Origin of the sequence: Paenarthrobacter sp. TYUT067 (assembly GCF_023656375.1) — a bacterium.
Taxonomy (GTDB): domain Bacteria; phylum Actinomycetota; class Actinomycetes; order Actinomycetales; family Micrococcaceae; genus Arthrobacter.
On the sequence record NZ_JAMOIT010000027.1, the window covers coordinates 1 to 52,653 of the forward strand.

Genomic DNA, 52,653 nt, shown 5'->3' on the forward strand with positions numbered 1-52,653 from the left:
ACGCTACCGCTGGGACGTTGTGGTGTCCTACCTGTTCGCCCCACAGATCCTCGCCGGTGCAGGGCTGACGCTTCTGCTGACCGTAGTTTCCATGTCCTTGGTTTCGCGGGTCAGCCACAGCGCAATGAAGGTGACCACCGCAGCGGCGGCCATGTAGGCGCCCACCAGCCAGGTGCTGCCGTTGGCTGCGGACCAGAGCGCAATAGCCACGAACGAAGCGGGTGCTGCGCCGATCATTGAGGACAGGTTGTACGCCACAGCCGAGCCGGTGTAGCGGACGTTGGCCGGGAACAGTTCCGGAAGGATCGCTGCCATGGGTCCGAAGGTGAGGCCCATGAGTGTGAAGCCCACGATAAGACCAACCATCGCCGCTGCCTGGCCGGGACCAAACATGGTGAACCAGAGCGCACCGAACACGAAGATGCCCGCAGTGACTCCCAACAGGAACTTGCGGCGGCCCCACTTCTCGGCGAGCGGTCCGGAGACCACGGTGAAGATGCCAAAGAAGACGACGCCGATGATCAGCATCCAGAGGAAGTCGGACCGGGTGATTCCCAGGCCGGGAACAAACGCCGCCACTTGCTCCGGCGTCATGGGCGTACCGGCCTTCTCGGCCGCCGCCTGGGCGCCGGCAAGGGTGGGCTTGGTGCCGTAGGACAGGGTGAACGTGGTCATGATGTAGAAGAGCACGTAGGTGGCAAACATGATGAAGGTACCGGCCACCACGGGGCGCCAGTGGCTCTTGAGTGTAGCCGCGAGGGGCAGCTTCTGGACCTTTTCCTGCTCGATCACCTTGGTGAAGGATGCGCTCTCCACCAGCTTCAAACGAACGTAAAGGCCCACGATCACCAGCACGGCGCTGAGGATGAACGGAACCCTCCAGCCCCAGGCCAGGAACTCTTCGGCGCTCAGGGAGACGTTCATCCAGATGAAGATGACGTTGGCGATGATGAAGCCGATGGGAGCACCCAGCTGCGGGAACGTTCCGTAGATGGCGCGCTTGCCTTCGGGCGCGTTCTCGGTGGCCAGCAACGCTGCGCCTGACCATTCTCCGCCCAAAGCGAGGCCTTGGAAGAAGCGGAGGATCACCAGCATGATCGGGGCCAGGATGGCCCACCCCGGCATGGAGGCCGTGGGCAGGAGACCGATAAGGAAGGTTGCAATACCCATGGTCAGCAACGAGGCCACCAGGGTGCCCTTGCGGCCGATCTTGTCACCAAAGTGGCCGAAGACCACGGCGCCGATGGGCCGTGCGAAGAAAGCGACACCGAAGATGGCGAACGCACTGAGCAGTGCATTGATGTCAGTGGCGTCGGGGAAGAAGAGCTTGGGGAAGACGAGTACTGACGCGGTGGCGTAGGCGTAGAAATCGTAGAACTCGATCGTCGTGCCGATCAGGCTCGCGAAGATCACCTTGCCCCGTGAGTTCACTGGCTTAGTGGACTCACCTTCCTTGGATGGTGCGGTGGAAGACATGTATTTGCAGCTTTCTTTTGCGCCGGCCGGTCCCCCAGGAGCCTGCTGGCGACGGATTATTCGAGAGTTCAATAATAGTTCCCGCTGTCCATTGACTGGACAACCAAGTCCAACATGCGGACAGACAAGAAAATCTCACCTTGTGGTCCGCGCCACACTACCTCACCATCGCCTCACGCGCCGGTGACCCCGCCGATAGGGAAATGTCACAGGGCGTTTACAAACGGCGACCGTCCACGAAATGCGCCAAACCTACCTTGGAAGAACAACGTCCCCACCAAGGAGGCACTTCCGTGACAGTTGACCGCACCGCAGATGCACTGGCTCCCGCCCAGTCCACTGCCACCGCCACTTCCGCCCTTGAACACCGTCCCGGCCGCTGGATCGCCAACTGGGATGCCGAAGACAAGGGCCAATGGGAGTCCGAAGGCCGGTCCATCGCCAAGCGCAATCTCAATTGGTCCATCTTCGCCGAATTCCTCGGTTTCGTCGTCTGGCAGTTGTGGTCCATTGTGGTGGTCCAGCTGCCCGCGGCCGGATTTCAGTTCGACACCAACCAGATCTTCTGGCTCATCTCCATTCCCAGCCTGGTAGGCGCCACGCTCCGGATTCCCTATACCTTCATGGTCCCCAAGTTCGGTGGCAGGAACTGGACCATCGTCTCGGCCCTGCTCCTGCTGATCCCCACAACAGGACTGGCCATCTGCGTCTCCAATCCGGAGACACCGTTCGGCATCATGCTCCTCATGGCTGCACTTGCCGGCTTCGGTGGCGGCAACTTCGCCAGCTCCATGGCCAACATCACCTTCTTCTACCCCGCCCGCGAAAAGGGCTGGGCGCTGGGCCTGAACGCAGCAGGCGGAAACCTCGGTGCCGCCGTCGCGCAGCTTGTTGTGCCCATCGCCATCACCCTTCTTGCTGCCGGAACCGTCAACTTGCCCATGGCTGGCATCATCTGGATCCCGCTGATCATCATCGCCGCCTTTGGCGCCTACAAGTACATGAACAACCTCACCAGCGCCAAGGGTGATCTGGCCGGTTCCCTGGCCGCCCTGAAGGAACCGCACCTGTGGATCATGGCCTTCCTCTACATTGGAACGTTCGGTTCGTTCATCGGCTTTGCCGGCGTCTTCCCCAAGCTGATCAAGGACTACTTCCCGGACTTCTCCTCCATTCATGTTGGCGCTGTGGCGCTCTCGCTGGCCTTCCTCGGCCCGCTGGTTGGTTCCCTGGCCCGCCCTTATGGCGGACGCATGGCCGACCGCATGGGTGGCGCGCGGATGACCATCGCCTCGTTCGCTTCCATGGCCGTCATCACGCTGACCATGATCTGGACGCTGCCCCTGAAGAACTTCTGGCTCTTCCTCACCTTGTTCCTGCTGCTCTTCCTGGCCAGCGGCTTCGGTAACGGCGCAACGTACCGCATGATCCCGGTCATCTTCGCAACGTCCAGCCGCGCAGCTCGAGCAGGAGCCCCGAGCGCCACCACGGCACGCCTGGCTTCTTCCTCGCTGGGCCTGATCTCCGCGATCGGCGCCTACGGTGGCTTCGTCATCCCGCAGGTACTCAACGCCTCCAACTCGGCCAGCGGCTCGTACACCCCGGCGTTTTATGGATTCGTTGGAGCCTACGTCCTGATGCTCACCGTCTGCTGGGTCTGCTACATCCGCCCCGCCCAGAAGCGCAACACGATCGGACACATCTAGATGCCCAACGGCGCCGATACCCACTGCCCCTACTGCGCGCTCCAGTGCGCCATGAGGCTGACCCCCGCCGCACCCGCGGCGGGGGCAGTCCCCGCGCCGGGCGCAGCACCCGCCGTGCCCCTGGAAGTTTCGGGACGCGACTTCCCCACCAACCGGGGCGGGCTGTGCCGCAAAGGCTGGACATCGGCGTCGTTGTTGAATCACAACGGGCGCGTCACGGAGCCGATGCTCAAGGGCTCGGACGGCGTACACCAGCCCATCTCCTGGGACCAGGCGCTCATGCTCATCACGGCCGCCGTCAAGGACACCCAGCAGCAGCACGGGAACGACGCCGTGGGAGTCTTCGGCGGCGGCGGCCTCACCAACGAGAAGGCGTACATGCTGGGCAAGTTCGCCCGGCTGGCCCTCCGCACCTCCCGCATCGATTACAACGGCCGGTTCTGCATGTCATCCGCAGCAGCTGCCGGAAACCGGGCCTTTGGCGTGGACCGAGGCCTCCCCTTCCCCGTCACGGACCTGGACACCGCGTCCGTGATCCTCATGCTCGGCTCCAACGTTGCCGAGACCATGCCTCCGTTCGTCCAGCACCTGCAAGGCGCACGGGATGCCGGCGGACTGGTTGTGGTGGACCCCCGACGCTCGGCTACTGCTGCGTTTACGTCCGACGGCGGCGGCCTCCACTTGCAGCCGACGCCCGGCACCGATTTGGCACTCCTTTTGGGCATCAGCCACGTGGTGGTGCACGAGGGACTCACCGACGCCTCGTACATCGAGAAGAACACCAGCGGTTACGCAGCCGTGGTGCGCAGCCTCAACGCTTTCTGGCCGGAGCGCGTCCAGTCCATCACCGGTGTACCGGCCACCCTCATCCGCGAAACCGCACGCCGGCTCGCCCAAGGCGCCCGTGCTGGCGGCAGCTACATCCTCAGCGGCCGTGGCGTGGAACAGCACGTTGACGGCACCGACACCGCCACCGCCGCCATCAACCTCAGCCTCCTGCTCGGACTGCCCGGCTCGGCCCGCAGCGGCTACGGCACCCTCACCGGCCAGGGCAACGGCCAGGGCGGCCGCGAACACGGCCAGAAGGCCGACCAGCTTCCCGGTTACCGCAAAATCACCGATCCTGCCGCCCGGGCCCACGTCGCTGGAGTGTGGGGCGTGGACGAGTCGCTGATCCCCGGACCAGGCCTGCCCGCCGTCGAACTTCTCAAGTCTCTGGGAAAGCCCGACGGCGTCCGTTGCCTTTTCGTCCACGGCGCCAATGTGGTGGTCTCGGCTCCTGATACCAACGCAGTGATCAAGGGATTGCGCAGCCTGGACTTCCTGGTGGTGTGCGACTTCTTCATGTCAGAGACCGCTGCCGAAGCTGACCTGGTCCTGCCGGTCACTCAGTGGGCCGAGGAAGAAGGAACGCTGACCAACTTGGAGGGCCGCGTGATCCGTCGCCGCCGCGCACTGACGCCTCCCCCGGGTGTTCGCAGCGAGTTGTGGCTCATGGCCAGGCTGGCTGAGCTCCTTGAAGCGCCCTCGACATTCAGCGACGACCCCCAGACCGTTTTCGAAGAGCTCCGCCTGGCATCTGCTGGAGGCCTGGCTGATTACTCGGGCATTGATTACGCCATGCTGGACCGCGGCGAGGCAGCCTACTGGCCGTATCCCGTGGGCAGCACCGGAACACCACGGCTCTTCTCTGAGGGCTTCGCCCACGCTGACCGCAGGGCCGTCATGGTCCCGGTGACCCCGTCCAAGCGGGCCGTCCGTTCCTTTGCCGACGAATCGCTGGCCTTGGCAACCGGCCGGCTGTTGGAGCACTACCAATCCGGCGCCCAGACGCGCCGGGTGAGCGAACTCCTGGCATCGCAGCCGCAAGCCCGGCTCCTTATTCACCCGGGAACGGCGGCTTCGCGCGGCATTGCCGACGGCGACTACGCCACCGTCACCAACGAGCGCGGCGAAGTGCTTTGCCGTGCCGAGCTCAGCAACTCGGTCCGCCCGGACACCGTCTTCCTGCCGTTCCACTTCCCCGGCCAGGAAAACGCCAACCGCCTCACGGAGGCGGCCACAGATCCCATCTCCGGCATGCCGGAGTTCAAGACCAGCCGGGTATGGGTCCGGCGCGCAGTTTCCACCCAGGACCCGCCCTCCTACACCGTCCCGGAGGACACGCGGCTGCCACTGCACGTCAAGGAGGCATCATGAGCGAGCGCATTGTTGTTGTTGGATTCGGGCCTGTCGCTGCCCGGCTCGTGGACGAACTGCTCCCCGCCGTCCGCACCGGGCTGGTGCAGTTGCTGGTAGTGGGCCAGGAAACCGAGGCCGCGTATAACCGCGTGATGATCGCCGAACTGGGAGTCGGCCGCACCAGCGCCCAGGCTTTGGCCATGGCTGATGCATCCGACTTGGAGTCCGACGGCGTGGAGGTGCGGTTGGGCGTCACAGTCAAAAGAATCGACCGTGCCCGCCAGCACGTAGCGCTGTCCGGTGGCAGCACTGAACACTACGACCGGCTGGTGTTCGCAACCGGATCCCGTCCCGTGATTCCCAACCTGACCGGCCTCAACCCGGATCCCTCCGGGCCTGTGCTCCCGGCGGGGGTGACTACCCTGCGTGATCTGCGCGATGCTGCCGTGCTTCGCGCTGCGGTTACCGGTGGAAAACGCGTGGTGGTCCTGGGTGGTGGCGTGCTCGGCTTGGAAACTGCCTTGGCCGCCTCGGAAGAAGGCGCCCGGACCACGGTGGTTCACAACGGTCCTTTCCCACTGGGCAGGAGCATCGATCGCGGCAGCGGATCAGTGCTTACCAACAGCTTGCGGACCAGTGGAGTCCGGATGGCAGGCAACGCACGGTCAACCGGCGTGGAGACAGCCGGCCCCGGAGGCAGCTTCTCCGCATTGCTCCTCGACGACGGCTCGGCGATCGACGGCGACCTACTGGTGTTGTCCTGTGGTGTGCGCCCCCGCATCGAGTTGGCGGAGGGCTGTGGCCTCCCTACCGGCGCCGGTATCCTTGTGGACCATCATCTCCGGACTTATCACGAGCCCCACATGTTCGCGATCGGCGACTGCGCCGAAGTTCGCTGCCCTGACGCCGCGTGCGTTGATTGCCGGACTGCTTCCGGCCCCTCGGGCCTCGTCGGTCCGGGCTGGCGGCAGGCCGAATGGTTGGCCGAGTACCTCGTGGTCCTGGCCCGTGATGGCCAGATTGCCGCAGATGCTTTGGAAGCACTACCGAAGGAGAAGCCCGGCGTCATTGTCCTCAAGGCCCGCGGCGTCAACCTGGCAGTGGCAGGAGACAACCAGGCCGATCCCTGGGACGAGGAGTTGCTGGAAGCCGGGGCCGCGTCCGGGCGCGCCCGCAGGCAGATTTCCCAATGGGCTGATCCGGAACACGGCCGCTACGTCAAGATGACCACACGCGGCGGAGTGCTTGAAGGCCTGGTTGCCGTGGGCATGCCCCGGACAGCCGCTGAGCTGGTGGTTCTGTTCGAGCGCTCCTCGGAGCTGCCCGCTGACCGGTCCTTGCTGCTCAGGCTCGACGGACCAGACCAGCTGGATTCCGGGGCCACCAGCAACGATCCCCAGCGGACCGTCTGCCGTTGTGCCGGAGTGAGCGCGGCCAGCATCGAGGACTCCGTGGTGGAGGGCTGCTCTTCCGTGGCCGAGGTATCGAAGGCAACCCGCGCAGGAACAGGCTGCGGAGGGTGCCACGAGGACATCAAGGGGATCATCGAAAAACACTTCCAAGCGGCTGCCGCATAACTCCTTATACGCCGAACAGCCGCCAGCACCCTGAAAAGCTGCGAAATCGCCGGTTCGGAACCGCGGTCTCGCAGCTTTCCGGCGCGCTCGCGTCCACCCGCACCTGGGCAGGCCAACGGGCGCCGGCGTTGGAGCTACATGTGCACGTGCAGGCGCCGGGCGGCCTCGGAAATGGAGCCGGTCAGCGACGGATAGACAGTGAATGCACTGGCCACATCGTCCACGTGGAGTTTCTGCGTCACGGCCACGGAGATCGGGAAGATGAGTTCGGATGCGTTCGGACCCACCACCACGCCACCGATCACGGTGCCGGACCCCTTGCGGGCAATGATCTTGACGAAGCCATCCTTGGTGTTGCGCATCTTGGCGCGGGCGTTGCTGAGCAGGGACAACATCACCACGTCGCCCTGGTACTTGCCGGATGCGAGGTCGGCTTCGGAGACGCCCACGGAGGCGATTTCGGGGGACGTGAAGATGTTGGAGGCCACCTGGTTGAGCTTCAGCGGCTTCACGCCATCACCCATGAAGTGTGCAATCGCGATGCGGCCCTGCATGGCTGCAACGGATGCCAGGGCGAAGACACCAGTGCAGTCGCCGGCAGCGTAAATGTTGGGGGCGGTGGTGCGGGAAACGCCGTCCACCTTGATGTGCCCGGACTCCGTGAGGGTCACGCCTGCTTCTTCAAGGCCGATGCCGGCAGTGTTGGGGATGGAACCAACACACACCAGGCAGTGCGTACCTGTCACGATCGATCCGTCACCCAGGGTGACCTTAACGCCGTCGTCCGTCCGCTCCACTGCGTTGGCGCGGGACTTGGACAGCACCCGCACGCCGCGACGCTCGAAGACGCCTTCCAGCAGCTTCGCGGCGTCCGTGTCCTCGCCGGGGAGAACCTGGTCACGGCTGGAAATCAGCGTCACCTTGGAGCCCAAACCGTTGTAGGCGGAGGCGAATTCGGCACCAGTGACGCCCGAACCCACAACAATCAATTCTTCGGGGAGCTCGTCCAGGTTGTAGATCTGGGCCCAGTTCAGGATGCGTTCGCCGTCGGGCTTTGCAGTGGGCAGTTCACGCGGGTGGGCGCCAACGGCCAGCAGGATAGCGTCGGCATCAATAGTGCGGGTGCCATCAATGGTGAGGACCTCGATGGTGTTGTTGTCCAGAAGTTTGCCCGAACCGATGACAATCTCCACGCCCAGGCGCTCGAGGCCGGCACGAATGTCCTCGGACTGCCCATGGGCAAGGTTCAGGACGCGATCGTTGATGTGCTTGAGGTCGGCGCGGGGCTTCGAAGCCGTGCCGTCGCCGTCGAACTTCACTCCCAGCTCATCCGCCTCACCGACGCGGGTCATGAGGTCGGCGGTGGCAATCAGGGTCTTGGAAGGCACGACGTCGGTCAGCACGGCCGAGCCGCCGAGGCCCGCCCGCTCTACGATAGTGACGTGGGCGCCGAGCGAGGCAGCCACCATGGCAGCTTCATATCCGCCGGGACCACCTCCCAGGATCGCGATACGGGGGGCACTGAAGTCAACTTGGGTGGTCACAATCCTCAATTCTCGCTCATCGCGACGTCGGCTGCCACTCAGCACACCCTCACCCGCTTTGGTATCCCTACCAAAGACCTGCGGCCACAGGGTAGCTTGTACCAGTGAGTAACACTGAGCTGATGAACACTGACCCCTTTGAGGCCGCGAAGGCTGCCGCGGACTTCATCGCCGCGGAGACCGGCGTCGAATCCCATGACGTAGCACTGGTGCTCGGATCCGGGTGGGCGGAAGCCGCCGATCTGATCGGCGAAACCACGGCCACCCTGAACGCATCCGAGGTTCCCGGTTTCCACAAGCCAGCAGTGGTGGGCCATGTTGGCACCATCCGCTCCGTCCTCACCAAGGAAGGCAAACGCGCCCTCGTTCTAGGGGCACGAACGCACTATTACGAAGGCCGCGGCGTACGATCCGTGGTGCACGGCGTTCGCACAGCCGCAGCTGCCGGCTGCAAAACTCTGGTGCTGACCAACGGTTGCGGCGGGCTCAATGAGGACTGGACCCCGGGTACGCCGGTACTGATCAGCGACCACATCAACCTCACCGCCACTTCCCCGCTTGAAGGCGCAACGTTCGTTGACCTCACGGACCTCTACTCCTCACGGATCCGTGACCTCGCCCGCGAGGTTGACCCCTCCCTCCAGGAAGGCGTGTACGCGCAGTTCACAGGCCCCCACTACGAGACGCCGGCGGAGGTCCAGTACGCCAAGCGGATCGGCGCAGACCTGGTGGGCATGTCCACCGCTTTGGAAGCCATTGCCGGCCGGCACGCGGGCATGGAAGTTTTCGGTATCTCCCTGGTCACCAACCTGGCAGCCGGCATCAGCCCGGTTCCTTTGAGCCACGCGGAAGTCCTGGAAGCCGGCCAAGCAGCGGGTAAGCGCATATCCAAACTGCTGGCGGAGATCATCGCCAAGCTCTAGCAGTCCAGCCGGATCGCGGGGCCGCCACTTCATGGCGGCCCCGCTTTTTTGTTTGCCATGGCAGGTCCCGGCCACCTCGGCGGGAAGGTAAACGCACAGTAAATTCACAGAATAAATCTGATGTGTGACGAAACATTTGATTCCCGCCCGGCTATTGTGACACGCGCGCATGTTGGCAATGTAAGCGCTTGCGCACATACCTGCCGGTAACTGAAAGGTCGGGCGAAACGCCCTTTGATTTCGGACCTAACACGTGTCTAGCGTGGAGAGTGTTCCGGTAAGTCGACGTGCCGGAACCACCGCGGCGGACATCTCCATGGCTCCGCCGCTCCTCGAAACGATGGCGTCCCTCGGTGACGCCTCCAGCGGATCGACGGACGCCTGAGTACAGAAACCCCCCAACCGGGGGTCAGGGCATGCGCCCCACTCCACGAAGTCCAACACTCCGCGAGAAGAGTAAGCATGAACACGCACTCAACCCCTCCACGGCCGCGCCGCCGGTTACGGCAGGCAGTAGCCGTCGCAGCAGCGGCCGGTGTGGCCGGCAGCATCCTGTTGGTAGCGCCAGCCGCGCAGGCCAACCTCCCGGCGGATCCGCCCTCGAGCACCATGCCGGCGCCAACGCCCGGCTTCCCACTGCCGACCACCCATACACAGCAGGCATATGATCCAGCGGCAGATTTCACGTCCAAGTGGACCCGAGCCGACGCCAAGCAGATCATGGCCCAGAGCAACCCCAACGTTGCCCCCGGGCAGAACTCCATGAGCCCCAACGTCACCATGCCGGAAATCCCCAAGGACTTCCCGGCCATGAACGAGGACGTGTGGGTTTGGGACACGTGGTCCCTGACGGACGAGAACGCCAACCAGATCAGCTACAAGGGCTGGGACGTCATCTTCTCCCTGGTTGCTGACCGGAACGCCGGCTACGGCTTCGACCAGCGCCACTGGAACGCCAGGATCGGCTACTTCTTCCGCAAGACCAACGCCGATCCTGCCAAGGATAAATGGAACTACGGCGGACACCTGTTCCTGGACAACACGTCCATCGGGAATACGGAGTGGTCCGGTTCCACCCGCCTCATGCAGGGCAACAAAATCAACGTCTTCTACACGGCCACCACGTTCTACGACGTCGCCGAGCGGAATGCCGGCGGTGGCGGTATCGCTCCGGACGCCGCGATCGCCAAGGCACTGGGTACCATCCATGCCACCAAGGACGGCGTGAGCTTCGACGGCTTCCAGCACACCAAGCTGCTGGAACCGGACGGAAAGCTGTACCAGAACAAAGCCCAGAACCCCGGCTTCGCATTCCGTGATCCGTACACCTTCGCGGACCCCGCCCACCCGGGCAAGACTTTCATGGTCTTCGAAGGCAACACCGGTGGCACCCGCGGCTCCTACAAGTGCAAGCAGGAAGACCTTGGCTACCAACCGGGCGATCCCAACGCCGAGACCGTGGCCCAGGTCAACAGCACCGGGGCCTGGTACCAGACTGCCAACGTGGGACTCGCCGTTGCGGACAACAAGGACCTCACCAAGTGGAGCTTCCTGCCTCCCATCCTTTCCGCCAACTGCGTGAACGATCAGACTGAGCGTCCGCAGATCTTCATCCAGAACGAGAACGGCAAGAACAAGTACTATCTGTTCACCATCAGCCACCAGTTCACGTACGCAGATGGAATGCGCGGACCGGACGGCGTCTACGGCTTTGTCGGCAACGGTGTCCGCTCCGACTACCAGCCGGTCAACAACAGCGGCCTGGCCCTGGGCTCCCCCACGGACCTGAACATGCCGGCCAACGCACCGGAGGGTCCGGACCCTCGCCAGAACGGCCGTCAGTTCCAGGCCTACTCGCACTACGTCCAGCCCGGCGGGCTCGTCCAGTCGTTCATTGACAACGTAGACGGCGTCCGCGGCGGCTCCCTGTCACCCACTGTGAAGATGAACTTTCAGGGCGGCGTGACCCAGGTTGATCGCAGCTTCGGCAAGAACGGTCTTGGGCCGTTCGGCTACCTTCCCACCAACGTCCGTGTTGGCGGCGAAGGCCTCTACAAGTAAGCAGTAACACCTCGGCCCTCAGGCCACGGCAGGGGTGACTGGTCCCGCGGGGACCGGCACCCCTGCCACCCCCAAACCCCCAGGATCTCCCCCATGACTTTTCCCAGCCCCCACCTTTCGCGTCGCCAAATGCTGGCCGCAAGTGCCGCCGTCGTGGTCGCCTTCTCCGCAGCGTCCTGCACACAGGCTGAAGGCCCGACGCCGGTCCCCGCCCCGGGCGGGCCCCGCCCGTCCGCGTCGGATCCGTGGCGGCCCGTGGCCCACCTGACGGCTGAAAAGAACTGGCTCAACGACCCCAACGGCCTCGTTTATCACGACGGTACCTATCACGCGTTTTACCAGTACAACCCCCGCGGAAACTCGTGGGGCAATATGTCCTGGGGCCACTCCACCAGCACTGATCTGGTCCATTGGGAGCAGCAACCCGTAGCCATGGAGGCAAGCCCGGAGGAAGAGATCTTCTCCGGCTCCATCGTGATGGACAAGAACAACGCCTCGGGACTCGGGTCGGCGGAGAATCCACCCATGGTGGCCCTCTACACCAGCGCCTACGGCAAGAACGGCGTGCTGCCCCAAGGCGCGCAGGCCCAGTCGGTGGCGTTCAGCGTGGACAACGGCATGACCTGGCAGAAGTACCAGGGAAACCCGGTCCTGAACCTGACACCCACCAACAACAACTTCCGTGACCCCAAAATCACTTGGTACGAGCCAGGCCGCTACTGGGTGATGACCACCGTGGTGGCCGACGCCCAGGTAGTGAAATTGTTCAAGTCCACCAACCTCCTCCGCTGGGAGTACCTGAGCGATTTCTCCGGCGTCGGCGCACAGGGAGGGCTCTGGGAAGTACCCGAACTCCTGCACATGGATGTGGAGGACTCCACTGCCAAGAAGTGGGTCATGCTGCTGAGCATCAACCCCGGCGGCATTGCAGGCGGCTCGGGCATGCAGTACTTCGTGGGCGAATTCGATGGGACACGCTTTACCGCCGAGGATGCGGCCGCTCCCGACGCGCCGCTCGACGAATCCCAGTGGCTGGACCACGGCGCCGACTACTATGCCGCAAACTCCATTTCCGGGGCACCCGGGGACAAACCCGTACTCCTGGGGTGGATGGGCAACTGGGACTATGCCCAGGACGTGCCCACCACACCGTGGCGCGGTTCCATGGCGATTCCCCGTGAACTCACCCTGGTTCGGGGCGGGAAGAGGTTTGAGTTGCGATCCTCCATAGCCGGAGTGGCCCGGGGAACGATGGAACGCGCCGGTGAAGTGAAGAGCAAAAACCTCACCGTCGGCTCCGCAGTCAAGGACCTCGGCCAGGACTTCCACCGGCGCACCCAGTTGATCGAGCTGGACATGGACCTGACGTCGGCGCGCGAGGCAGGCGTTCTCCTCCGGCACTCACCAGGCTCCGAGTCCGGGCTGCGCGTCTCCTATAACAAGGAGAGTGGGACTGTGAGGGTGGACCGTTCACAGGCCGGGACCACTAACTTCTCCCCTAAGTTCAGCCCGTTTCATGAAGTGGCGCTGCCCTCCCCCGGCAACAAGGTCCATCTCACCATCCTCCTGGACTTATCCTCCGTGGAAGTCTTCGCCGAGGGTGGCGACGTGGCTCTTTCTGACACGTTCTTCCCGGACTGGGATAGTGCGGCCACCTCGGTGTTCAGCACGGGCGGCGACACGGACTTCACCATTACTTCCCGATCTCTTTGAACTCCGCTGAGGGGCGGGATCTCACCCTTTACGACCACTCATTGGGGCGGGATCCTGTACCTCGTTGCCCGCTAAGGTCTCATTGAGGATAGTTTTGACCCTATGACATCCAGCGATGCCGCATTCGAACAGCTGATCACCGACGCCCGCCAATGGGCTTCCCAAGACCCGGACCCGGCGACGGCGGCTGCTCTCGTCGAGCTGGCCGAGCTCGCCGAGAGCGGTGATGCGGGAGCAGCGCAGGAACTGGGCGACAGCTTCAACGGCACCCTGCAGTTCGGCACTGCCGGCCTACGGGCAGCGCTCGGTCCCGGCCCCAACCGGATGAACCGCGTCGTCGTCCGCCGGGCAGCGGCAGGCCTCGCCGCTTTCCTCACCGAGACCATAGCCGCAGCGGCGCCAGGCACCCGGCCTCGCGCCGTCGTCGGCTTCGATGCCCGCTACAACTCGGACATCTTCGCCCAGGAAACCGCAGCAATCTTTACAGCAGCAGGCATCGAGACCTTCCTCATGCCGGCAGCACTTCCGACGCCGTTGCTCGCCTACGCGGTCCGGTCACTGAAGTGCGACGGCGGCGTGATGGTCACCGCCAGTCACAACCCGCCGCAAGACAACGGTTACAAGGTCTACCTCGGACGGCACGCCGTGACCGAAAGCGGACGCGGTTCGCAGATCGTGGCGCCATACGACACGGAGATCGCAGCCAAGATCGAGGCTGTAGGTGCATTGGATTCGATCACGCTGGCAGAAGACGGCTGGACCGTGCTGCCCATGTCCATCGCCGCCGAGTATGAAGACGCCGTGGCCGCTTTGGTGGATCGGGACCATTTCCCGGCCCGGGACCTCAAAATCATCCTCACACCCATGCACGGTGTCGGCGGTGAAACGGCTGTCTCCGTCCTCCACGCCGCAGGGTTCACCGACGTCACGCTGGTGGCCGAGCAAGCCGAGCCGGACCCGGATTTCCCCACCGTCGCGTTCCCCAATCCGGAGGAGCCCGGCGCCCTGGACCTGGCCCTCGCCGCGGCTGCAGAATCAGGTGCAGATATTGTTTTGGCCAACGACCCCGACGCCGATCGGGCCGCTGTTGCTGCGCTGGATCCCTCCACGGGAGCCTGGCGGATGCTCCGCGGCGACGAAGTGGGAGCGCTGCTGGGCGCGCACGTGGTGGCGCGCATGGCTGCCGCTGCCGGCGATGAGCCGCAGACGGGCGTGTTCGCTAACTCGATCGTGTCCTCCCGGCTACTCTCGCGCATCGCGGCCGCAGCAGGGTACGCCCACGAGGAGACGCTCACGGGCTTCAAGTGGATTTCAAGGGTTCCCGGACTCAGCTACGGGTACGAGGAAGCCCTGGGATACTGCGTGGCGCCGGATTTGGTGCGCGACAAGGACGGCATCTCGGCGGCAGTGTTGATTGCGGAACTGGCAGCGGCAGCAAAGGCCGAGGGCAAAACGATCTTCGACACGCTGGACGACCTCTACCTGGTCCACGGACTGCATGCGAGCGACCAGCTCAGCATCCGGGTGGCGGATCTGGGGCTTTTGGACGCCATGATGAACCGTCTGCGGGTCAACCCGCCCGAAGCGTTCGGGGGCTCCGCCGTCGAGGTTTTCACCGATCTTGCCGAAGGAAGCGAAGCCCTGCCTCCCACGGACGGGCTGCTGTACCTCACAAGGGACCAGAGCCGCGTCATTATTCGTCCCAGCGGCACGGAGCCCAAGCTCAAGTGTTACCTGGAAGTCATCCAGGCTGTGGAGTCCGCGGCGGAACTTGCCGCCGCCCGCCAAGCAGCGCGAACGTCCCTGGATGATGTTCTCAGGGACGTCAGCGAAGCATTGGGTTTATAAAACTCCTAGAGTTCAACCTCAATAAAACCATCCACCAAACGGGTGGCGAACGCGTCGAGCTTGAGTTCGGGGTTGGTGAAGCATTCGCCGGTTTCGAGGTCGTAGACCTCTTTGTGCAGCGGCGATGCGATGGTGGGCCGGGTTCCGCGGGATCCGATGATTCCGCGGGCCATAACGTTGGCGAGCGTCGCCGGATCCTGCTGCGCTACGGCGAAGACTTCGGTGGGTGCTGTGCGGAACAACGCAACCTGACGTCCGGCGATCAGCGCGGCTTCGCCCCAAGCCAGTTCGAGTTCGTCCACCGCGCAAACACGGTGCCAGGCGGCGGTGGTGGTCAGGTCCTCGGCACGGTCCAGAATTACGGTCATTTCAGCCCCTCTCACAGTGTCCGGGTGCTGGTATTTTCACCGTCATTCCCCCGGACCGGGCCACACTTGCGGCCACTCCTCCAAGCTAAGACCACGGTGTTTCATCGGTTGTCCGTGTATGTGTCCAATGCGTAAAAGAGACCTCACACCTGATGAAATGCGTTCGTGATGCAGAAGTTAAGATCACGAAACATAAGGGAAACTGAAGCGAAACTGCCCGTCCCTAGGCTGGAAGCACAAGTTGCGACAGATCCGTATGCAACATCTGCGAAAGGCCCACCAGTGACCGGACACACTTCAAGTACAGAGAACCCGCGCCGCATCGTCGTCGTCGGCGGCGGCCCCGCTGCCCACCGTTTCGCCGACGCAATGTACAACCGCGGTCTTGAAGGTTGGCAGGTTACGGTGCTGACCGAAGAGGCGCACCTCCCCTACGACCGCGTGGCGCTGAGCAAGGCCCTGACGGAAACCGATGTAGACCTCACCCTGGGCAACGCGTCCATGTGGGACCATGAGGCCCTGACCCTGGTCACCGGCGAGCGCGCCGTGAAGATCGATTCGGTCGCCAAGAGTGTCCTCACCGCCGCCGGCAACAAGTATGAGTACGACCACCTGGTGGTGGCTACAGGTTCTGACGCAGCCCGACTCCCTATCCCGGGCGCAGAGCACACGCACGTTTACCGGACACTTGAGGACGTGTGGGCCATCAATAAGGCCATCGCCGAACTGAGCGGGAAGCTGGGCCGTAAGGTCAACGCCGTGACCATCGGCGGCGGTCTCCTGGGCCTGGAATCTGCGGCTGGCACGGAGCAGCTCGGCGCCACTCCCATTGTCATCAACGGCTCGCCCTGGCTCATGAACACCCAGCTGGATGAAGGTGCGGGGCAGGCACTGGGCCGGTTGATCGAAGCGAAGGGCTTTGAAGTCCACGGCGGCGTCTTCCCCTCCGAGGTATTGACGGACGACGACGGCAATGTTACCGGAGTCTTGATGGCTGACGGCCGCACCATTGAGGCGGACCTGGTAATCGTGGCTATCGGCGTCAAGCCTCGCGACGATCTCTTCCGCGCAGCAGAAGGCGAAGAGCAGCTGTTCAGCCTGGGCCAGCGCGGTGGCGTTGTCATCAATGATTTCTGTGCCACCGAAGTGGCCGGCATTTGGGCCATCGGTGAAGTAGCCAACTTTGAGGGCATGTGCCTGGGACTTGTTGCTCCTGCCAACACCATGGCTGAGATCGTGGCCGACCGCCTGCACGGTGGCGAAGCAACGTTCCCCGGCTTTGATACCGCCACCAAGCTCAAATTGTCCGGCGTGGACGTGGCCAGCTTCGGGGACGCGTTTGCCCGGACCGAGCACGCCCTGGAAATCGTGTACGCGGACCCCGCTCGTGGCGTTTACCAGAAGATTGTCACCACCGATGATGCAAAGACGCTCCTGGGCGGCATCTTCGTGGGCGACGCTTCCCCGTACATGAGTCTTCGCCCGCTTCTGGGCCGCGAACTGTCCGCAGAGCCGGGCGCCTACCTGAGCGCTGCCGGTGGTGGCGAGGCTCCGGAGACCGAGCTTCCGGACGATGCCATCCTCTGCTCCTGCAACAACGTGGCCGCCGGAACCATTCGCGACACCATCAACGGCTGCGGTGCCTGCGAGGGCAACTCCCCCGTACAGGAACTCGGTGAGTTGAAGGGCTGCACCCGGGCCGGCACGCAGTGTGGCTCGTGCGTTCCCATGCTCAAGAAGCTCCTTGAAGGCGAACTGAAGAAGTCCGGCATCGAGGTCTCCAAGGCCCTCTGTGAGCACATCAGCCTCTCCCGCCAGGAACTCTTCGACGCCATCCGCGTCCTGGAGCTCACGTCCTTCGAAGACATCATGGCCAAGTACGGCACGGGCGCCGGTTGCGATATCTGCAAGCCCACCATCGCCTCCATCCTGGCCAGCCAGCACTCCGCGTACGTTTTGGATGCCGGCCGCGGTGCACTGCAGGACACCAATGACCGCGCCTTGGCGAACATGCAGAAGGACGGCACCTATTCGGTGGTCCCCCGCATCGCCGGTGGCGAGATCACGCCGAAGGGCCTGGGCGTCATCGCAGCCGTCGCTGAGAAGTACAACCTCTACACCAAGATCACCGGCGGCCAGCGAATCGACATGTTCGGTGCCCGCCTTGAGCAGCTCCCGGACATTTGGAAAGAACTGGTGGATGCCGGTTTCGAATCCGGTCAGGCCTACGGCAAGAGTCTTCGCACGGTTAAGTCCTGTGTCGGATCCACCTGGTGCCGGTTCGGTGTGCAGGATTCGGTGGCCATGGCCATCGCGCTGGAGCTGCGCTACCGTGGCCTCCGCAGCCCTCACAAGCTGAAGATGGGCGTCTCCGGTTGCGCCCGTGAATGTGCAGAAGCCCGTGGCAAGGATGTTGGTGTCATTGCCACGGCCGATGGGTGGAACCTGTATGTAGGCGGTAACGGTGGCGCCACCCCGGCCCACGCCCAGCTGTTGGCCAAGGACCTGGACGACGAAACCCTGCTGAAGTACATCGACCGCTACCTCATGTACTACATCCGCACCGCAGACCGACTCCAGCGCACCGCACGCTGGCAGGAAGAACTGGACGGCGGCATCAAGCACGTCGAAGAAGTAGTGGTCAACGACTCCCTGGGCATCGCTGAAGAGCTTGAGGCGGCGATGGCCAAGCACATCGACACCTATGAGGACGAGTGGGCCGAGACCCTGAAGGACCCGGAGCGCCTCCGCCGTTTCCGTTCCTTCGTCAACGCCCCCAACCAGAAGGACGAGTCCATTTCCTTCGTACCGGAGCGCGGCCAGATCCGTCCGGCCACCAACGAGGAAAAGGGCGGCGTGCTCATCGCTTCCACCATCCCGGTCCGCAGCGAAACCGTCGGCGTAGAAAACTAGGGGTTCACCATGCAGCTCACCATTGATCTCACCGGCCGCGACGTCCTGGTTACGGGAAATGAACAATCTGCCCGTCAAGCAGTCCGCCGCTACCAAAAGGCCGGCGCCAACGTGTACCGGCTCAGCTCCCCCGAAGGCATGCCAGGTGACGGCCAGCTGCCCGAGCGCCCTTTCCTGGTGGCCGTAGTGGACGACGGCGGGGCCGGCTGGCTGCCGCTGGTGGAACGCTGCCGCGACGCGGGAGTTCCCGTTGCGTTTGAGCCTGCTCCCGGAGCCGAAGGCCATGTGACCCTGGTGGGTGGGGGCCCTGGGGCCTTGGACCTGCTCACCGTGGGTGCCGTGGACGCACTGCGCGATGCCGACGTCGTCTTTTATGACCGGCTCGCTCCCTACCAGGAGCTGGCCGATCTGACCTCTGCAGAACTCGTGGACGTGGGAAAGCAGCCCGGGCTCCATAAAGTAACTCAGCGGGACATTGAAAAGCTCATGGTGGACGCTGCCCTGCTGGGCAAGAACGTTGTCCGGCTCAAGGGCGGGGACCCGTACGTTTTTGGCCGTGGTGGCGAGGAAGTGGCGGCCTGTGTTGCAGCCGGTGTTCCCGTCCGGGTCATCTCCGGCGTCACCAGCGCGATCTCCGTGCCCGCCGCAGCCGGCATTCCAGTGACACACCGCGAAGTGAGCCACATGTTCACCGTGGTCTCCGGCCATGCCCCCTTGACCGAGAAGGAACACACCCATCTTGCCGGCCTCGGCGGGACGATCGTGGTCCTCATGGGCATCGGTACCCTGCCGCAGCTGGCCGCTGGTCTTCGCCGGGCAGGGATGAGGCCGGACATGCCCATGGCGGTGGTGGAACGTGGCTACCGCCCGGGACAGCGCACCACCATCGCGGACCTCGGTACCATCGAAACGGCGGCCACCGGCTGCAGCAACCCGGCCGTACTGGTCATCGGCGAGGTGGTCCGCGTTGCTGAAGCCAACCGGAACCATGCCGAAGCATCCGCTGAACTGAGCCGACTCGCGGCTTCGCTCCTTGAAGCCTGAAGGTAAGAACCCATGACTCTTGCACATGCCATCGAAGTCCAGGACGCTACGGCCGCGCCGGAAGCGTCCGAAGCCGTAGAAGCGCCGCTGGACGGTTTCCGCATTGGCGTCACCTCGCACCGCCGCTCCCGGGACCTCATTGAGGCCCTGGAGCGTCGCGGTGCGAGCGTGTTGCACGCCCCGGCTTTGAAGATCGCCCCAGTTCAGGAGGATATGGTCCTCATTGAGGACACCCGCACCATCATCGCGGCTAAACCGGACATCTGCATCGCCACCACGGCATACGGGATGCGCCGCTGGTGTGAAGCCGCAGATTCTTTCGGCATCGGCGAGCAACTCCTGGAAACGCTGTCCGCATGCCGCATGTTCGTCCGTGGCCCCAAAGCCCGCGGCGCCGTGCGGGCGGCCGGTCTTGCCGACGTCGGAATCAGCAGTGACGAAACCACCGCGACCCTGGTGGACATGCTGCTGGCCGAAGGCGTTCGCAACAAGACCGTCGCTGTGCAGCTGCACGGGTACACCGACGTCCGCCAGTTGGAACGGCTCCGCATGTCCGGTGCAACGGTCCTGACCGTGACCCCGTACCGCTGGGTGAAGCCCGACGGCGAAGACAAACTGCCGCGGCTGATCGAAGCCGTGGTGGGTGGCAACCTCGACGTCCTGACGTTCACCAGCGCCCCCGCCGTGGATGCGATGTGGAGCACCGCCCACGAAATGGGCCTCTACCGCCAGCTCATCGAAGCCCTGAAGGGTCCGGTAACTGTTGCGGCCGTTGGGCCGGTCACCGCACAACCGCTGGTCGACGCCGGGCTGACGCCACTGATTCCCGACCGGTACCGCATGGGTGCGCTGATCAGGCTGGTCACCGAACATCTCTCGTTGAACCACGTACGGCGTTTGGAAACAAAGAGCGCCACCATCGAATTGCGCGGACGCTGCTTGCGGATTAACGGCGAGGTGGTGGACCTTGCACCGGCTCCCCTGCTGCTGTTGCGAGCGCTGCTGGGTGCGGGTGGAGCTGTACTGTCCCGGGAGGCTCTCTCTGACTTGTTGGACTTGCGCGGCTCTGTGCACGCCCTGGACATGACGGTGAGCCGGCTGCGGTCCTCCCTTCCGGACGGCAAGCTGGTGGAAACCGTGGTGAAGCGGGGTTACCGGCTGCGGGCTTAGGTCTCCTGCCACGGTTTTCCCTGCCACGCTAGGCCGCCTTCACCAGGGGAAGTTCGTCCCAGTTGGTGGTGTAGCGGGGGCTGAGCATGTCCCGTTTCATGGACCAGTCCGGGCCGCCCTTGATGCCCGCATGGCCCAAACCAATGGAGCCCCGGCCATACCGCTTGCTGACTTGCTCCAGCAAGGGGCCAATGCCCCGCTCTTCATGCGGGTTCTCGAAGATTTCCAATGGTTTCTGGTTGCCGCTGGGGCGAAGGTCAGTGACCATGATCCCGGCTTTGGCGTACCTGACGCCTTCCTGGATCCTGGGAACCAGAGCGTGTGCGGCCTTGGTCAGCAGAACGGGGTCCGAGGTTGGCATAGGTAGTTTGACGTTGACAGTGGGGAACGATTTGTCGTTGGGGTTGTAGACCGATGTTGCAGCAAAGGCAGTCAGCAACTTGGCCTGAAGATCGTGCTTGGCCAGCCTGGCACTGGCCATCTGACCGTAAACGCTGAGCACCTGACGTAACTCCGCGGCCGTGGTGATCGGCGTGGAGAAAGACCGGGAGAAAATCAGTTGGTCCCGCCCGATTCGTTCTTCCTCCATGGGGATGCAGGGCGTGCCTTGCAGTTCCAAGACAGTGCGCATCATGACGATGGAGAATTTATCCCTCAACGCCACAGGGTCGGCCCGGACCAGGTCCAGGATGGAGAAGATCCCCATCGCGTTCAGGCGTCTTGTGAGCCGGGTGGCGACGCCCCAGATCTCGATCACGGAGAGCCGCGCCATGAGTGCCTCGCGTTGGGCCTGCGGGACGGAGTCCCAACGGCACACACCGTTGAAGGCCGGATTATGCTTGGCCCACTTATTGGCGAGCTTGGCGAGAGTCTTAGTGCGCGCGATCCCTACGCAAACGGGAACCCCCACATGCCGTTGGCAGGCAACCTTGATGGTTCGCCCCAATTCCAGCAGGTCATCCGGTTGCCCCTTCACTCCCAGGAACGCCTCATCAATGGAGTACACCTCCTGCCATGCTGAGTACCGGGCCAGGAGCTCCATGACGCGCGAGCTGATGTCTCCATACAGTTCGTAGTTGCTCGACAGGGCTATCAATCCCCATTCCTCGGCCCGTGGCGCGAGCTTGAACCATGGCTCCCCCAGGCCGATTCCCAGCTTTTTTGCCTCGGGCGACCGGGTCACGGCGCAACCGTCGTTGTTGGACAGCACTATCAAAGGCTTGCCCTCCAGCGCAGGGTTGAAGGCCCTCTCCGCCGAGGCGTAGAAGCAGTTGATATCCACATGGGCAATCTCCTGCATGCGGTGCATGAGCGCTGGCTTGGACATTTCCATCCCTAAATCGGCATTAGCACGCGAGCCGCCGTTTCAGTGCACGACACGCCGCGCATTCGAACATATATTCGAATACTTCTACTGTACCTTCGGGCCCCGACAAGAAAACATCCCGCCCACCGGATTGTGGAAAAGTCCGGGCAGACGGGATGCCGGTGGTACGGAAATCCAGGTAGATGGCCCCCGTGGCCAAGCCTTCCCCGAGGGCCGCCAGCGTGGGGAAGAGGATGCCCAGGAGGGCGTCGGCGACCCAGAGGGTGCGAAGCCCTACCGGCTGGATTCAATCAAATGTGATGCAGGCACGTTGTGGCTACGCCCCAAATGGTCAGCTCCGACATCGCGGGCACTCGAATGTCCGGATACTTGGGATTGTCCGCCTCCAGCACCACTCCCGACGGCGTGACGCGCAGCCTTTTGATGGTCAACTCACCATCAAGGACAGCAACGACGACGGACCCATCCTTGGGCTCCAGTGCCCGGTTAACGATCAACTCATCCCCGTCACTGATCCCGGCACCCTCCATGGACTGACCCGTCACCCTCACCACGAACGTGCTGGTGACATCCTTGATCAGATGCTCATTGAGATCAATCCGACCATCAAAATAGTCCTGCGCAGGCGAGGGATATCCCGCCGCCACAGGAATAGGTGCCAACAGTACTGACATCAGGGAAAAGCCCGCATCTATCACGCGGGGGCCGACTATCACGCCCACAACACACCTTTATTCGAATATATGTTCGATAATTCAGTGTACAGCGGACCCCAGACATCCTGTCCATTCCGCTTCGCTCGGCACCTCAGGGCGATGGTTTCTCGCGGTGAGACGAATGACGAGTATTTTGAGGGAAGATCAAGCGAACAACTTCTGGCACGAACACATAGGAGAGCAATGACCGACCGGACCAGGCAACTCGGTGGCGCGCTTAGCGCCGACATCACACGCATGGTCAAGGAACGCTACCCGGATGAGCTGGCCCACGCCCAGGCCGTACACGCACACTCCGAGAAGTTGGTTCTCGGGTTTATGGTGTCCTCTGTCGCGCTGTGGTTCCTCGGTCCGGCCCTGCTTCTGAACGGTCTCATCAGCCCGGCGATCGCCATCGTGGTGCCCGGACTGCTGACTGTCGCGTTCCTCACGATCGTGCTCATCGCCATCGCCCGGAACAGGGCTGCCTCGCGACCCGTGGTTGAGTACGCCAAGCAGCTGGGTCATAAGGTCACCAGTGTCACCAAAAAGGGAATAACGGTTGCTGTTCCGAAGGGCGTTGTCAACGTGCCCGAGGAGTTCCGCCAGACACGCAAGGTCACGCGCCAGCGGTAAGGCAAGTGTCAGCGGCGCCGACCTTAGCGTCCTCGACGCCCTGTACTCAGGCAAACCACGGCCGTGGGGGCCGCTAACGCGCGGAGCGGCTGTCGCGTGGGATCAGCCACTCTTGACGGTGACGTCATAGGAGAAAGGCTTCGGTATGACGCCCGGCCAGGAACCGTCTTTCTTGAACAGGGAGAGGTTCCGTGCCCCCTCCGGGTCCTCAGCACTGAGCGGGATAATCACGGTGTTGTGCTCCGAGGGCGTGGAAGTTTGCGGGCTGAGCCAGGCCGAGCCCACGGCTGCGGCTGTGAGGTCGAAGAATGGCTCGCCGTCGGCGGTGCTCGCAGAGATCTGGATCTGCGTGTTGGGCATATAGCCCTCGCCCACAGCCCACACGTTGCGGACGATGTAGTCGATGAGCAAGTCGCCGTAGGTGACGGTGTACCCGGGCTCAATGTCGAACGCCACCGCGTAACCGGTGTTGCCCTTCACATTAGGTGGGCCTCCGCCCGCAAAGTCGGTAACGGAAATCCCGGGAATAGCGTCGATGGCCTCGCGGGCTTCAGCAATGGTCTGCCCGGTGTCCGCGTCGTGCGGAATGGATGGGGGGTCCTGTTCGGGCAGTGGCGCCGGCGCGTTGCATGCCGTCAGGAAAGAAACGATCACGGCCACCATGGCAGCCCTGGCCACAGCTCGGAGGGAACGGGTCATGACCCTATTATGTTGGGTCGATACCGTACGTGCGTGACCAACCCGGTCCCGCGCACCCCGGTCTGCTCAAGCGTCAGGTTCCCCACGTCGTCGAGCAATCGCTCCCCGCCACCAAGAATCATGGGTGAAATGTGCAGCCGCAACTCGTCCATGAGCCCGGCTGAAAGGTACTGGCGGGCTGTCTGCGCTCCCCCGGCAATCGCTACATCTTTGTCCGCAGCCGCTTCCCGGGCCTGCGCCAACGCCGATTCAATGCCGTCGGTCACAAAGTAAAAAGTTGTGCCGCCCTCCATCTCCAGCGGCTCGCGACGGTGGTGGGTCAGAACGAATACGGGGGCGTGATACGGAGGTTCATCGCCCCACCAACCCCGCCATTCCTTATCCCACGCCGCCGGTCCGGGTCCTGCGAACATGTTGCGTCCCATGATGAAGGCCCCTGCCGCCAGGATCGCCTCAATCTCGGGTGCGTTCGCCTCCGGCTCCTCGAACATCCATCTGTGCAGGAGCTCTGCGCCGTCGCCCAACGGTTCCTCCAGCCGCTGGTTGGGACCGGCAACATATCCGTCCAGGGAAACAGTCAGATCGCACGTGACGTGGCTCATGCGTCCATCATGACATCTGCACTATCACCGCTCCAGACGGGCATTGAAGCCGGCCCGGCGGGACCCACATGTGACGCACGTTATTACCGGCCGGTAAACACCACGCTACGGATAGGCCCTAGATGGCAACAGCGGCGAAACACCCGCGAAAAACCGGCCCCCTACGCTGATGAACAACAGCAGGTCACATGAGCGAAAGGGCCAAACATGTCCGCCATCCCGTCCGCACCTTCCCACCACATCGTCATTGCAGGCGCAGGCCCAGCGGCCCAGGCCTTGGTGCGGCGACTCGCCGGCGGGTCCGACTCCCGGCAGCGCGCCTTCCGGGGAACCATCACGGTACTCAGCAACCGCGACGAGTGCCCTGAGGCCCTGTTGGAACTCGCCGAACTCCCCCAGGTCTCGGTCCGCTTCGGCCAGGCGGCCAGCTTCATTGACGCCGATGCAAGGATCGTCACCACCGTGGACGGCATGGAGTTCTCCTACGACCAGTTGGTCATCGCCACCGGCTCGGCCCCGGCCCTTCCGCCAGTGGCAGGCGCCGAATCAGGCCTGAGCTACTCCACCATCGATGACGCCGTTTCCATCGGCGAAGCGGTCAAAGACGTCACCCGGTTGGTGGGCCGCCGCCCGCTGGGAATCCTGGTGGGTAACGGTCCTGCAGCGGGCCAGGCTGAGGCCGTGTTGCGGGCCCGCGGAGTCCGCCCCGTCCGCACAACCCTCCGCCCCACCGCCGTCGTGCCTTTCCCGGGCACTGAGACCGGCACCGGACCAGACGCCCGTCCTCAAGGTTCCACACTGCCGGCAACCGGCATCCTCTTCGAAGATGGCAGCAGCATGAAGGGCGACTTGGTGGTCCTGGCCGAGGAACGCACTGCCCGCAACGACCTCGCCGAAAGCGCCGGACTCACAATAGCCTCCGACGGCGGCATTTCAGTGGGGCGCGACCTCACCACCTCCGTGCCGGGAATCTGGGCGATCGGCGATGCCGCATCCTGCGACGGTCTTCGCCTGGGTCTGCTTCTCTCCGCCGAGTCCTCTGCAATGTTGTGCGCCTCGGGCTTGCTGCTCGGTGCAGGGAAAGAGGATCAGCAGGCACTGCTGGCCGCATGAGCTGCTGCTGGCGGGGGCCGGAGAGGCCCCCGGCGCATGTGGCAAGATGGTCCTTTGACGGGCAGTGACAACCCTGCGGCCACCGGGCCGGCCACGCCCTGCACGGAAGGATTCCATGAGCAACGAAGCCGTCGCCCCTGCAAATATCGCCTCCTACATTGACCACACACTGTTGAAGCCTGAGGCCAGCGAGGCTGACGTCCTCAAGGTGTGCGCGGAGGCCGTCGACTACAAGTTCAAGTCAGTCTGCGTCAACCCGGTGTGGGTCAAAACCGTCACCAAGGCCCTCAAGGGTTCCGGTGTGCTCACGTGCTCGGTGATCGGTTTCCCGCTGGGCGCCACGCCGAGTGACGTGAAGGCTTTTGAGGCCCGGGGTGCCGTGCTGGACGGCGCGGATGAAATCGATATGGTGATCAACATGGCCTCCGCCCGCGCCAATGACAAAGGCGCGCTGGTGGATGACATCCGGGCTGTGTCCGAGGTAGTCCACGCCGGCCAGGCCATCTTGAAGGTCATCATTGAAACATCCATGCTGAGCGATGAGCAGAAGGTGATCGCGTGCGAAGCCGCTGTGGAAGCGGGGGCGGACTTCGTTAAGACTTCCACCGGTTTCAATGGCGGCGGCGCAACCGTTGAAGACGTTGCACTGATGCGCAAGACTGTGGGACCGGACCTGGGCGTCAAAGCCTCCGGTGGCGTGCGGTCCCTGGCTGATGCACAGGCTATGATTGCTGCTGGTGCAACACGTATCGGAGCGAGTTCCGGAATTGCCATTGTCAAAGGTGAACAGGGTTCATCTGCCTACTAAGGCTTCCGCTGCCGTCAGAGATTTTGAGCCCTGCGGGGCCGAGGAGGAATGAATGTCCAAGAACGCCACAAGCGCCCCCATTGAAAAAGAGAATAGTCTCGTCCAGAGCATTGTGCTGTTCGTGGTCATGATCGCGCTCTTCCTGGGCGCCATCTACTCCCTGTCCTTCCTGACGCTGGATAACCCGTGGCCGATGGCCGTGTGCCTCGGCCTGTTTGCCTTGGCTTTCTGGATCCCGCAGACCGTTTTTGGCCGCTCTGACTCCGCAGGCGAAAGCTAAGCGCTGCTCATGACGTTGAATGGCCCAGGCTCCTGCCTGGGCCATTCCTTTTTGCTGGCCCTTTCCCTGGCTGCCACACTGCTTCTCACAGGCTGCGGTGGGCCCATACCGCCGGGTCAGTCAGATGCACCCCGGGGAGCAGAACCCGGGCCCTGCCATACCAACGGAAGCAAGGCCGGCAGCGTCCAAGAATGGAGGGTGGGCGGCTACCTGGACCCGCAGGACACGTCCACGTCCCTGCAGCAGGCCATAGACACAGCGTCCAAGAGCGGCGGAGCGATCGTCCAACTCCCCGACGGTGTCTTCACCCTGGAGCGCCCCCTCATTCTCAAGAGCAACGTAACCCTCCGTGGAGCAGGACCGGCAACCGTCCTGAAAGCGGGCCCGGAGTTTCTGGAATTCGAGGGACCGTTCGGTGGGCACCCCCTGATCACCACCAATGGCGCACAGAACGTAACCATCGCCCAACTCACCGCAGACCAAAATGGTGACGAATTGGAGGGCAACCTCCCGGGACGCCTGCACGAGTACCTGGTGGATGTCCGTCACTCCACCAACGCCTTGGTGGAGGGCGTCACCACCCGCAATCCCTACACCTATTCAATCGCGGTGGTGGCCAGCAGCGATTTCTGCGTCCGGAACAACAACACTCTGGTGACCAGCAGCGGCCGCTACGATCAGCTGGACGGCATTCACATCACCGATTCCCATCATGGCCTGGTTGAGGGCAACACCGTTGACCAGCGGCAGGGGGCGGATGGCGACGACGGCCTCGTGGCCCAGGCCCTCGGCGCACCCGTTCATGATGTGACGTATCGAAACAACGACGTCCGCGGCGGATCGCACGGCTCCGGCCTGCAATTGGCCGTTGGGACGCATGAGATCTACAACATCACCGTGGACGGCAACCGATTCTGGGGTTCTCCGGACGGAATCAAAACCGGATACTACGACGACGGCGCCGCTGCGGTCCGCGACGTTGCGGTAAAGAACAACGAGTTCTTCAACCTTCAAGGCCCGTGGCTCAACTTCCACGGCGATTTGGAGAACATCGTGGTGACAGATAACGTCACCTGCCACGCCGGCTCCATCATGCTTGAGGATGCGCCCGGGAACGTTCTGGCCAACAATGGGACACGCTGCTGACTTAGCGGCCTGTCACGGCAATTGCACTACCCCGCCCAGAGCCGCCAGCACGCCGGGCCAATGCTGTTGAGCCAGAGTCCACGCGGCCACGCCCATGCCCACCATGGCGTAGCCACTGACTGGTATCAGGACCAACCACTCCCGGCGGGAACCAGCCCGTCCCAGCAACGGGATGGAGAAGGCCCCATTCGGCCGCCAAATACCCCGGATCACGGATTTGCGCAGGAACTTCGGTGGTTTGATGACAATGGGCCATAGGAGTGGCACCCCGCCAACGGTGATCATGTCCCCCACGATGTGCACCACCACCCCGGTGAGCATGGACAGCGGCAGCCAGCCCCATTGATCCGGCGCGAACCAGGTCACCAGGCCAGCCATCACCACAGCGAAGAGCCAGTTGGTGATCCAGCCTGACTTCGGGAACAAGTTCAGGGCTTTGGCTGCCAGGTTGATCATGAACATGCAGAGCAACCCCGCGCCGATGGAAAGCTTGCCTACAGGGGTCACCATCTGGAACTGGGCCGCCATGGCTGCGAGCACCACAAACGCGGAAGCTCCCAACAACGAATGAGTACCCTGTCGGTGCCCGCCGCTGGCTTTTTCTATCCCCACCGCAATCACATTGGACAGCGGCGGCAGCGAGTTGGCGATGGTGCTGTGCCGGTGGTCCCAGTCCACCACCAAAGCAGTTCCCGCCGTCGCCATGGCGCCAATCAAAATTCCGGTGGAATCCAAGGGGTACCAGCCCAAGGCGTACGGGCCTGTTGAGGCAATGGCAATCCACGCCGCGGCTCCCGACGCGGCGTGATGTCCTCCCATCATGCAGTTAGCCAGCCTTCACGGGTACATCAGCGAAAATCGCTTCAATGACGTTGTTGGCCCACTGAAGGATCTCGGCGTCCTGGAGGTCCCGTCCGCCGATCCTCGCGGTCTTGGGCTTGGGAATCAGCACCGCGTCCAAGGCAGGCTTCACCTGCGAGCCCGGATACATGCGGTTGAGGCGCATGGTTTTGGACTCGGGCAGTTGCGCCGGCGAGAAGCGGATGAAGTTGCCTTGAAGTGCGACGTCGGACAGGCCGGCTTCGCGGGCACCTACCCGGAAGCGCGCCACGGCAATGAGGTTTTGGGCAGGCAGCGGCGGCTCGCCGTAGCGGTCCACAAGCTCCGCCAGGACTTCCTCGATGGCCTCGTACGTGATGGCGGAAGCCAGCTTCCGGTACGCCTCCAGGCGCAACCTTTCGCCGGGTACGTAGTCGTGCGGCAGGTGGGCGTTGACAGGCAGCTCGATTTTCATCTCCGCGGCCTTCTCTTCGGCCTCGCCGCGGTACTCGGCAACAGCCTCACCCACCAGGCGAATATAGAGGTCGAAGCCCACGCCCTGGATGTGGCCGGACTGTTCGCCACCCAGCAGGTTGCCCGCTCCACGGATTTCCAAGTCCTTCATGGCCAACTGCATGCCCGCACCGAGCTCGTTGTGCGCGGCCACCGCTTTGAGGCGCTCCAACGCCACCTCGCCCAAGGGTTTCTCCGAGGGGTACAGGAAGTAGGCGTAGGCACGTTCCCGGCCACGGCCAACACGGCCGCGGAGCTGGTGGAGCTGCGAGAGGCCGTACTTGTCAGCACCGTCCACAATCAAGGTGTTGGCGTTGGAGATATCCAAGCCGGTCTCAATGATGGTGGTGCAGACCAGGACGTCGAAACGCTTTTCCCAGAAGTCCACGATGATCTTCTCAAGGCGGCTCTCCGACATCTGCCCGTGGGCTACTTCCACACGGGCTTCGGGCACCAGTTCGCGGATCTGGGCGGCGATGCGTTCAATGGACGAGACGCGGTTGTGGACAAAGAACACCTGGCCTTCGCGCATGAGTTCACGGCGGATCGCGGCGGAGGTCTGCTTGTTGGTGTACGGGCCCACGTAGGTCAGCACGGGGTGGCGTTCCTCCGGCGGGGTGGCCAGCGTGGATGTTTCGCGAATACCGGTCAGCGACATTTCCAGGGTTCGCGGGATCGGCGTGGCACTCATGGCCAGTACATCCACGTTGGTGCGCATTTTCTTGAGCGCTTCCTTGTGCTCCACACCGAAGCGCTGCTCCTCGTCAACAATCACCAGGCCCAGGTCCTTGAACTGAAAATCCTTGGACAGAAGCCGGTGGGTGCCGATCACCACATCCACGGCGCCGCTCTTGACGCCCTCAGCTGTTTCCTTCGCTTCCTTGCTGCTTTGGAAGCGGGACAGCGGCTTTACCCTCAGGGGGAAGCCGGAAAAGCGCTCGGTAAACGTTTCGTAGTGCTGCTGCGCCAGCAGGGTGGTCGGCACCAGAACCGCCACCTGCTTGCCGTCCTGGACGGCTTTGAAGGCTGCCCGTACGGCGATTTCGGTCTTGCCGTAGCCCACGTCGCCGGAAACCAGACGGTCCATGGGGATCTCCCGCTCCATGTCCGCCTTGACCTCATTGATGGTGGTCAACTGGTCCGGCGTTTCCACATAGGGGAACGCCTCTTCAAGCTCGCGTTGCCAAGGAGTATCGGCCGCGAACGCGTGACCCCGGGAGGCCATGCGGGCCGAGTACAAGCGAATCAGCTCACCGGCGATTTCCTTGACGGCCTTGCGTGCCTTGGACTTGGTGCTGGCCCAGTCCGCGCCACCCATCTTGCTCAACGCCGGCGCATCTCCGCCAACGTACCGGGTCACTTGATCCAGCTGATCGGTGGGGACGAAGAGCCGGTCACCCGGCGCGCCGCGCTTGGACGGCGCGTACTCCAGCACCAGGTACTCACGCAGCCCGGCGTCCGAGGACGACGTTCCGGCCACCTTGCGCTGGATCAGTTCCACGAACCGGCCAATTCCGTGCTGCTCATGCACCACGAAGTCGCCGGCGTGCAGCTGCAACGGGTCCACGGCATTCCGCCGCTTGGACGGCATACGGCGCATGTCCTTGGTGGAACTGGCCGTGGCACGGCCCAACAAATCAGCTTCGGTCAACAGGCCAAGTTTGAGGCCGTCCAGGACAAAACCGCGTCCGACGGCGGCGGTTGTCACCTCGATGATGCCCGGCTGGGGTTCCTTATCCAGGGAGTCAACGCGGGAACAGGGAATCTCGGCATCGTGGAACAGCTCCGCCAAACGCTGGGCGGGCCCGGGACCATCGGTCACCACCACCACACGCCACTGCTCACGCACACGGGAGCCGATAAACTCCAGCATCTCGGCCACGTCCCCCTGGTAGCCACGAGGTTCGCGGGCACGCATGTTGAGCACATCAATGTCCAGGACCAGGTCCTCGTCCGAGGCAAGCGATGTGATGGACCACCAGGACACGCCATGTTCCAAGGCGGCCGAGCGGGTGTCGGTGAGCGAGCGGAAACTGGCGGCGTGCAAGTCAGTGGAAGCCTGGGACGAGAGATCAAGGGGCGCCGCACCGCCGTCGGACGCTGTTGACCAGGCAGCTTCCAGAAATTCCTCGTTGGTGGCTGCGAGGTCGTGCGCGCGGGTGCGCACCTTCTCCGGTTCGATGACCACAGACAGCGAGCCGGCCGGGAGCTGGTCCACGAACGGAACCATGGCATCCACCAGAACAGGTGCCAGCGATTCCATGCCTTCAACAGCGATTCCGCCGGCGATCTTCTCCAGCATGTCAGCCGCGGCAGGCATGTCAGCCTTAAGTTTGGCTGCACGGGACATCACGGACGCGGTAATCAGGATCTCCCGGCAAGGGGGCGCGTGGAGCTCAGTGGGGTGGTGAATTCCAGGTGCTGACAGCGAGCGCTGGTCTGCCACGGCGAACCAGCGCATCTGGTCCACTTCATCTCCGAAGAACTCCACGCGGATGGGGTGGTCCTCAGTAGGCGGGAAGACGTCAAGGATGCCGCCACGGACGGCGAACTCGCCGCGGTGCGTCACCATGTCAACGCGGGCATACGCGGCATCGGACAGGGCACGGACAACTTCCGTGAAGGAACGTTCCTGCCCCACCTGCAAGGTGACGGGGACCAAGTCACCAAGGCCGGCCACAATCGGCTGGACCACGGCGCGAACCGGGGCTACCACCACACGCAAGGGGGCCGCCGTCGAGCTTTCCGGGTGCGTCAGGCGGCGCAGGACCGAGAGGCGGCGGCCAACGGTGTCCGAGCGTGGCGAAAGCCGTTCGTGCGGGAGGGTTTCCCAGCTGGGGAAGGTGGCCACGGACTCTGCCGGGAGGTAGGAGGCGAGCGCCGCGGTGAGGTCCTCGGCTTCACGGCCGGTTGCGGTGACTGCCAGGACCACGGGGGCACTGTCACCGTCGACGCCAGCGGAAGCCAGGGCGTCGGCCATTTCGGCGAGCAACACCGCGCGCATCCCTTGGGGGGCGCTGATCTGGTAGTCGGCGTTCCGGTCGCTGAAGGACCGCTGCGCCTCCGTGCGAACGCGCGCAAAAGTCTTGTCCTCCGCCAGTGCGCGGCGCAGACCGTTGAGGCTCATGGCAGAAACTCCTAGGGTGGGTCCAAGGGCAGGCAACACAAATGCCCGGAAATTCAGATGAATGCCGGGTCATTCCAGCCTACCTCTACCCCCAGCCACAGGAGTTCCATTGCAGCCTTCGGAAGCTACGCATTCCAATACCCCGCAGGAGACCAAGACAGTACTGGTCACAGGCGCCACCGGCTACATCGGCGGGCGACTGGTCCCCCGGCTCCTTGAAGCCGGCCACAAGGTCAAGGTCCTTGTCCGCACGCCACAGAAGATTGCCGATGTTCCGTGGCATGACGAGGTTGAGATCATCCAGGACAGCCTTTCCGATGCCCATAGCCTGGCCGCTGCCCTGACCGGCGTGGATGTGCTCTATTACCTGGTGCACTCCATGGCCTCCGGCAGCGGATTTGAAGCCAAGGAAGAATCCATGGCGAAGCTCGTGGCGGGAGCGGCCGCGGATGCGGGTGTGGACAGGATTGTCTACCTGGGCGGACTGCACCCGGAGAACGAGGATCTTTCCATCCATATGCGTTCCCGGGAGACCGTAGGCCGGGTTTTCCTTGAATCGGCGGTTGACTCCATCGTGTTCCAGGCCGGTGTGGTCATCGGTTCGGGTTCGGCCTCTTTCGAGATGATCCGGCACCTGGCAGAGACGCTCCCGGTCATGCCGGCGCCCAGCTGGGTCAATAACAGGGTTGAGGCGATCGCCGTCCGCGACGTCCTGCATTACCTTGTAGCTGCGGCTGCCATCCCGGAGAAACTGAACCGATCCTTCGACATTGGGTCCCGGGACGTCCTGAAATACAAGGACATGATGAACAAGTACGCCGTGGAGCGTGGGCTCCCGCGGCGACTGGTGATCGCCCTCCCCGTGCCCGCGCCCAAGCTCGCTGGCCTGTGGGTTGCGCTGGTGACTCCCATTCCGTTGTCCATGTCCCTGCCCTTGGTGCAGTCGCTGCAGCATGACGCGGTGTCGCGGGAGCACGACGTCGACCGTTACATTCCACAGCCCGACGGCGGCCTGACGCCCTACCGGCGTGCCGTCGCTTTGGCTCTGGGCAAGGAACGGGACGGACAGGTGGAGACCACGTGGGCCAACGCCGGCATTGACGCTGATCCCCTGCCGAGCGACCCCGACTGGGCCGGGTACAAAGTGTTCTTGGACGAACGGACCTTCCACAGCGAAGCCAAGCCTGAACACGTTTGGACCATTATTGAGGGAATCGGCGGCAAGAACGGCTGGTACTCCCTTCCCTTGGCGTGGCGGGTCCGGGGCTGGCTGGACAAGTTGCAGGGCGGTGCAGGGCTCTTGCGCGGACGCAGGCATCCCAAGACCCTGAACACGGGCGAGGTAGTGGACTGGTGGCGGGTGGAGGCGATTGACCGTGGACACCTGCTGCGCTTACGGGCCGAGATGCGGGCTCCCGGCGGTGCTTGGCTTGAGTTGTCGGTAGAGCCCGACGGCAGCGGCAGCCTCTACAAACAACGGGCCATCTTCTTCCCCCGCGGTTTGGCAGGAAGGCTCTACTGGTTGGGCGTTTATCCTTTCCATGGGTTCATCTTCCCTTCCATGGCCCGCAATATTTCCGCGGCGGCCACCACCCTTCAGGAGGCCGGTTCCGGGGTGTCCACCGAGACACCGTAGGATGTTGGGAGCTAAAAAGCTTCACCACAACCATCCACGGAGGACCCATGGCCCTGAGTGCATCCACCACCCTGCCCCACAGCGTTGACCGCGTAGCCGCAGTCTTTGTCAACGAGGATTTCCTGCGTCACACCAGCGAATACGTGGGCGGCTCCTTGGAATCGTTCACCGTTGACGGCGACACCGCCGGCGCTTTCACCACCACCACGGTTCGTACGCTGCCCACCACGCGCCTGCCGGACATCGCACGCAAGTTCGTTGGCGAAACGCTCAAGGTCACCCAGACCGAGAAGTGGGAAGCCCCGGCTGCCGACGGTTCACGGTCCAGCACCATTGACCTGAAGATCGCCGGCGCTCCGCTCGATGTCTCTGCGGTGCAGCGTCTGGTGGCCGAAGGCGGCAGCACCCGGATCGAGCTTGAAGGCAACGTGACCTCCTCGGTTCCGTTCCTCGGTGGCAAGATCGCCGATGCCGCAGAGCCCATGGTTGGCAAGGCCCTGGGAATCCAGTCGCAGCAGGCCCAGGCCTGGCTCGAAAGCCACTAGCGTGGAGATCCCCGCAATCCTGGCGATCGTCCTGATCGTTGCCGGCGTCTGGTCCTTGGTGGTGTGGCCGCAGTTCCTCAAGCGCGTCATGAAGGACCCCCGCGCCCGCGATGCAGCCGGGAAGGCCACCAAGTTCCTCACGGTCCACGTTGTGCTGGTCACCATCTCCATGGTGCTCGGACTCGCGACGGCGGGCATAGGGATCGCGGGCCTGATCGCCTAACCCTCACCCAACTGAGTCGCAGTAGTGCGCGTTCTGAGAGCTCACAACGCGCACTACTGCGACTCAGTTGGGTAGGATGGGTAGTGGTGTGCCGGGAAGTCTGGTCGGCGGTTCTTTTGCCGTACCGCGAATGCCCGCCCACTCTTGAGGAGCCCCAGTGCCCCACCCATCGAGCCAGCCCGCAGCACCCGAGCCCGACTCCAGCAGCTCCAGCAAAGTCTTCTCGCGCTCCACATACCCCGAATATCGCCGGATCCTCTCCATTCTCCGTACGGAAACGGTGGGCGGCGCACTCCTTCTGGCAGCTACCGTGGTGGCGCTCATCTGGGCGAACTCCCCTGCAGCAGACGGCTATTTCGCACTCCGAGACGTCAAGATCGGCTACGAACCCTGGCATCTTGAATTGAGCCTTGGCCACTGGGCTTCGGATGGCCTGCTGGCGGTGTTCTTCTTCCTGGCAGGACTTGAACTCAAACGCGAATTCGTGGCCGGGGAACTCCGTAAACCTTCCAAAGCCGTTGTCCCCGTCGCTGCTGCTGTTGGTGGCGTGGTGGTGCCGGCCCTGATCTACGTCCTCTTCAACCTGGGAACAGCCGGAGAGACGCTCAAAGGCTGGGCTATTCCCACAGCCACGGACATCGCCTTCGCCCTCGCGGTGCTGGCCGTCATCAACACGCACCTGCCCGCCGCACTACGGACGTTCCTGCTGACGCTCGCCGTGGTGGACGACCTCATCGCCATCGGCATCATCGCCTTCTTCTACTCCACGGGGCTCCAGCCGCTCATGCTTTTGGCCGCCCTGGTGCCGCTTGCCCTCTTCACGTTCCTGGTGCAGAAGCGGATCCGCAGCTGGTACCTCTTGCTGCCCCTCGCTTTGGCCACGTGGGGCTTCGTCCACGCCTCCGGTATCCACGCCACCGTGGCCGGAGTGCTGTTGGGCTTCGCCGTTCCCGTCCTGGCCAGCGGCAAAAAGGGAGAACCGGCAGAGGGCCTGGCCGAGCACCTCGAACACAAACTACGCCCCTTCTCGGCAGGCTTTGCCGTACCTGTTTTCGCGTTCTTCTCCGCAGGCGTGGCCTTGGGCGGACTGGACGGCATGGGAGCCGCCCTCAGGGACCCCGTGGCGCTCGGGATTGTTGCAGCATTGGTGGTGGGCAAGGCCGTGGGTGTCTTCGGCACCACGTTCCTGGTCACCAAAACCACGCGCGCAAGCCTGGACTCCAGCATCGCCTGGATCGACCTCTTCGGGCTGGCACTGCTGGCCGGCATCGGTTTCACGGTCTCATTGCTGATCGGCGAATTGAGCTTCGGCGCCGGCTCCGCCCATAACGACCACGCCAAAGTGGCCATCCTGGCAGGCTCCTTGATCTCGGCGCTGCTGGCCGCCGTCGTGCTTAAGGCCCGCAACCGGCGCTACCGCCAAGTGCAGGCAGACGAAGAACGGGACGACGACGGCGACGGCGTACCTGACGTTTTTGCCCGCGCCTAAGGCGGACGTGCTCCGCTAGAGGCTAGGCGGTGGCCTGGTTGAGCGCGTCCTCAGCGGCAACCCAGGAGATCATGGCGCATTTCACGCGTGCCGCGTAACGGGCCACGCCTTCGAAGGCGGCGGCATCGCCCAGGATCTCCGGGTCTGCCTGTAGTTTTCCGCGGGACCGGAGCACCTCGCGGAAATTATCGATGACCGAGTGGAGCTCCTCCACGGACATGCCCTCGCCAAGTTCGCTAAGCACAGAAGCTGAGGCCATGGAGATGGAGCAGCCCGCACCGTCCCAGCGGATCTGCTGAACGGTTCCGTCGGAGACTGCGAGCCGCAGCGTCACCTCATCCCCGCACACAGGGTTCAGCTGGTGCGATTGCCCGGTGGATGTACCGTCCGGCGCACCCGTTTCCGCGAGGCCGCTGCCGTGCCGCTGCTTGGAGTGGTCCAGGATGATCTGTTGGTACAGCTGGTCAAGACTCATGATGCTTGGTGCCTCTTCTGGGGAAAATCGTTGGTTGACGGCTGTGCGGCCAAAGGCCTGTGCCGCGTGTCAGGCCTGGAAGTAGGCCCGGACACCCGAAACTGCGTCCAGGAAAGCGTCGACGTCGTCCGTGGTGTTGTAGAGGTAGGTGCTGGCGCGGGTGGTTGCCGTCAGGCCCAGGCGCCGGTGCAGCGGCTGGGCGCAGTGGTGACCGACGCGAACGGCGATGCCGCGGTCATCAAGGAACTGTCCGACGTCGTGCGCGTGGACGCCGGCGACGTCGAAAGCTGCCAGGCCGATCCTTTCAGACCCTGAGGCCGGACCGACGACGCGGATGCCCTCGATTGCCTCAAGCCCCTTCACCAGACGCTGGCCCAGCGTCGACTCCCACGCATGGATGCGGTCGATCCCGGTCTCGGTGAGGTAGTTCACGGCGGTTGCGAGCGCAACGGCCTGGGAGATGCGCTGGGTTCCGGCTTCGAACCGCTGCGGTGCCGGCAGGTACTCGGCCCGTTCCATGGTGACCGTAGTAATCATGGATCCGCCCGTCAGGAACGGCGGCAACACATCCAGGAGTTCCTGCTTGCCGTAAAGCACCCCTACCCCGGTGGGGGCCAGCATCTTGTGGCCGGAGAACACGGCGAAATCGACATCCAGTCCTTTGACGTCCACAGCCATGTGCGGAACGGACTGGCAAGCGTCCAGGACCACCAAAGCACCGACGCGGCGGGCCATGGCTACGAGCTCGGCGACGGGGTTGATGGTGCCCAGGACGTTGGATGCGTGGCTGAAGGCAAGGAGCTTGGTCCGCTCCCCCACGATTTCCGCGGCGGCATCAAGCTGCAAGGTGCCGTCGTCCGCAATCGGGATGTACTTCAGGGTGGCGCCGGTCCGGAACGCCAGTTCCTGCCAGGGAATCAGGTTGGCGTGGTGTTCCATTTCGGTGACCACGATCTCATCGCCCGGACCGATGGCCAGGTCCTTCAGCGCGGACCCACCCCTTCCCTGTGCTGCCCAGAGAGCGGCGTTGGACAGGGCGTAGCTGATGAGGTTCAGGCCCTCGGTGGCGTTGGAGGTCCACACTGTTTCCTCGTACTGCGCACCGATGAAATCCGCCACGGCCTGGCGGGCGTCCTCGAAGACCTCCGTGGCTTCCACGGCAAGGTGGTGGGCGCCACGATGAACAGCGGCGTTGCGTTGCTCGTAGTACTCCTGCTCGGCTTCGATGACACTGAGCGGATTTTGCGATGTAGCGCCGGAGTCCAGGTAGATCAAGGGTTTGCCGTTGACCAGCTGGTCCAGCACCGGGAAATCATTCCGGATCCGCAACACCTCCGCGTTGTCCATGGCATGCATGGATCGCTGCAGTGAGGCGGGAGTTGATACGGCAGTCAAGGGACGCTCCTTGGAAATCCTTCAGGGACTCCTCATTATCCCACGGTGGCCCCTGCCGTGCGGTGCCGCAGGTGTGCCGTACAGCACGTTCAGCCGCCGGCCCTCCCGGGCACCCAGCCCAGCGGTGGAACCATCCCGCTATCGAAGGCGGCCCGGAGCCTCCCCAGGAGCACCGAGGCCCGGCGGCTGGCGGCAGCCCGGGTCCTGGCCTCGTAACCCGCTGCGGCCCGGGAATAGCACAGGGCGGCGTGGGCAAACTGCCGGTCCGCGGACAGGCTCCGGCCCGCCGCTTCAAGTGCTTTGGGGTCGTTGCCCACCAGGGCGGCTGCAAACGTCCCCCATGCTGCCCCGCCCGGACCATGAACAGTTGCTGCCAGCGCGCCAAGGCGTCGCTGGATCGCGGGATCGTCGACGGCGGCACTGGCCGGGTTAAGTGTCAGGAGGGAGAACACCTCTGCCTCCATCAGGATGCTGCCTTGGGCGTGCACATGTTCCGCCAGAGCCATCAGGTGTGTTGACGTCCCGGCAACCTGGTCCTGCGCCGCTGCGACGTACACGGCAGCGAGTTGCGACAACAGACCAGGCTGTGCCCCCAGAGCATGTTGAGTGAAGAGTCCGGACGGATCCGCTGAATGTCCTGCTGCTTGGTCGGAGTCATGCTGAACGGACACCCCGGCGGCTTCCTGCGCAGTCATGCTCTGCCGGGCCTTGGCCAAAGCCTGCCGGGTGTTCCCGCACAGCGCCTCGGAGTAGGCCAGCAGGGCCGCAGCCAGAGCAAGGACTGGCGGCAGACCGGCGTCGTGCAGTTCTGCCAGGACCGGTTCCAAGGTGGCACGGGCTGCACGCGGGAGTCCCTGGCTGAGCTGGACGTAACCGCGGGCGACGTCCAGGCACGCCGAGAGGTGCATCGGCAGGGTGTAATGGGCGGGAGTATCCACCAGCGGATCCGCCGGTTCCCAGGCCAGGTTGTACCGCAGGCCCATCACGTGCCGGAGCAGTACCCCCGGCAGGAACATGTTCAAGGTGGGATCGGCGTTGATGGCTTCCATGGCTGCTGTTGACCTTTTCAAGGCTTCCGGGGCGGCCCCGGACAGCAGCAGACGCTCGGCTTCGCGCACATTGTTCATGATCAATAGGGCGGCGTCAGTGGGCTCCCCCGGCCGCTGATGGGTGAACTCAGACCCGGCAGGTAGGGATGCAGCACCCAGCAGCCCCAGAGCCAGCAACCGGTGCGCGGCATCGATCTTCACTTCAGGGATCCCGCCTGCGGTTGCCAGCTGCCGAAGTTCCGGACCTGCTTCCTGGAGGTGGCCCTCGGCGATCAATGCCCGCGCCCTGACCAGTCTGGCCTCGTCCAGGTGATCCTCGCCCGTCACTGCCGAGGCGGCCCTCAGAGCAAGCTCGGCGGTGGACGGCCTGTCAGCGGCGGGTGCGGCAGCAAGGAGAAGTTCGTCGGAGAGGCTCAGCCCGCAGTCCAGGGTCCACGTGATCCATCGCAGCAGGGCAGGCGCCGTCTCCGTAGTCAGCTCAGGTTCCTCCACGCCCAGCCGAAGGGCCATGCTCCGCGAGCGCGGCACGGACAGCCTGGTCCCCTCCCCGCGCAGCCAGGAACTTGTGCTGAGCAGCGGGGGCGAGCCTGGCAGCAGCCTGATGTGGTGATTGGTGAGGAGATGTTCAATGGCTTTCTGACCGAAGTGACGCTCCACCACCTCAAGCGCCACGGGCTCTGAGAGCGCGATGAGTTCGAGCGCCTGGCGCTCTTCAGGGGGGCGCGAAATGTTCTCCGCCCGGACATGCTCAACCACGCCGGGCCATTCACAGCGGGCCCGGACATCGATGGTCCAGTAACCATCAACCCGGACCAGGAACCCGGAGCGGCGCGCGTCGTCGACCGCCAGGCACAGCAATCCCACGTTGAAACCGCTCATTGCGGCAAGGAGGCTGCTCGCGCGTCGCTGGACATGCCCGCCAAGGATGGACTGGCACAAAGCGTGTGCCTCACTGAAGGTAAAGGGTGGGAGGAAGTACTGCTCCAGGAAGCCGTCTTCCCAGAGCTGGTAAAGATCAGGCGGGAGGGGGTGTCGGCTTTCCGCCGTGGCCACCAAGGTGGCACCGAAGCCCGGAATGAGTTGCAGCAGGACCGCCAGTGAGGCCGGATCGATGTAGTGGATGTCGTCCACCAACAGGACCAGCTGCGGCCGTGCCGGTTGAACGTGCCGCTTGTTCCGGCGTCGTCCGCGTGAGGGTGTGTACAAGTAGTCGGCCGGCCCCAGAGTACTGGTCAGGGCCCGGAGAACGTGCAGGCCCGGCGCCACGGCCTCGTCGGCCGCTGCCGCCGCCCCTGCCGTTGCCCCTGCCGTTGCCGAAACGGCGCCTAAAGCGCCGAATTGAAGGGCCCGGCGTTCCGGTTTTCCGCTGAAGGTGCGGACGTCGACGGTCTCGGGAAGTCCCTCTTTGACGGAAAGAAGAAGGTGGCTCTTTCCGGAGCCCCGCTCTCCCACCACCACGATGCCGCTGGTGGACGGGGACGGGACTGCCGAGAGGATGAGGTTTAGAAGTTGCGTTCTATCGGGAAATGTTGATGGCCTCAGACCGGCTGTGACGGTGTCTTCGTCCAGCCAAGGGTCCGGCAACATGCACACTCCAATAGCAGCAGTCCCATGATCCGGGAAGGGTTTTTGGGTTCCGCGGTGCGCGGATCCCTGTCCTAGAAGCCGGCGGCGGCTGGGGGGAGAGTCTCGGTCTCAGAAGACTCTGTCGCCGCCGGCTTCGTACAGGGCCGGACCACCTTTCGATGGCCGGAGCATCGGCTCAAGAGACCTCCGATGCGGGTGATGCGATTTCCGGAATCCCGGTGATGCTTGGGGCTGAACCGTTCTTCCAAGATCAATACTGCCGGGGCGCAACATGCCGTACATCAGTAGTTGGTACTCGAAAAGTGGGCCGCTTTTTTCCCGCCGGTACTCTGTTGTACTCAGTCCCCGGACAGGGCACTACTTGGTTGCGACACGAAATACCCGCGCATTACTCCATTGATTGGTTAAATCCCGCGCGATTCCAAGGGCAGCTGCTTTAACGGCGATTTTGCAGGTACTCAGGCGGCGTCGTCAGTGACGGACGGCAGCACCCAGGTCTTCCCGCCTGCGGATACCCAGTTTGGCGTAGCTCCGGTACAAGTGGCCTTCCACGGTCCGGACCGAAACCATGAGTTTCTCGGCAATTTGACGGTCGGTCAGGCCCGAAACAGCCAATGCCACAATGTCCTGCTCGCGTCGGGTCAGTGGCACAGACCGGTCCGCCTCGGTTTGGGGGTCGTGGACCAGGGCGTCGCCCAGGGTTGCCTCATTGACATCCCGCAGTACCGCAGCTTGTCGCGCTTCCGGGCGTTTGCCTTCGGCGTCGAAAGTCACAGCCGCTTTGTCGAACGCTACGGCGGCCGGCCCGGGCATCCCGGATGCTGCCAGGAGGTTGCCTGCGTTCACCAGCCCTTGGCCCTCACCGCGCAACTGCGCCGCCGCCAGGGACTGCCAGCCGGTTGCCCAGCTTCCTGCCATCGACGACGCCGTTTCCTGGATTGACTCCAAGGCCTGGACGTCCCCGGCTTCAGCCCTGAGGACCAGGTTTTGGAGCAGAATGCCCGGCAGCCGATGAAGATGACCCGATTCCGGTAGACCACTAAGTTTCGGCAGCCCGGTGCCCTTGCTGAGAAGTTCCTCGCCAGCAAGGCGGAACAGCTCCGCAAGGGCCTCAACGTAGGCACCACCGGCGGCAGCACCACACTGCTCGCTCTCCAGTCGGCTGGCCAGCGATGCGTTGCCGGACCTGGCCGCCGCGTAGAAGGCAAGGGCCGTTCCAAGGCTTCGCAGCTGCAGCGGGTCCCTGACGCGGAGAGCCTCGACGGCGGGCGTCAGCAGTTCCTCGGCCTTCTCCAATCGGCCCTGACGCAGCAATGACAAGCCTTTGAGCGCCTCAAGATCACCGCCAAAATAGATCAGCCCCCTGGCCGTGGCAGCACCGTACCGGTCCAGGGCAGTCCCGGCTGCCTCCCAGTCTCCAGCCTCCAAGGCGGCAAGCGTGTAGCGCAGCAGCACGAAGTCGCTGATGTAGAGAATCTCATGGTGGTGCTCGTCCAACAGCAGCAAAGCTTCACGCCCGGCGTCCAGCGCCTCCACGGCTTGGCCCTCCACCGTCAACAGCTCGCACTGCATCGCACGAAGGAATATCCGGTTCAGGGCAAGATCGGGGCCATCCGTTGCAAACTTCTCGGCAAACCGGTCCAGGCCCTCGCGGAGTTCCTCGTAGTGGCCGTCACTGGCCAGGACCGCCAATTCCACTGCCCGGACGTGCCCTTCGACCCGTTGGAGCACAGAATCCGACGACTCCCGCTCACCCATCAGGGCTTTTGCCGCGGCCCAGGCATCAGCCACAATGTCAGCCGGCGAGTCTCCCGCGGCGGCGCGCGCGGCAGCCCACAGCAGGCCTGCGCCCACGGGGCCGGCCGCGTCAGCATCCAGGAACCCGGAGCCTTCCTCCAACAGTCGGACGGCACCGCGGTAGTCGCCGTCGTTGTATTTGACCATGGCCATGACGGCGCGTGCCCGCGGGCGCAACTCCTCCGAGCGGACCTTGGCAGCCGCCGCTAATGCCAGCGGGTACTGGAGCGTCTTGGCGGCCAGGAAGGCTGCCTGCAGCAGCCGTTCATCATCGACGTCGGCACCACAGTCCAGGGCCCAGCCCACCATGCGCAGCAGGCCCTCCTCCGTGGACGATTCTCCTGGAAATTGCTGCACCATGCGCTGGCGGATCTGCAGGCTGCGGGCGGGCGAAACGATCTGCCGGAGCGCCTCACCGTACATGGGGTGCCACATCCTGAGGGGCCCGCCGGGTCCGTTGGCAGAGACCACAAGCCGGTTATCCATCAACGCCCGTACGGTGTCCCTGCCTACCAGCGTATCCAGCACCGCGGCAGGGACGGGCTCGGATAAGGCAATGACGTACATCGCCTCCCGTTCGGCTTCGCTGGTACGCAGGACCCTGTTTCGGACTACATCGGCAAGGTTTTCCCCGCCCCCGGAAAGTGCACGGGTCAGGAGCCACACTCCGTTTCGACGGACCAGGTTTCCATCAGTCCTGGAGTCCTCCAGGAGGCAGTGAAGCAGCAAGGGGTTGCCCTCGGACATGGCGTGCAGGGCTTCGGCCGCACTGGACATGACCGCTCCCCCAAGGGTCTTTTCCGCCAGCTCCGTAACAGTGACCTGATCCAGCGGATGGAGCTCCAAGCGCTCTGCCAATCCGTCATACCAGAGTTGCAGCAACGCCGCAGGCAAGCCGGGCCTGGGCCTGCTGGTGGCTACCAGCCGCGCCCATCCGGCGGTGACCAGCTCGGCCAAAATCTGGGTGCTACCTTCATCGAGATCGTGGGCATCGTCCACGATCAGCAGCAGGCGGGCACCTTCCCCGCCACGCCGTTGCTCGAACTGGGACCAGAACTCGCGCAGGATCGCCACAGGCGAGGTTGCCTGCTCCACGGGAAGATCCAGCAGATAGGGAGCCAGGACTCCATAGGGAACCGCGGACAAAGCAGGGCTCCCGTGAACCTGCATCACCACCATCTCCCCAGCCAGGCGGGCGGCGATTTCGGCTGCCAGGGCGGTCTTGCCAATTCCGGAATCGGCAACCAGAAGCACAGCCCCGGCGCCTTCCTGCCTCAGGATCTCCATGGCCAGTTCGAGTTCCGCGTCCCGGCCTACAAGGTGCTCAGCCCTCATGGGCAACCCGCGCCGGGGCTACGGAAGTTGCACGCCGCAGTTCACAGCAGCCCATTGAGCTCGCCCCGAGACGATACGCCGAGCTTGGTGAACACCTGGTACAGATGACCTTCTACAGTTCGCACAGACACCCCAATATCCATCGCGATTTCGCGGTTGCTGACACCCTTTCCCGCGAGTTTAGCAATCTGGCGTTCCCGTTCGGTCAATACCGGCGCGTCGCTGCGTGGCTGGATCGGTAACGCCGGGACGGAATGCTCCAACCTTTCGAGCCGCAGCTGTGCCGTTCGGGCCGCCGTGGTCTCGCCGGCGTCCCTGGCGAAGTCAAGCGCCATGGCCACGCAGCGGGCTTCAACCACCAGCAGATCCAGTGCCGCTGCGGCGTCTGCTGCCGCAAGCAGCGAGCGCGAGCTCTTCGTCAGGGCGCCGCGTGCAAGGTCACCGGAGATCTTGGCCAACGGTCCTTGGCGTCGGCCGGCAATGTCTTCCAGCAGCCGGTATTCCTCATCCGTGCCTTCCACTGTGGCCCCAAAAAGGTTGATGCCGGCGGTGGTGAACCGCTGCTGCTCCATGTCGTTCCGCACCCGGGCCAACAGACGTTGCTTCACGTCCGGGTCTCCCATCCAGCGCCCGGCCATCTCTGCACAAAACTCAGCCACGGATTCGGAGAAGAAGGTCCCCACTCCCCTGCAGGTGCGGAACAAGTCAAGGTATCGGCCGGCCTCCACGGAATTGCCCAATTGAGCATAGGCAAAAGCGGTGGCTGCGTAAGCAACCTTGTTCATGTTCATACTGGGCCGCAGTTCGAGCTGGGCGACGGCCGATCGCAGGGGTTCAATTGCGCTGGCTGGCTTACCTGCGTATGCGAATGCGAGCCCAATTCCCAGTTCGGTGAGCGCGCCCCTGTATTGGAGGCGTGAGGAGCCCGAGGGCGTGCGGCGCATCAGTTCGATACATTTGCGCCATTGGCCGGACAGCAGGAGCACCAGGAACGCATGCTTGGCGAAGGATTCCTCCAACTGTGCCGGGCGGTCCACGTCCCCCAAGTGCCGTGAAACGGTTCGAGCAAGTTGTTGCGCCTCCAGTTCCCTGCCCAGCATGCAGCGGGCCTCAATCAGGAAGAAGGAGGATTTGAGCCAGTGTTCAGGGTCCTCCGAGGAATCCTTGGCCTGCTCGGCTTCCAAGTCCTCAATCATGGCGGCGTACTCACCAGTGAAGGTTTTGTACTCGTAATTACATAGCTGCAGGCGGTTACGCGCCTTTGCCATGGCCTGCGCGGGATAGTCCTTGGCCTTGGATTCGAGCGTCTCCAAGCAGGCGGCGATCACTCCCGGCACCATACCGGACCGTCCGTCGATCCACGTCATTGCCTGGCATTTTGCTGCGGTGACTTCAGCGAACTCCAAGGGGTCCAAGGCACTCATGCGGGATTCGGGCACTTCATCCAGGGCCTGGGCCGCATGCAGTGGCAGGTCCAGCATAAGGTAGGCCGCAGCCTTCAGACGCTGTCCGGGCACCCATTCACTGTCCTGAGGGTCCAACGACAGGGTGCATTGGATAGCGAAGTTGGGATCGTAGTCATCCAACGCCGCCCGCCCGGCCGCAAGCGCATGCGCGGGCGACGGCGCCGGCTCATCCTCGGACGCGTGCATCCATGCCGCATAGCTCAAGAGATCCTGCGGCGCCAAGGCCTGCAGCTCGGGTTCTTTGGGACCGTGCAGCATCAGGCGCAGCTCACGCATGCGGCGGGTGCTCAGCCAACCCCGGACAACTTCTCCTACATACGGGTCCCGGAGCGAGACCCAGTGCTCACCGGTCTTTTCTATCGTCAGCAGTGCCGCCTCTTCCATGTCCACCAGGACGTCGGCGCCGAAGATCGCTGCAAGATCCAGTAACGTTGCGCGCTGCGCGCAGGCCAGGATTTCGACGACGGTCCTGCTGGCTTGCGGTTCGCGCGCCAGCCTGGAACGGACAAAGTCCTCCACCACCGTGGCACCCTCAAGATTGATCCGATCACGCAGTGTCCAGACGGAGTCGTTGAGGACCAGGTTGCCCGAATGCCGCTGCTCCTCAAGAAGAGCATGCAGGAGCATGGGGTTGCCGCCCACTGCCGAGTGCAGTGAACCCACCAGGGTTGAAGAAACGTAATGGCCAAGAACCGAGCCGAGGACCTGTTTGGTCTGTTCCTCGCTGAGGGTGTTCAGATGAACCTCGCCCAGCACTCCTTCAAGGACCAGCCGGTGGAAATCGGCGGGGAGGTCACTGGCGCGTTGGACGGTGGCGATGACTTTTGCGGTGCCGGTAGCCATAAGGTTCAGCAGCACCCCGGTGCTCATGGGATCCATGCCGCCGGCGTTGTCCACGATGAACACGGTCTCCCGGCCGGCGGCCTCTGACCTGATCAGGTTGGTGACCGCGTGCAGTATGCCGGTGGGCGAACCCACGGCCTCCGAAGGCAGCCGGGCAAGCAGGAAGCCAAGGCATCCGTAGGGGGTCTGACCGCTGGCTACAGTGTTACGCAGCTGGAGGCTGTGGACTTTGGGGCCGAGTGAGGACACCACGGCCCTCGCCAGGCCCGACTTTCCGATCCCCCGCTCCCCCGTGAGGACCACGCCGTAGGAATCGGGTGATTCCAGATGCTTGCTCGCCTTGGACAAATCGTGGCTCCGGGCCAACAGCGACCATGTTTGACGGTCTGTTGGGCCGCCCAACAGATCGGGAGCCGCAGCCCTCGCTGCGCCTCCACCGCTCCTGTTTAGCAACTCCGCCGACATCCGCATCCTTAGCTACACATTCGCGGTAGTCCCCCACCGCTTACCTGCGTACCATGCACACTACCGTCGGGCGCCCGCAGTTTGTAGGGCTAAAGGTCCTCGGGACCGTCAGGCTTTCCTCAGGCTTTCCTCAAGATTTGCTCAAGCTTTGGCGGGGTGGTGCTTCTGTTGCGCCGCGAGCAGGCCCTGGTCCATGAGCAGTTCCACGGCGTCAGCTGCCTCGTCCAGGAGAAACGGCAGTTCCTTCTTCTCCGCGGTAGCGAAATCGCGGAGAACGTAATCGGCTGTCTCCATCCGTCCTGGTGGCCGGCCAACGCCTACTCGGACGCGCAGATAATCCTTGGTGGCGAGTGCTTTTGAAATGTCCCGCAGGCCATTGTGGCCGCCCTCGCCACCGCCAAGTTTTAGCTTGACTGTGTTAAAAGGGATATCAATCTCATCGTGGACTGCGATGACATGGTCCGGGGCAATGTCAAAAAAGTTGCACAGTCCTGCAACGGGTCCACCAGAGACGTTCATGTACGTCATGGGCTTGGCAAGCACCACGCGAGGACCCCCGATACCGAGTCGCCCCTCAACCACCTGGGCCCGGGCTTTGTGCACCTTGAACTTCCCACCCATGCGGGAAGCAAGTTCATCCAGCACCATCTGGCCAACATTGTGCCGATTGTTGCTGTACTCACTGCCGGGGTTGCCGAGGCCAACAATCAGCCAAGTGTCAGTCATGGTCTCATCCTAGGAGTGTGTGCGGGTTCAGCCGAAACGGTGGACGGCAAAGAAGAAAGTGGCCGGGAACCCAAGGGTGCCCGGCCACTGAACGGCGTAAGCCTCAAACAGTCAGAAGACTACTCGGCAGCAGCTTCCGTGTCTTCTTCTTCTTCCGAGCCAGCGGCTTCAGCGATGCGGACAACCAGGGTGTCGCCTTCGGTGAGCAGGGTGGAACCCTTCGGCAGGACCAGGTCAGAGGCGTGGATGCTCTCGCCGGCCTTGAGGCCTTCGATGCTGACCTCGACGGCGGTGGGAACGTGGGTTGCTTCTGCTTCGAGGGAAACCGTGGTGGCTTCGAGGCTGGCAACGGCACCCGGAGCAACTTCACCGGAAACGTGGACGGCGATGTCGACGGTAACCTTCTCGCCGGCCTTCACGGTCTGGAGGTCAACGTGCTCGATGATCTGCTTTACGGGATCGCGCTGGATGTCCTTGACGAGCGTGAGGTGCTGCTCGCCGTCGACGTCGATCGCGAGGAGGGCGTTGGAAACGCGCACTGCCAGCGTGGTGGCACGGCCCGGCAGGTTGATGTGGATCGGCTCTGCGCCGTGACCGTAGATGACAGCCGGGATCTGGCCGGCCATACGTGCACGGCGGGCGAAACCCTTGCCGAATTCGGTGCGCAGTTCTGCGGTGAGCTTCTGCTCAGACATGTGTACTCCTTGATTACTGTGTCACCCGGAAAGTCCGGGCTGGTCTATCAGCAAGGGCGGAGGTCTGGAGATCTTCTACGCCCGGCTGAGATCGGCCGCCGAGCAGCCGTTCCGCCTGTGTTGAAGGAGATGCAGACCCAGTCGATAACGGAGACCCGCAACCCTGATCCACATAATGCGGACCGGATGTGCTCTCCCTCGCCAAGGTATCCCCAGAAGTTTAGCAGCGGATCGCACTCTTTCTGAAAACGACCAAAGAAAACGGGCCACCCGCACGCCCGAAGGCGGCAGATGGCCCGCTTAAGTCAGCAGTCCGGCGTTAGGCTTTGCCGTCGAACAGGCTGGTGACCGAACCGTCGTCGAACACTTCACGAATGGCGCGCGCAATCAAGGGAGCGATCGACAACACCGTCAGCGACGGGAAGCGCTTCTCAGCCGGGATAGGCAGGGTGTTGGTAACCACAACTTCACGGGCACCGGAGTCGGCAAGGCGCTGGGCTGCGGGATCGGAGAAGACAGCGTGGGTGCAGGCAATGATGACGTCCTTGGCACCGGCGTTCTTCAGGACCTGGACGGCACCGGAGATAGTTCCACCGGTGTCGATCATGTCGTCGATCAGCACGCAGGTGCGTCCCTCAACCTGGCCAACAACGGTCTTGGAAACGGCCTGGTTGGGGACGGTGAGGTCGCGGCTCTTGTGAACAAACGCGAGCGGGGCGCCGCCCAGGCGCTCTGCCCACTGCTCTGCAACCCGGACTCGGCCGGTGTCCGGGGAAACAACAGTGATGTTGTCAGCTTCCACCTTGGTGCGGATGTAGTCAGCCAGCAGCGGGATGGCCATCAGGTGGTCAACGGGGCCGTCGAAGAAGCCCTGGATCTGCGAGGTGTGCAGATCAACGGACATGATGCGGTCCGCGCCGGCAGTCTTGTAGAGGTCGGCAACCAAGCGGGCGGAGATGGGCTCGCGGCCACGGCCCTTCTTGTCCTGGCGGGAGTAAGGGTAGAACGGGGAAACTACCGTGATCCTCTTGGCCGAGGCCCGCTTGAGGGAGTCGATCATGATCAACTGCTCCATCAGCCAGTTGTTCAACGGAGCCGGGTGGGCCTGGATGACGAAGGCATCAGTGCCACGGACGCTCTCGGCCGAACGGACGTAGATTTCCCCGTTGGCGAAGTCGTAGGCGTCGATCGGCAGGAGCTCGGTCTCCAGCTCCTTCGCGATTTCCTGCGCCAGCTCCGGATGCGCCCTTCCGGCGGCGAGAATCAGTTTCTTCTCGCCGTGTGCGGTAATTTCGCTCATGCCTATTTGCCCTCTTCTGTGGTTGCCGGGGATTGTGAGGATGTGGAGGCGGACGTCAACTCGTGCGCAGCCTCAGCCAGCTTTGCGGAGTCAGTGCCCGGACGGTTGGCAACGACCCAACCTTCAGCGTTCCGCTGTGCGGCCAGGCTCAGGGCCAGTGCGCCCGCGGGAACATCCTTGCGGATGACGGCCCCGGCGCCGCTGTAGGCTCCGTCGCCCACGGTCACGGGAGCTACGAAGACCGTGTTGGAACCTGTACGGACGCCCGAGCCGATCACCGTGCGGTGCTTCTTCTCGCCGTCGTAATTGGCCGTGATGTTGCCGCAGCCGATGTTGGTGTCTTCGCCGATCTCGGCATCACCGGCATAGCCCAAGTGGGACAGCTTGGAGCCACGGCCAATGGTGACGTTCTTGGTTTCGTAGAACGCACCGATCTTCCCGGTCTCGCCAAGGACAGTGCCGGGGCGCAGGTAGGTGAAAGGCCCCACGCTCGCCTTGGCGCCAATCGTGGAACCGGATCCGTGCGTGCGGATCACCTTCGCACCCTCACCCACGTTCACGTCGGTCAGCGTCGTATCGGGACCCACGACGGCGTCACGCGCCACTGTGGTGGAACCGTGCAGTTGCGTGTTGGGCAGCAGGCGGACGTCTTCGTCAAGGGTGACGGTGGCGTCGATCCACGTGGTGGCGGGGTCCACCACGGTTACCCCTGCGCGCATCCAGGATTCGATGATGCGGCGGTTGTGCTCGGCACCCAGGGCAGAGAGCTGGATGCGGTCGTTCGCCCCTTCAACCTGCCAGCGGTCTTCAGTGACGACGGCGGCCACCCGGCCGCCTGCGTCGCGGGCCAAGCCCAGGACGTCAGTTAGGTACATCTCGCCCTGCGCGTTGTCTGTGGTGACCTTCGCCAGCGCAGTGCGCAAAACGGCGGCATCAAAAGCGTAGATGCCCGAGTTGACTTCGCGGATGGTCCGTTCGGTTTCGCTGGCATCCTTGTGTTCGCGGATACCGGTGACGGTTCCGTCTTCGGCGCGCAGGATCCGGCCGTAACCGGTGGCGTCGTCCAGCACTGCGGTCAGCACTGTGACAGCGTTGCCCTCAGCCTCGTGGGTTGCCACCAGTTCGCCAAGGAGCTGGCCAGTCAGCAGCGGAACATCGCCGTAGGTGACCACTACCGTGCCGGAAAGCTCGGCGTCGGCATCCAAGGCCTTGAGCGCTACTTCCACTGCGCGGCCGGTGCCGGGAACGTCGTCCTGGTCAACAATCAGCGCTTCCGGGTCAAGCCCTGTGACATGCTCGGCTACGCGGTCACGCTCATGGCGGACCACCAAGGCCAGCTTCAGGGGATTAATGGCACGTGCGGCAAGAAGAGCGTGGCCCACCATGGAGCGGCCGCCGATTTCGTGAAGGATCTTGGGAGTCCGCGACTTCATGCGCGTTCCGGCACCTGCGGCCAAAACGATCACCGCTGCGGGACCGATGGTTTCGGGGCTCACGTACTGGCTCTCCTTGCTCGGTATGTCCCGGGTAACCCGGCTTCGGAATGCTGCAATCCAACAATGGACCCAGGCACCGTGAGAGCCGCTACAGGTACAGAGAAGGAGCGCATTTTCCGACCGTTCCGCCCATAGGATTCGAACCTATACTCCACGGCTCCAAAGGCCGGGGTGCTGCCATTACACCAGAGCGGACCGTGCATGCTTTCGTCCCCCGAATCTTGCGGCCCGGAGGGTTTCCCGGATCACCGGGATGCACACACAAGAAACTAGTTTGCCATGACCACCCTGTGCTTCGCGACTTGACCGCCCCGCGTCTGCTCCGTGACTGGTTCCTCCACCCTCATGCAGCCCGCCCATCAGCCCTTCCCCAGCCTACTTAGGGCATGATGGTCAGGTGAGCAACCGCACTGAACTCCCCCGGCCGGCTGCTGTGTCCGAGGCCGCAGCACGCGCCACCATTGCTCCGGCAGCGCGCGTACGAATGACCGGGCAGCAGCGCAAATCACAGCTCATAGGCATAGGACGCGCACTCTTCGCCGCCCGGGGCCTGGACGGCACCACCATCGAGGAAATCGCCGCCTCAGCCGGCGTTTCAAAACCCGTGATCTACGAGCACTTCGGGTCCAAGGAAGGCCTGTACCGGCAGGTGGTGGAGACCGAGTTCCGGATCCTTTTGGATTCCATCACCGAGGCCCTCAGCACTGAAGCCAAGCCCCGGGTACTGGTTGAACGCGCCGCCCTGGCCCTTCTGGGATACATCGAAGACCGCACGGATGGTTTCCGGATCCTCATGCGTGATGCCCCGCCCTCGCAGCCCGAGGGCGCCTTCTCCACTCTGCTATCCCACGTCACCGCCCGCGTGGAACATCTTCTCTCCGACGAATTCGCGCGCCGTGGATTCAGCGCTTCAGACGGAGCAATGTATGCGCAGATGCTCGTCGGTATGGTGGCGATGACCGGCCAGTGGTGGCTCGACAGCCGTACGCCGGACAAGCGCGCCGTTGCCGCGCACCTGGTCAACCTGGCTTGGAACGGCCTGACCGGGCTGCAAAAAGAACCCGGGCTCCGCAGCGAAGGCTAGGTCTATTCCGCGCCCCTTGCACCCAACCGTCTCTCACATCCCACCCCCAAAAACCCAACCGTCTCTCACATCCCTCGCGCCCTGGCACTTTTGTAAGCTTGGTTCATGACGGCGCCCCACCTCTACATCAGTTTTCCCGGCTCAGCTCGAGATGCTCTTGGCTTTTACGCCGAAGTCTTCGGTGGTGAACTGTCCCTGCATTCGTACCGGGACTTTGGACGCACGGACGGGCCACCGGAAGCGATTGCCCACGGAGTCCTCAGCGGAGTCGTCTCCCTCAGCGGATCTGACGCAGCGGCTGGCGAGAAGACCGTACAGATCGAAGGGGCCATGCTCTCGTTGCTTGGAGCAGCCGATCCCCACGTTCTCCACGAATGGTTCGACAAACTCGCCGAGGGCGGCCGGATCGTGGACCCGCTCGCGCCAAAACCGTGGGGTGCATCAGACGGCCAGGTTGTGGACCGCCACGGCCTGCGCTGGCTCATAGGCTACGAGCCGGCGTCGTCAACCGACGGGATGTGAGAGAGGGATCGCCCCAAACCCGCGGGATGTGAGAGAGGGATTGCGGCCGTATGGTTTTCTGAGACAGGTTGATGGGAGATCGACTTCAGAATGACTGGTCCTAGAAGAAAATATGATGCGGCTTTCCGTGAGGAAGCTGTGCAGCTGGTGTTGTCCTCGGATCGTTCAGTGAAGCAAGTCGCTGACGAGCTCGGGGTGAAGGAGAGCACGTTGGGGAACTGGCTTCATCGGCACCG

The 52,653-nt window shown here is 63.5% G+C and carries 41 protein-coding genes and 1 tRNA gene; 23 read left to right on the plus strand and 19 right to left on the minus strand.

Features of this window, described 5'->3' with window-relative positions; genetic code table 11:
- Positions 1-27: 27 nt before the first annotated feature.
- Complete coding sequence (locus MOD31_RS19825; RefSeq protein ID WP_250821482.1) at positions 28-1,476, minus strand: MFS transporter; 1,449 nt, start codon at positions 1,474-1,476, stop codon at positions 28-30.
- Positions 1,477-1,769: 293 nt separating this feature from the next.
- Between MOD31_RS19825 and MOD31_RS19830 the strand changes: the two genes are divergently transcribed.
- Genes MOD31_RS19830 through MOD31_RS19840 form a run of 3 tightly spaced genes read left to right on the plus strand, consistent with a single transcriptional unit; the run spans position 1,770 to position 6,940 of the window.
- Positions 1,770-3,182 (plus strand): MFS transporter, encoded by a 1,413-nt coding sequence (locus tag MOD31_RS19830; RefSeq protein ID WP_250821483.1) that lies wholly within the window; start codon positions 1,770-1,772, stop codon positions 3,180-3,182.
- Positions 3,183-5,381 carry a molybdopterin oxidoreductase family protein gene (locus tag MOD31_RS19835; protein WP_250821484.1) on the plus strand — a complete coding sequence of 733 codons (2,199 nt, stop codon included), beginning with the start codon at positions 3,183-3,185 and terminating at the stop codon, positions 5,379-5,381. It begins immediately after the preceding gene.
- The gene (locus tag MOD31_RS19840; RefSeq protein ID WP_250821485.1) at positions 5,378-6,940 is read left to right on the plus strand and encodes an FAD-dependent oxidoreductase; all 1,563 of its coding nucleotides are present in this window, start codon (positions 5,378-5,380) and stop codon (positions 6,938-6,940) included. Before MOD31_RS19835 ends, MOD31_RS19840 begins: the two co-directional genes overlap by 4 nt.
- Before the next feature lie 134 nt (positions 6,941-7,074).
- On the opposite strand, the gene MOD31_RS19845 is transcribed toward MOD31_RS19840, so the two are convergent.
- On the minus strand, positions 7,075-8,484 hold the full coding sequence (locus MOD31_RS19845) for an NAD(P)H-quinone dehydrogenase (RefSeq protein ID WP_142939798.1): 1,410 nt from the start codon (positions 8,482-8,484) through the stop codon (positions 7,075-7,077).
- Between the two features lie 122 nt (positions 8,485-8,606).
- Here MOD31_RS19845 and MOD31_RS19850 point away from each other — a divergent pair, with 122 nt between their 5' ends.
- The 5 genes from MOD31_RS19850 to MOD31_RS19865 all read left to right on the plus strand — a co-directional run bounded on the left by MOD31_RS19850 (position 8,607) and on the right by MOD31_RS19865 (position 15,029).
- Positions 8,607-9,407, plus strand: coding sequence for a purine-nucleoside phosphorylase (locus MOD31_RS19850; protein ID WP_187697247.1), 801 nt, complete (start codon positions 8,607-8,609; stop codon positions 9,405-9,407).
- 253 nt (positions 9,408-9,660) lie between these two features.
- Complete coding sequence (locus MOD31_RS21995) at positions 9,661-9,792, plus strand: hypothetical protein (RefSeq protein ID WP_274595841.1); 132 nt, start codon at positions 9,661-9,663, stop codon at positions 9,790-9,792.
- Positions 9,793-9,869: 77 nt separating this feature from the next.
- Positions 9,870-11,468: a glycoside hydrolase family 68 protein gene (locus MOD31_RS19855; RefSeq protein WP_250821486.1), complete on the plus strand. Its 1,599-nt coding sequence runs from the start codon at positions 9,870-9,872 to the stop codon at positions 11,466-11,468.
- A 93-nt stretch (positions 11,469-11,561) separates the two neighbouring features.
- The gene (locus MOD31_RS19860) at positions 11,562-13,181 is read left to right on the plus strand and encodes a glycoside hydrolase family 32 protein (RefSeq protein ID WP_166841399.1); all 1,620 of its coding nucleotides are present in this window, start codon (positions 11,562-11,564) and stop codon (positions 13,179-13,181) included.
- 102 nt (positions 13,182-13,283) lie between these two features.
- Positions 13,284-15,029, plus strand: coding sequence for a phospho-sugar mutase (locus tag MOD31_RS19865; RefSeq protein WP_142939803.1), 1,746 nt, complete (start codon positions 13,284-13,286; stop codon positions 15,027-15,029).
- Between the two features lie 5 nt (positions 15,030-15,034).
- Here MOD31_RS19865 and nirD read toward each other — a convergent pair whose 3' ends face one another.
- Positions 15,035-15,397: a nitrite reductase small subunit NirD gene (nirD, locus tag MOD31_RS19870; protein WP_142939804.1), complete on the minus strand. Its 363-nt coding sequence runs from the start codon at positions 15,395-15,397 to the stop codon at positions 15,035-15,037.
- Between the two features lie 282 nt (positions 15,398-15,679).
- Between nirD and nirB the strand changes: the two genes are divergently transcribed.
- Genes nirB through MOD31_RS19885 form a run of 3 tightly spaced genes read left to right on the plus strand, consistent with a single transcriptional unit; the run spans position 15,680 to position 20,524 of the window.
- Positions 15,680-18,310 carry a nitrite reductase large subunit NirB gene (gene nirB, locus MOD31_RS19875; RefSeq protein WP_250821487.1) on the plus strand — a complete coding sequence of 877 codons (2,631 nt, stop codon included), beginning with the start codon at positions 15,680-15,682 and terminating at the stop codon, positions 18,308-18,310.
- A 9-nt stretch (positions 18,311-18,319) separates the two neighbouring features.
- Positions 18,320-19,354, plus strand: a complete 1,035-nt coding sequence (cobA, locus tag MOD31_RS19880) for a uroporphyrinogen-III C-methyltransferase (RefSeq protein ID WP_166841402.1) — start codon at positions 18,320-18,322, stop codon at positions 19,352-19,354.
- A gap of 12 nt (positions 19,355-19,366) precedes the next feature.
- A complete protein-coding gene (locus MOD31_RS19885; protein ID WP_166841403.1) occupies positions 19,367-20,524 on the plus strand; it encodes a uroporphyrinogen-III synthase in 1,158 nt (385 codons plus the stop codon).
- Between the two features lie 28 nt (positions 20,525-20,552).
- On the opposite strand, the gene MOD31_RS19890 is transcribed toward MOD31_RS19885, so the two are convergent.
- On the minus strand, positions 20,553-21,851 hold the full coding sequence (locus MOD31_RS19890; RefSeq protein WP_208096494.1) for a Y-family DNA polymerase: 1,299 nt from the start codon (positions 21,849-21,851) through the stop codon (positions 20,553-20,555).
- 290 nt (positions 21,852-22,141) lie between these two features.
- The gene (locus tag MOD31_RS19895; RefSeq protein WP_250821488.1) at positions 22,142-22,573 is read right to left on the minus strand and encodes a translesion error-prone DNA polymerase V autoproteolytic subunit; all 432 of its coding nucleotides are present in this window, start codon (positions 22,571-22,573) and stop codon (positions 22,142-22,144) included.
- Positions 22,574-22,750: 177 nt separating this feature from the next.
- Here MOD31_RS19895 and MOD31_RS19900 point away from each other — a divergent pair, with 177 nt between their 5' ends.
- Positions 22,751-23,182 carry a hypothetical protein gene (locus tag MOD31_RS19900; protein ID WP_250821489.1) on the plus strand — a complete coding sequence of 144 codons (432 nt, stop codon included), beginning with the start codon at positions 22,751-22,753 and terminating at the stop codon, positions 23,180-23,182.
- Between the two features lie 102 nt (positions 23,183-23,284).
- On the opposite strand, the gene MOD31_RS19905 is transcribed toward MOD31_RS19900, so the two are convergent.
- Both MOD31_RS19905 and MOD31_RS19910 read right to left on the minus strand, forming a co-directional pair.
- Entirely contained in the window at positions 23,285-23,881 is a 597-nt protein-coding gene (locus tag MOD31_RS19905; protein ID WP_166841406.1) for a hypothetical protein, read from the minus strand.
- The gene (locus MOD31_RS19910; RefSeq protein ID WP_166841407.1) at positions 23,878-24,483 is read right to left on the minus strand and encodes a dihydrofolate reductase family protein; all 606 of its coding nucleotides are present in this window, start codon (positions 24,481-24,483) and stop codon (positions 23,878-23,880) included. Before MOD31_RS19910 ends, MOD31_RS19905 begins: the two co-directional genes overlap by 4 nt.
- A 207-nt stretch (positions 24,484-24,690) precedes the next feature.
- On the opposite strand from MOD31_RS19910, the gene MOD31_RS19915 reads away from it, so the two are divergent.
- From MOD31_RS19915 to MOD31_RS19930, 4 genes are all read left to right on the plus strand, one after another.
- Complete coding sequence (locus MOD31_RS19915) at positions 24,691-25,596, plus strand: FAD-dependent oxidoreductase (protein WP_166841408.1); 906 nt, start codon at positions 24,691-24,693, stop codon at positions 25,594-25,596.
- A gap of 115 nt (positions 25,597-25,711) precedes the next feature.
- The gene (deoC, locus tag MOD31_RS19920) at positions 25,712-26,404 is read left to right on the plus strand and encodes a deoxyribose-phosphate aldolase (protein WP_250821490.1); all 693 of its coding nucleotides are present in this window, start codon (positions 25,712-25,714) and stop codon (positions 26,402-26,404) included.
- A 52-nt stretch (positions 26,405-26,456) separates the two neighbouring features.
- The gene (locus MOD31_RS19925; protein WP_142939818.1) at positions 26,457-26,684 is read left to right on the plus strand and encodes a hypothetical protein; all 228 of its coding nucleotides are present in this window, start codon (positions 26,457-26,459) and stop codon (positions 26,682-26,684) included.
- A 198-nt stretch (positions 26,685-26,882) separates the two neighbouring features.
- A complete protein-coding gene (locus tag MOD31_RS19930; RefSeq protein ID WP_250821491.1) occupies positions 26,883-27,830 on the plus strand; it encodes a right-handed parallel beta-helix repeat-containing protein in 948 nt (315 codons plus the stop codon).
- A 12-nt stretch (positions 27,831-27,842) separates the two neighbouring features.
- Here the strand turns inward: MOD31_RS19930 and MOD31_RS19935 are convergent, their stop codons facing one another.
- Both MOD31_RS19935 and mfd read right to left on the minus strand, forming a co-directional pair.
- Complete coding sequence (locus MOD31_RS19935; RefSeq protein ID WP_142939820.1) at positions 27,843-28,652, minus strand: metal-dependent hydrolase; 810 nt, start codon at positions 28,650-28,652, stop codon at positions 27,843-27,845.
- Between the two features lie 4 nt (positions 28,653-28,656).
- Positions 28,657-32,289, minus strand: coding sequence for a transcription-repair coupling factor (gene mfd / locus MOD31_RS19940; protein ID WP_223942107.1), 3,633 nt, complete (start codon positions 32,287-32,289; stop codon positions 28,657-28,659).
- A 109-nt stretch (positions 32,290-32,398) separates the two neighbouring features.
- Between mfd and MOD31_RS19945 the strand changes: the two genes are divergently transcribed.
- The 4 genes from MOD31_RS19945 (at position 32,399) to nhaA (ending at position 36,182) form a co-directional block, all read left to right on the plus strand.
- The gene (locus MOD31_RS19945; RefSeq protein ID WP_223942106.1) at positions 32,399-33,925 is read left to right on the plus strand and encodes an SDR family oxidoreductase; all 1,527 of its coding nucleotides are present in this window, start codon (positions 32,399-32,401) and stop codon (positions 33,923-33,925) included.
- A gap of 47 nt (positions 33,926-33,972) precedes the next feature.
- Positions 33,973-34,470 (plus strand): DUF2505 domain-containing protein, encoded by a 498-nt coding sequence (locus MOD31_RS19950; protein WP_142939823.1) that lies wholly within the window; start codon positions 33,973-33,975, stop codon positions 34,468-34,470.
- Between the two features lies 1 nt (position 34,471).
- Entirely contained in the window at positions 34,472-34,693 is a 222-nt protein-coding gene (locus tag MOD31_RS19955) for an SCO4848 family membrane protein (protein ID WP_142939824.1), read from the plus strand.
- 157 nt (positions 34,694-34,850) lie between these two features.
- On the plus strand, positions 34,851-36,182 hold the full coding sequence (gene nhaA / locus MOD31_RS19960) for a Na+/H+ antiporter NhaA (protein ID WP_250821492.1): 1,332 nt from the start codon (positions 34,851-34,853) through the stop codon (positions 36,180-36,182).
- Positions 36,183-36,204: 22 nt separating this feature from the next.
- Here nhaA and sufU read toward each other — a convergent pair whose 3' ends face one another.
- The 10 genes from sufU to MOD31_RS20010 all read right to left on the minus strand — a co-directional run bounded on the left by sufU (position 36,205) and on the right by MOD31_RS20010 (position 51,006).
- Entirely contained in the window at positions 36,205-36,657 is a 453-nt protein-coding gene (gene sufU, locus MOD31_RS19965; protein WP_250821493.1) for a Fe-S cluster assembly sulfur transfer protein SufU, read from the minus strand.
- Between the two features lie 69 nt (positions 36,658-36,726).
- Positions 36,727-38,052, minus strand: a complete 1,326-nt coding sequence (locus MOD31_RS19970; protein WP_142939827.1) for a cysteine desulfurase — start codon at positions 38,050-38,052, stop codon at positions 36,727-36,729.
- Positions 38,053-38,141: 89 nt separating this feature from the next.
- Positions 38,142-40,688 (minus strand): ATP-binding protein, encoded by a 2,547-nt coding sequence (locus MOD31_RS19975; RefSeq protein WP_166841414.1) that lies wholly within the window; start codon positions 40,686-40,688, stop codon positions 38,142-38,144.
- Between the two features lie 471 nt (positions 40,689-41,159).
- Positions 41,160-43,820, minus strand: a complete 2,661-nt coding sequence (locus MOD31_RS19980; protein ID WP_250821494.1) for an AAA family ATPase — start codon at positions 43,818-43,820, stop codon at positions 41,160-41,162.
- Between the two features lie 41 nt (positions 43,821-43,861).
- Positions 43,862-46,594 (minus strand): LuxR C-terminal-related transcriptional regulator, encoded by a 2,733-nt coding sequence (locus tag MOD31_RS19985; RefSeq protein ID WP_250821495.1) that lies wholly within the window; start codon positions 46,592-46,594, stop codon positions 43,862-43,864.
- A gap of 141 nt (positions 46,595-46,735) precedes the next feature.
- Positions 46,736-47,320: an aminoacyl-tRNA hydrolase gene (gene pth / locus MOD31_RS19990; RefSeq protein WP_142939831.1), complete on the minus strand. Its 585-nt coding sequence runs from the start codon at positions 47,318-47,320 to the stop codon at positions 46,736-46,738.
- A 119-nt stretch (positions 47,321-47,439) separates the two neighbouring features.
- Positions 47,440-48,015 carry a 50S ribosomal protein L25/general stress protein Ctc gene (locus tag MOD31_RS19995; protein ID WP_142939832.1) on the minus strand — a complete coding sequence of 192 codons (576 nt, stop codon included), beginning with the start codon at positions 48,013-48,015 and terminating at the stop codon, positions 47,440-47,442.
- Positions 48,016-48,334: 319 nt separating this feature from the next.
- Positions 48,335-49,315: a ribose-phosphate diphosphokinase gene (locus MOD31_RS20000; protein WP_011774071.1), complete on the minus strand. Its 981-nt coding sequence runs from the start codon at positions 49,313-49,315 to the stop codon at positions 48,335-48,337.
- A 2-nt stretch (positions 49,316-49,317) separates the two neighbouring features.
- The gene (gene glmU / locus MOD31_RS20005) at positions 49,318-50,811 is read right to left on the minus strand and encodes a bifunctional UDP-N-acetylglucosamine diphosphorylase/glucosamine-1-phosphate N-acetyltransferase GlmU (RefSeq protein ID WP_250821496.1); all 1,494 of its coding nucleotides are present in this window, start codon (positions 50,809-50,811) and stop codon (positions 49,318-49,320) included.
- A gap of 123 nt (positions 50,812-50,934) precedes the next feature.
- Positions 50,935-51,006 (minus strand) — tRNA-Gln (locus MOD31_RS20010).
- A 289-nt stretch (positions 51,007-51,295) separates the two neighbouring features.
- Between MOD31_RS20010 and MOD31_RS20015 the strand changes: the two genes are divergently transcribed.
- The 3 genes from MOD31_RS20015 to MOD31_RS22190 form a co-directional block, all read left to right on the plus strand.
- Positions 51,296-51,895 carry a TetR/AcrR family transcriptional regulator gene (locus tag MOD31_RS20015; protein ID WP_142939843.1) on the plus strand — a complete coding sequence of 200 codons (600 nt, stop codon included), beginning with the start codon at positions 51,296-51,298 and terminating at the stop codon, positions 51,893-51,895.
- 105 nt (positions 51,896-52,000) lie between these two features.
- Positions 52,001-52,417 (plus strand): VOC family protein, encoded by a 417-nt coding sequence (locus tag MOD31_RS20020; protein WP_223942099.1) that lies wholly within the window; start codon positions 52,001-52,003, stop codon positions 52,415-52,417.
- A gap of 90 nt (positions 52,418-52,507) precedes the next feature.
- On the plus strand, positions 52,508-52,653 hold a 146-nt coding region (locus MOD31_RS22190; protein WP_374207002.1), incomplete at its 3' end, for a transposase.

Bases quoted from the DNA above. Each gene is read 5' to 3' on its own strand.
- MOD31_RS19825 (WP_250821482.1), bottom strand. From the start codon at position 1,476: ATGTCTTCCACCGCACCATCCAAGGAAGGTGAGTCCACTAAGCCAGTG.
- MOD31_RS19835 (WP_250821484.1), top strand. From the start codon at position 3,183: ATGCCCAACGGCGCCGATACCCACTGCCCCTACTGCGCGCTCCAGTGC.
- MOD31_RS19840 (WP_250821485.1), top strand. From the start codon at position 5,378: ATGAGCGAGCGCATTGTTGTTGTTGGATTCGGGCCTGTCGCTGCCCGG.
- MOD31_RS19850 (WP_187697247.1), top strand. From the start codon at position 8,607: ATGAACACTGACCCCTTTGAGGCCGCGAAGGCTGCCGCGGACTTCATC.
- MOD31_RS19855 (WP_250821486.1), top strand. From the start codon at position 9,870: ATGAACACGCACTCAACCCCTCCACGGCCGCGCCGCCGGTTACGGCAG.
- MOD31_RS19860 (WP_166841399.1), top strand. From the start codon at position 11,562: ATGACTTTTCCCAGCCCCCACCTTTCGCGTCGCCAAATGCTGGCCGCA.
- MOD31_RS19865 (WP_142939803.1), top strand. From the start codon at position 13,284: ATGACATCCAGCGATGCCGCATTCGAACAGCTGATCACCGACGCCCGC.
- nirD (WP_142939804.1), bottom strand. From the start codon at position 15,397: ATGACCGTAATTCTGGACCGTGCCGAGGACCTGACCACCACCGCCGCC.
- cobA (WP_166841402.1), top strand. From the start codon at position 18,320: ATGCAGCTCACCATTGATCTCACCGGCCGCGACGTCCTGGTTACGGGA.
- MOD31_RS19885 (WP_166841403.1), top strand. From the start codon at position 19,367: ATGACTCTTGCACATGCCATCGAAGTCCAGGACGCTACGGCCGCGCCG.
- MOD31_RS19890 (WP_208096494.1), bottom strand. From the start codon at position 21,851: ATGTCCAAGCCAGCGCTCATGCACCGCATGCAGGAGATTGCCCATGTG.
- MOD31_RS19900 (WP_250821489.1), top strand. From the start codon at position 22,751: ATGACCGACCGGACCAGGCAACTCGGTGGCGCGCTTAGCGCCGACATC.
- MOD31_RS19905 (WP_166841406.1), bottom strand. From the start codon at position 23,881: ATGACCCGTTCCCTCCGAGCTGTGGCCAGGGCTGCCATGGTGGCCGTG.
- MOD31_RS19910 (WP_166841407.1), bottom strand. From the start codon at position 24,483: ATGAGCCACGTCACGTGCGATCTGACTGTTTCCCTGGACGGATATGTT.
- MOD31_RS19915 (WP_166841408.1), top strand. From the start codon at position 24,691: ATGTCCGCCATCCCGTCCGCACCTTCCCACCACATCGTCATTGCAGGC.
- deoC (WP_250821490.1), top strand. From the start codon at position 25,712: ATGAGCAACGAAGCCGTCGCCCCTGCAAATATCGCCTCCTACATTGAC.
- MOD31_RS19925 (WP_142939818.1), top strand. From the start codon at position 26,457: ATGTCCAAGAACGCCACAAGCGCCCCCATTGAAAAAGAGAATAGTCTC.
- MOD31_RS19935 (WP_142939820.1), bottom strand. From the start codon at position 28,652: ATGATGGGAGGACATCACGCCGCGTCGGGAGCCGCGGCGTGGATTGCC.
- mfd (WP_223942107.1), bottom strand. From the start codon at position 32,289: ATGAGCCTCAACGGTCTGCGCCGCGCACTGGCGGAGGACAAGACTTTT.
- MOD31_RS19950 (WP_142939823.1), top strand. From the start codon at position 33,973: ATGGCCCTGAGTGCATCCACCACCCTGCCCCACAGCGTTGACCGCGTA.
- sufU (WP_250821493.1), bottom strand. From the start codon at position 36,657: ATGAGTCTTGACCAGCTGTACCAACAGATCATCCTGGACCACTCCAAG.
- MOD31_RS19975 (WP_166841414.1), bottom strand. From the start codon at position 40,688: ATGTTGCCGGACCCTTGGCTGGACGAAGACACCGTCACAGCCGGTCTG.
- MOD31_RS19980 (WP_250821494.1), bottom strand. From the start codon at position 43,820: ATGAGGGCTGAGCACCTTGTAGGCCGGGACGCGGAACTCGAACTGGCC.
- MOD31_RS19985 (WP_250821495.1), bottom strand. From the start codon at position 46,594: ATGTCGGCGGAGTTGCTAAACAGGAGCGGTGGAGGCGCAGCGAGGGCT.
- pth (WP_142939831.1), bottom strand. From the start codon at position 47,320: ATGACTGACACTTGGCTGATTGTTGGCCTCGGCAACCCCGGCAGTGAG.
- MOD31_RS19995 (WP_142939832.1), bottom strand. From the start codon at position 48,015: ATGTCTGAGCAGAAGCTCACCGCAGAACTGCGCACCGAATTCGGCAAG.
- MOD31_RS20000 (WP_011774071.1), bottom strand. From the start codon at position 49,315: ATGAGCGAAATTACCGCACACGGCGAGAAGAAACTGATTCTCGCCGCC.
- MOD31_RS20015 (WP_142939843.1), top strand. From the start codon at position 51,296: ATGACCGGGCAGCAGCGCAAATCACAGCTCATAGGCATAGGACGCGCA.
- MOD31_RS20020 (WP_223942099.1), top strand. From the start codon at position 52,001: ATGACGGCGCCCCACCTCTACATCAGTTTTCCCGGCTCAGCTCGAGAT.